The sequence below is a fragment of the Marinobacter sp. H13 genome (assembly GCF_059072335.1).
Genome location: NZ_JCACRU010000001.1, coordinates 572,874 through 629,393, shown reverse-complemented (window position 1 = coordinate 629,393; position 56,520 = coordinate 572,874). Strand labels below are relative to the sequence as shown.

General features: G+C 57.7%; 50 protein-coding genes and 4 tRNA genes (1 of these 54 cut by a window edge). 34 read left to right on the top strand and 20 right to left on the bottom strand.

Features of this window, described 5'->3' with window-relative positions; genetic code table 11:
- Nucleotides 1-123 precede the first annotated feature (123 nt).
- Nucleotides 124-2,124 carry a tetratricopeptide repeat protein gene (locus tag AC5JQH_RS02955; RefSeq protein ID WP_288367629.1) on the bottom strand — a complete coding sequence of 667 codons (2,001 nt, stop codon included), beginning with the start codon at nt 2,122-2,124 and terminating at the stop codon, nt 124-126.
- A gap of 196 nt (nt 2,125-2,320) precedes the next feature.
- On the bottom strand, nt 2,321-3,796 hold the full coding sequence (locus AC5JQH_RS02950) for a flagellin (protein WP_062782076.1): 1,476 nt from the start codon (nt 3,794-3,796) through the stop codon (nt 2,321-2,323).
- A 385-nt stretch (nt 3,797-4,181) separates the two neighbouring features.
- On the opposite strand from AC5JQH_RS02950, the gene AC5JQH_RS02945 reads away from it, so the two are divergent.
- The 5 genes from AC5JQH_RS02945 to AC5JQH_RS02925 all read left to right on the top strand — a co-directional run bounded on the left by AC5JQH_RS02945 (nt 4,182) and on the right by AC5JQH_RS02925 (nt 10,167).
- Nucleotides 4,182-5,642 carry a flagellin N-terminal helical domain-containing protein gene (locus tag AC5JQH_RS02945; protein WP_493805259.1) on the top strand — a complete coding sequence of 487 codons (1,461 nt, stop codon included), beginning with the start codon at nt 4,182-4,184 and terminating at the stop codon, nt 5,640-5,642.
- A 70-nt stretch (nt 5,643-5,712) separates the two neighbouring features.
- Nucleotides 5,713-6,147: a flagellar protein FlaG gene (locus tag AC5JQH_RS02940; protein ID WP_493791824.1), complete on the top strand. Its 435-nt coding sequence runs from the start codon at nt 5,713-5,715 to the stop codon at nt 6,145-6,147.
- A gap of 255 nt (nt 6,148-6,402) precedes the next feature.
- Entirely contained in the window at nt 6,403-8,391 is a 1,989-nt protein-coding gene (gene fliD, locus AC5JQH_RS02935; protein WP_493805966.1) for a flagellar filament capping protein FliD, read from the top strand.
- A 36-nt stretch (nt 8,392-8,427) separates the two neighbouring features.
- A complete protein-coding gene (fliS, locus tag AC5JQH_RS02930; protein WP_273073143.1) occupies nt 8,428-8,826 on the top strand; it encodes a flagellar export chaperone FliS in 399 nt (132 codons plus the stop codon).
- Nucleotides 8,827-8,955: 129 nt separating this feature from the next.
- Entirely contained in the window at nt 8,956-10,167 is a 1,212-nt protein-coding gene (locus AC5JQH_RS02925) for an argininosuccinate synthase (protein ID WP_008171342.1), read from the top strand.
- Here the strand turns inward: AC5JQH_RS02925 and AC5JQH_RS02920 are convergent.
- Together AC5JQH_RS02920 and AC5JQH_RS02915 are read right to left on the bottom strand one after the other, a co-directional pair.
- Nucleotides 10,164-11,189: an AraC family transcriptional regulator gene (locus AC5JQH_RS02920; RefSeq protein WP_493805258.1), complete on the bottom strand. Its 1,026-nt coding sequence runs from the start codon at nt 11,187-11,189 to the stop codon at nt 10,164-10,166. The two genes, AC5JQH_RS02925 and AC5JQH_RS02920, sit on opposite strands and share 4 nt — an antisense overlap.
- Before the next feature lie 299 nt (nt 11,190-11,488).
- The gene (locus AC5JQH_RS02915) at nt 11,489-12,460 is read right to left on the bottom strand and encodes a response regulator (protein ID WP_339624611.1); all 972 of its coding nucleotides are present in this window, start codon (nt 12,458-12,460) and stop codon (nt 11,489-11,491) included.
- Nucleotides 12,461-12,630: 170 nt separating this feature from the next.
- Between AC5JQH_RS02915 and AC5JQH_RS02910 the strand changes: the two genes are divergently transcribed.
- The 3 genes from AC5JQH_RS02910 (at nt 12,631) to AC5JQH_RS02900 (ending at nt 14,834) form a co-directional block, all read left to right on the top strand.
- On the top strand, nt 12,631-13,113 hold the full coding sequence (locus tag AC5JQH_RS02910) for a YajQ family cyclic di-GMP-binding protein (RefSeq protein ID WP_273082689.1): 483 nt from the start codon (nt 12,631-12,633) through the stop codon (nt 13,111-13,113).
- Nucleotides 13,114-13,191: 78 nt separating this feature from the next.
- Entirely contained in the window at nt 13,192-14,529 is a 1,338-nt protein-coding gene (locus tag AC5JQH_RS02905; RefSeq protein ID WP_493805257.1) for an AmpG family muropeptide MFS transporter, read from the top strand.
- Nucleotides 14,529-14,834: an MGMT family protein gene (locus tag AC5JQH_RS02900; RefSeq protein ID WP_493805256.1), complete on the top strand. Its 306-nt coding sequence runs from the start codon at nt 14,529-14,531 to the stop codon at nt 14,832-14,834. Before AC5JQH_RS02905 ends, AC5JQH_RS02900 begins: the two co-directional genes overlap by 1 nt.
- 41 nt (nt 14,835-14,875) lie before the next feature.
- Here the strand turns inward: AC5JQH_RS02900 and AC5JQH_RS02895 are convergent, their stop codons facing one another.
- The gene (locus AC5JQH_RS02895) at nt 14,876-15,637 is read right to left on the bottom strand and encodes an SDR family oxidoreductase (protein ID WP_014577665.1); all 762 of its coding nucleotides are present in this window, start codon (nt 15,635-15,637) and stop codon (nt 14,876-14,878) included.
- 159 nt (nt 15,638-15,796) lie between these two features.
- On the opposite strand from AC5JQH_RS02895, the gene AC5JQH_RS02890 reads away from it, so the two are divergent.
- The 6 genes from AC5JQH_RS02890 (at nt 15,797) to gspD (ending at nt 22,318) form a co-directional block, all read left to right on the top strand.
- Nucleotides 15,797-16,345, top strand: coding sequence for an FxsA family protein (locus tag AC5JQH_RS02890; RefSeq protein WP_493805255.1), 549 nt, complete (start codon nt 15,797-15,799; stop codon nt 16,343-16,345).
- Nucleotides 16,346-16,539: 194 nt separating this feature from the next.
- Complete coding sequence (gene groES, locus AC5JQH_RS02885) at nt 16,540-16,827, top strand: co-chaperone GroES (RefSeq protein WP_008171363.1); 288 nt, start codon at nt 16,540-16,542, stop codon at nt 16,825-16,827.
- 78 nt (nt 16,828-16,905) lie between these two features.
- Entirely contained in the window at nt 16,906-18,558 is a 1,653-nt protein-coding gene (gene groL, locus AC5JQH_RS02880) for a chaperonin GroEL (protein WP_008171364.1), read from the top strand.
- Nucleotides 18,559-18,691: 133 nt separating this feature from the next.
- On the top strand, nt 18,692-19,483 hold the full coding sequence (gene gspN, locus AC5JQH_RS02875) for a type II secretion system protein N (protein WP_008171366.1): 792 nt from the start codon (nt 18,692-18,694) through the stop codon (nt 19,481-19,483).
- A 1-nt stretch (nt 19,484) separates the two neighbouring features.
- Nucleotides 19,485-20,336, top strand: coding sequence for a type II secretion system protein N (locus AC5JQH_RS02870; protein WP_008171367.1), 852 nt, complete (start codon nt 19,485-19,487; stop codon nt 20,334-20,336).
- Between the two features lie 32 nt (nt 20,337-20,368).
- On the top strand, nt 20,369-22,318 hold the full coding sequence (gene gspD, locus AC5JQH_RS02865) for a type II secretion system secretin GspD (protein ID WP_493805254.1): 1,950 nt from the start codon (nt 20,369-20,371) through the stop codon (nt 22,316-22,318).
- A 4-nt stretch (nt 22,319-22,322) separates the two neighbouring features.
- Here the strand turns inward: gspD and AC5JQH_RS02860 are convergent, their stop codons facing one another.
- The 6 genes from AC5JQH_RS02860 to purE form a co-directional block, all read right to left on the bottom strand.
- A complete protein-coding gene (locus tag AC5JQH_RS02860; RefSeq protein ID WP_493805253.1) occupies nt 22,323-24,320 on the bottom strand; it encodes a M48 family metallopeptidase in 1,998 nt (665 codons plus the stop codon).
- A gap of 11 nt (nt 24,321-24,331) precedes the next feature.
- Nucleotides 24,332-24,919 (bottom strand): LemA family protein, encoded by a 588-nt coding sequence (locus tag AC5JQH_RS02855; protein WP_008171373.1) that lies wholly within the window; start codon nt 24,917-24,919, stop codon nt 24,332-24,334.
- Nucleotides 24,920-24,941: 22 nt separating this feature from the next.
- On the bottom strand, nt 24,942-27,002 hold the full coding sequence (locus AC5JQH_RS02850) for a putative bifunctional diguanylate cyclase/phosphodiesterase (protein WP_493805252.1): 2,061 nt from the start codon (nt 27,000-27,002) through the stop codon (nt 24,942-24,944).
- 284 nt (nt 27,003-27,286) lie between these two features.
- A complete protein-coding gene (gene sodB / locus AC5JQH_RS02845; protein ID WP_092030856.1) occupies nt 27,287-27,865 on the bottom strand; it encodes a superoxide dismutase [Fe] in 579 nt (192 codons plus the stop codon).
- A gap of 71 nt (nt 27,866-27,936) precedes the next feature.
- Nucleotides 27,937-29,055 carry a 5-(carboxyamino)imidazole ribonucleotide synthase gene (locus AC5JQH_RS02840; RefSeq protein WP_092030854.1) on the bottom strand — a complete coding sequence of 373 codons (1,119 nt, stop codon included), beginning with the start codon at nt 29,053-29,055 and terminating at the stop codon, nt 27,937-27,939.
- A 17-nt stretch (nt 29,056-29,072) separates the two neighbouring features.
- Complete coding sequence (gene purE / locus AC5JQH_RS02835) at nt 29,073-29,564, bottom strand: 5-(carboxyamino)imidazole ribonucleotide mutase (protein ID WP_008171382.1); 492 nt, start codon at nt 29,562-29,564, stop codon at nt 29,073-29,075.
- 296 nt (nt 29,565-29,860) lie between these two features.
- Between purE and AC5JQH_RS02830 the strand changes: the two genes are divergently transcribed.
- From AC5JQH_RS02830 to AC5JQH_RS02805, 6 genes are all read left to right on the top strand, one after another.
- Complete coding sequence (locus AC5JQH_RS02830) at nt 29,861-30,841, top strand: hypothetical protein (RefSeq protein WP_288367665.1); 981 nt, start codon at nt 29,861-29,863, stop codon at nt 30,839-30,841.
- Nucleotides 30,842-30,980: 139 nt separating this feature from the next.
- A complete protein-coding gene (locus AC5JQH_RS02825; RefSeq protein WP_008171386.1) occupies nt 30,981-31,853 on the top strand; it encodes a DUF2846 domain-containing protein in 873 nt (290 codons plus the stop codon).
- A gap of 47 nt (nt 31,854-31,900) precedes the next feature.
- Nucleotides 31,901-32,158 (top strand): hypothetical protein, encoded by a 258-nt coding sequence (locus AC5JQH_RS02820; RefSeq protein WP_008171388.1) that lies wholly within the window; start codon nt 31,901-31,903, stop codon nt 32,156-32,158.
- 173 nt (nt 32,159-32,331) lie between these two features.
- Nucleotides 32,332-32,407 (top strand) — tRNA-Val (locus AC5JQH_RS02815).
- A gap of 67 nt (nt 32,408-32,474) precedes the next feature.
- Nucleotides 32,475-32,551 (top strand) — tRNA-Asp (locus AC5JQH_RS02810).
- 22 nt (nt 32,552-32,573) lie between these two features.
- Nucleotides 32,574-32,649, top strand: a tRNA-Val gene (locus AC5JQH_RS02805).
- Between the two features lie 41 nt (nt 32,650-32,690).
- On the opposite strand, the gene AC5JQH_RS02800 is transcribed toward AC5JQH_RS02805, so the two are convergent.
- Entirely contained in the window at nt 32,691-34,106 is a 1,416-nt protein-coding gene (locus tag AC5JQH_RS02800; RefSeq protein ID WP_493805251.1) for a 3-oxoacyl-ACP reductase, read from the bottom strand.
- A gap of 310 nt (nt 34,107-34,416) precedes the next feature.
- Here AC5JQH_RS02800 and AC5JQH_RS02795 point away from each other — a divergent pair, with 310 nt between their 5' ends.
- The 7 genes from AC5JQH_RS02795 to AC5JQH_RS02765 all read left to right on the top strand — a co-directional run bounded on the left by AC5JQH_RS02795 (nt 34,417) and on the right by AC5JQH_RS02765 (nt 40,787).
- Complete coding sequence (locus tag AC5JQH_RS02795) at nt 34,417-35,754, top strand: acetyl-CoA C-acetyltransferase (RefSeq protein WP_075267570.1); 1,338 nt, start codon at nt 34,417-34,419, stop codon at nt 35,752-35,754.
- Nucleotides 35,755-35,982: 228 nt separating this feature from the next.
- Nucleotides 35,983-36,059 (top strand) — tRNA-Met (locus tag AC5JQH_RS02790).
- 224 nt (nt 36,060-36,283) lie between these two features.
- The gene (locus tag AC5JQH_RS02785) at nt 36,284-36,475 is read left to right on the top strand and encodes a hypothetical protein (protein WP_053112515.1); all 192 of its coding nucleotides are present in this window, start codon (nt 36,284-36,286) and stop codon (nt 36,473-36,475) included.
- Between the two features lie 12 nt (nt 36,476-36,487).
- Nucleotides 36,488-36,760: a DUF5676 family membrane protein gene (locus tag AC5JQH_RS02780; protein ID WP_053112513.1), complete on the top strand. Its 273-nt coding sequence runs from the start codon at nt 36,488-36,490 to the stop codon at nt 36,758-36,760.
- A 152-nt stretch (nt 36,761-36,912) separates the two neighbouring features.
- The gene (glgP, locus tag AC5JQH_RS02775; protein ID WP_092030846.1) at nt 36,913-39,459 is read left to right on the top strand and encodes an alpha-glucan family phosphorylase; all 2,547 of its coding nucleotides are present in this window, start codon (nt 36,913-36,915) and stop codon (nt 39,457-39,459) included.
- 75 nt (nt 39,460-39,534) lie between these two features.
- On the top strand, nt 39,535-40,206 hold the full coding sequence (locus AC5JQH_RS02770; protein WP_053112512.1) for a DUF998 domain-containing protein: 672 nt from the start codon (nt 39,535-39,537) through the stop codon (nt 40,204-40,206).
- Between the two features lie 74 nt (nt 40,207-40,280).
- Complete coding sequence (locus tag AC5JQH_RS02765) at nt 40,281-40,787, top strand: phosphoketolase family protein (RefSeq protein ID WP_008177429.1); 507 nt, start codon at nt 40,281-40,283, stop codon at nt 40,785-40,787.
- Nucleotides 40,788-40,853: 66 nt separating this feature from the next.
- Here the strand turns inward: AC5JQH_RS02765 and AC5JQH_RS02760 are convergent, their stop codons facing one another.
- The 3 genes from AC5JQH_RS02760 to AC5JQH_RS02750 all read right to left on the bottom strand — a co-directional run bounded on the left by AC5JQH_RS02760 (nt 40,854) and on the right by AC5JQH_RS02750 (nt 43,764).
- Nucleotides 40,854-42,092, bottom strand: a complete 1,239-nt coding sequence (locus AC5JQH_RS02760; protein ID WP_008177432.1) for an SAM-dependent methyltransferase — start codon at nt 42,090-42,092, stop codon at nt 40,854-40,856.
- A 129-nt stretch (nt 42,093-42,221) separates the two neighbouring features.
- Nucleotides 42,222-42,557 carry a hypothetical protein gene (locus AC5JQH_RS02755; protein ID WP_039882193.1) on the bottom strand — a complete coding sequence of 112 codons (336 nt, stop codon included), beginning with the start codon at nt 42,555-42,557 and terminating at the stop codon, nt 42,222-42,224.
- Between the two features lie 199 nt (nt 42,558-42,756).
- The gene (locus tag AC5JQH_RS02750) at nt 42,757-43,764 is read right to left on the bottom strand and encodes a hypothetical protein (protein ID WP_273071271.1); all 1,008 of its coding nucleotides are present in this window, start codon (nt 43,762-43,764) and stop codon (nt 42,757-42,759) included.
- 291 nt (nt 43,765-44,055) lie between these two features.
- Here AC5JQH_RS02750 and AC5JQH_RS02745 point away from each other — a divergent pair, with 291 nt between their 5' ends.
- Both AC5JQH_RS02745 and AC5JQH_RS02740 read left to right on the top strand, forming a co-directional pair.
- Entirely contained in the window at nt 44,056-45,705 is a 1,650-nt protein-coding gene (locus tag AC5JQH_RS02745) for an autotransporter assembly complex protein TamA (RefSeq protein ID WP_008177438.1), read from the top strand.
- Nucleotides 45,702-49,463, top strand: a complete 3,762-nt coding sequence (locus AC5JQH_RS02740) for a translocation/assembly module TamB domain-containing protein (protein ID WP_493805250.1) — start codon at nt 45,702-45,704, stop codon at nt 49,461-49,463. The genes AC5JQH_RS02745 and AC5JQH_RS02740 overlap by 4 nt, the downstream gene beginning before the upstream one ends.
- 2 nt (nt 49,464-49,465) lie before the next feature.
- Here AC5JQH_RS02740 and AC5JQH_RS02735 read toward each other — a convergent pair whose 3' ends face one another.
- From AC5JQH_RS02735 to AC5JQH_RS02725, 3 genes are read right to left on the bottom strand one after another with little or no spacing between them, the layout of a single operon-like run.
- Nucleotides 49,466-50,170, bottom strand: coding sequence for an SIMPL domain-containing protein (locus tag AC5JQH_RS02735; protein WP_014577645.1), 705 nt, complete (start codon nt 50,168-50,170; stop codon nt 49,466-49,468).
- A 31-nt stretch (nt 50,171-50,201) separates the two neighbouring features.
- On the bottom strand, nt 50,202-50,936 hold the full coding sequence (locus AC5JQH_RS02730; RefSeq protein ID WP_008177443.1) for a gamma-glutamyl-gamma-aminobutyrate hydrolase family protein: 735 nt from the start codon (nt 50,934-50,936) through the stop codon (nt 50,202-50,204).
- The gene (locus AC5JQH_RS02725; protein WP_053112503.1) at nt 50,929-51,930 is read right to left on the bottom strand and encodes an amidoligase family protein; all 1,002 of its coding nucleotides are present in this window, start codon (nt 51,928-51,930) and stop codon (nt 50,929-50,931) included. The genes AC5JQH_RS02730 and AC5JQH_RS02725 overlap by 8 nt, the downstream gene beginning before the upstream one ends.
- A gap of 215 nt (nt 51,931-52,145) precedes the next feature.
- Here AC5JQH_RS02725 and lexA point away from each other — a divergent pair, with 215 nt between their 5' ends.
- Entirely contained in the window at nt 52,146-52,757 is a 612-nt protein-coding gene (gene lexA / locus AC5JQH_RS02720) for a transcriptional repressor LexA (RefSeq protein WP_008177448.1), read from the top strand.
- Between the two features lie 42 nt (nt 52,758-52,799).
- Nucleotides 52,800-53,291: a cell division inhibitor SulA gene (locus AC5JQH_RS02715; RefSeq protein WP_053112501.1), complete on the top strand. Its 492-nt coding sequence runs from the start codon at nt 52,800-52,802 to the stop codon at nt 53,289-53,291.
- A gap of 4 nt (nt 53,292-53,295) precedes the next feature.
- Here the strand turns inward: AC5JQH_RS02715 and AC5JQH_RS02710 are convergent, their stop codons facing one another.
- Together AC5JQH_RS02710 and AC5JQH_RS02705 are read right to left on the bottom strand one after the other, a co-directional pair.
- On the bottom strand, nt 53,296-53,556 hold the full coding sequence (locus AC5JQH_RS02710; protein WP_008177453.1) for a hypothetical protein: 261 nt from the start codon (nt 53,554-53,556) through the stop codon (nt 53,296-53,298).
- A gap of 51 nt (nt 53,557-53,607) precedes the next feature.
- Complete coding sequence (locus tag AC5JQH_RS02705) at nt 53,608-54,120, bottom strand: DUF6586 family protein (protein ID WP_008177455.1); 513 nt, start codon at nt 54,118-54,120, stop codon at nt 53,608-53,610.
- A gap of 223 nt (nt 54,121-54,343) precedes the next feature.
- On the opposite strand from AC5JQH_RS02705, the gene AC5JQH_RS02700 reads away from it, so the two are divergent.
- The 3 genes from AC5JQH_RS02700 to AC5JQH_RS02690 all read left to right on the top strand — a co-directional run.
- On the top strand, nt 54,344-55,702 hold the full coding sequence (locus tag AC5JQH_RS02700; RefSeq protein WP_493805249.1) for a DUF1329 domain-containing protein: 1,359 nt from the start codon (nt 54,344-54,346) through the stop codon (nt 55,700-55,702).
- A gap of 17 nt (nt 55,703-55,719) precedes the next feature.
- Nucleotides 55,720-56,049: a hypothetical protein gene (locus AC5JQH_RS02695; protein WP_008177459.1), complete on the top strand. Its 330-nt coding sequence runs from the start codon at nt 55,720-55,722 to the stop codon at nt 56,047-56,049.
- Between the two features lie 70 nt (nt 56,050-56,119).
- Nucleotides 56,120-56,520, top strand: partial view of a sigma-54 dependent transcriptional regulator gene (locus AC5JQH_RS02690; protein ID WP_424007464.1) — the beginning only. 1,051 nt of this gene lie beyond the right edge of the window; only the first 401 of its 1,452 coding nucleotides appear in the window; it begins with the start codon at nt 56,120-56,122; its stop codon lies beyond the right edge, outside the window.

Sequence of the window (56,520 nt, the reverse complement as noted above, 5' to 3'; positions counted from 1 at the left end):
TCGAAAATGAGGGTAGAGGAAAATTGCATCTGACCCCGGGTTCACGCCTTTTGCTTTGGAATAAGGCGCTTTCTTGTCGGATTACGGCTTCGCCTAATCCGACACCCCAGGCCCGAAGTTAATTCACCGCCGCTTTAAAAAATAAACACTCAAATTCTGCCCCATCAGACTCTGCACCTCACTGCCCAAAGCCTCCGCCTGAATCTGCTGCTGAACCGGCCCGGTTGCCAGGCTGTGGCCATCCACATCCCGCGCTTTTACGAGCTTCCATTCCACCTCGTTGCTGGCCATCGCCATCAAATCTTTTAGCTGGGCAGTGTCCTGCGGCCGGAACCATCTGTCCCGGCAGCCGCCGAGGCTGTAGAAATCGGCGTCGGCGGTCAGTTCCTGCCAGGCGGCATCGTTTCTGTTGGCAAGAACCATCCTGCGTAACTGACGCAGCGTCTGACGGGTGGGTTGAAGCTTGTGCTCGGCAACCAGTTTGCGAATCTGTTTGTCGCCGGAGGTTTGCTCGGCAATGGCGGTGTGCATGTGTACCACGGCGCCGGAGCCGGTGGCCTGGTTAACCAGAGCCGCCAGAGACAGGGTGGTCATGGCCGGTGAGGGCAGGCGACCGACTTCAATCCAGTGCACCTGATGGCCATCGGCCACGAAACGCTGGGCAACGGACCAGGGCCAGAACACAATATTGTCCCTGCCCATGTCGTTAGCCATGCGGGTGGCCTTGGCGATATTGGCGAGGGATTCATCCACCGCGATCACTTCCACATCGTCCAGGTAACTGGCCAGTTCCATGGCGCGCTGGCCGGACTGGGCGCCGCAGACCATGAGGCGAAGAGTGGCAGGCAGGTTGTCGATGCGCCGCCCCAGCTCCGTTGCCATCAGGGTTTTCAAGCTGCTTTCTGTGCGGCAGGCCAGCTGTGACCAGGCAGGCCATGCCTGGGGAACATCGGTCTTATCCAGGCAGAGTTCCTCGGCCTTCTCATCGAAATTTTGTTTGATGGCCTCTTCTTCGGCCCGATCGTAATAGCTGGCGGCCAGAACTGGCTGCAGTGCCAGGGGCCAGTCCACCAGGTTCCACTGGCCAAGTTGCACCGCGAAGGGCTGGTGGAAGAGGGCGCCATACATTGCGCTGATCATCAGTGAGCCGATGAGCCCGTCCTGTTCCTCACCAAGGGCGAACTGGGCCTGGATGCTGTCGTTGATAGCAGAGGCCAGTCGTTCTTCATCGTCTTCAGCTGCCAGGGCATAGCCGGTTCTGTCGGCGTATTGAGCGAGGGCCAGTGTCAGGCGTTGCAGTTCGTCGCGAAGTTCAACGGTTTGTGCGACTTCGGCAATGATTGCCCGACGCAGCAGGGTAACCAGCTCTTCCACCGCAGGATTGGGCATCAGGGTTTTCTGGAGGGCCAGGATCAGCAGTTCGTCTTCACTGGCAGCCTCAAGGGAAATCTGTGCGTCCGGGTTATCCAGGCCATATTGGTGATTAATAATGGCGCTGACAAACCGGCCCAATTCCTGATGTGGCAGACCATCCCGCTGGAGAAGGGCGATAGCATCCTGGGCCAGGGCGGAATCCGCCTTGTTTACTTCCAGGTGTTGGGCGCAAGTGAGCATCCCGCTGTATACGGAATCCCATTCAGCGCCGGTTTCCAGAAGCTTGCGATAATGCAAATAAGCCACATCAAACTGCCCCTGCAGTCGCTTGGAATGGGCAACGCCACAGAAAGCGGCGGCAGATTGCCGGTCACACTCCAGGGCCTGCAGGAAATACTGCTCCGCAAGCGCCGGTCGCTCGGTTTTAAGTGCCCAGTAACCCAGGTTGCAATACTGCTGAACCTGGCCCGGCTGATGGTCCAGGCTGGCGTTGAACAGGGTGTGTGCCTTCTCAAGCTGCCCGTCGTCCATCTCCACACGGCCAAGCAATCCCAGCCCACCGGCATTCTGCGGCTCCAGAGCCAGCGCCTCGTTCAGATAGCCCCGGCATTCCTGCCGGGCCTTTAGCCGCCGGATATGGCTGAGGCCGTTGCTGTTGGATTCCCCATAGGCGAGATTGGCCTGCAGCAGCAGGCGGGCAACCTGGGCCTGTTGGGATTGGGATACCTGGACTTGATGCTTGGCTTGCATGGGACACCTCGTGAATACAGCCGCCATCAGGAGCGGCAAAGGTCTGCAGTTATTGGGCGGTTTGCCGTGCTTTGAGGGAGGTGTTGCGAAAGGTGTGCCAGTTTGAGGAAGCAAGACATCTAATGAAGAATGCGATTTTTATCCAAAAAAAGAGGGCCTGGTCTGCACCGGGCCCTCTTGGTTCCTCTCTTTATCTTTACCCCTGCAGCAACTGCAGAACCTGCTGCGGTCTTGCGTTGGCCTGGGCCAGAACGGACAGGCCAGCCTGCTGGAGGACCTGGGTTCGGGCCAGTTCGGCGGATTCTGCGGCGAAGTCGGCATCGCGGATTCGGCTGTTGGAGGCCGAGAGGTTCTCTGACGTCGTTGCCAGATTCTGGATGGTGGATTCGAACCTATTTTGCACGGCGCCCAATTCAGCCCTGAAACCATTAATCTTGTCGATTGCATAATCGATCGAGATCATTGCGAGGTCAGCGCCATCTGGTGTTGAGATATCAGTGGTGTTGAGAGAAACGGTGTTTGCCGCAGCGGTGAAGGTCTCATCAATATCGATGTCGTTTACAGTGTCGCCGTCCAGGTCTGAAGTAATCTGAACTGACACATCGTTGCCAAACTGAGATGAAAAGATTATTTCCTGATTGGTGCGGTCAAGATTTGCTTCAACGCCTGTTCCATTTGATTGGGCATTTATTGCACCCACCAGATCGTTCAGCGAAGTGACGTTTGCAGAAGAAAAGGATACCCCGTTGACAGTAAAATCTACTGCAGCTTCTTGATTGGAGTCAAAGTAATCTGCCAGTGAGCCTCCCTCTGCATTTAGTGTCTGAGTATATGTATTGGGTGTTCCAGCAGCATCTGTGAGGTCAAAAGACACGGCAATCGTTTCACCCTCGGCGTTGGTAAAAGTGAGGGTGTCTGTCGTTGTGTCGCCTGTTACTGAAACATTGGGAAAGTCCGTTGCAATCGCTGTTTCGATATTTGCAGCCAAGTCGGTAATATCGCCATTCCCGCCACTGCCGTCATCGTTGTCGACAGTGTAATCAGTTCCGTTCAGATTAATGGTGCCAGACACTGCCGTGGTAAAGTCCAGGCCAGTTGCATCGGTTTCCGTCGCAAAAGGTGCTTCCTGAGAGGCGAAATCGACCGTCGTTCCTATAGTCGCACCGAGCTGGCTGCCTCTTGAATCCAGTCCACTTATACCGATTGTTTCGCCAGTGTTTGCGCCAACCTGAAAAGTCTGAGTTCCAAATGTACCGTCTAGCACTTTTAAGCCGTTAAAAGATGTCTGACTAGCAATTCGGTTAATCTCGTCAATTCGTTGTTGAACTTCTTGGTTAAGCGCCTGGCGATCCGAAATACTGTTAGTGGCGTTCGCAGACTGAACCGCTAGCTCCCGAATGCGCTGCAAGTTGTTAGTGATTTCGTCCATTGCTCCTTCCGCCGTCTGGGCAAGAGAAATGCCATCGTTTGCATTTCTCTGTGCCTGATTCAGGCCTGAGATCTGGGACTGAAATCGCTCTGAAATCGCAAGACCGGCGGCATCATCTTTAGCAGAGTTGATTCGTAACCCGGAGGACAGGCGCTCAAGTGCGACGTTAGCCTGCCCCTGAGAGGCATTAAGATTACGTTGTGCATTCAGCGAAGCAATGTTTGTGTTAATGACCTGAGGCATATCAATTCTCCCTGCTCAGCGGTGCCGGAAGCCTGGTGCCCGATCTTTAGTGGGAACCTTTGCCGGCTGAAATTCGTGAAATTGCCGTTTTGCAGGGTAGTAAGCGAAGGATGTGCCAGTTTTTATTTTTTTTATCTAGGATTTTGTTTTAAATGCAAAAAAATACCGTGGGAGGTGTCTTCGGGTACAAGTATTCGTCGAACTGCTGCCGCTGGTAAAGGAAGTGAATTGCCGGTTTTACATTTGTTAACAAAAACGACGGATTTTTTTCTAAAGCAACCGGATATGGCGCCGTTAAGTGGAGTAACAGGGCGGCGCTCCCAAACTGAAAACGGGCGCTAGACCTTTTCCATGAAATAACGACAACTGTCGAAGGAGAAGCATAATGGATCTCGGAATTAACACTAACGTCGCTTCACTGTCTGCACAAAATCAGCTGAATAAGTCACAGGAATTGAGTAATCAGGCTCTTGAGCGCCTCTCATCCGGCCTGAGGATTAATTCAGCCAAGGATGACGCTGCGGGGCTGGCGATCTCAACTCGTTTTCAGTCTCAGATTTCAGGCTTAAATGTAGCCCAGCGCAACGCAAACGATGGCATTTCTCTGGCCCAAACCGCTGAGGGCGCGCTTGAGGAAACCGTGAATTCCTTGCAGCGAATTCGTGATTTGGCGTTGCAGGCTGCTAACGGCACCAACTCTGCTTCTGATCGTGCCTCGCTGCAGGAAGAGGTAGATCAGCTCGTATCAGAGATTGACCGGATTGCGACGACAACCCAATTCAATGGTCAGAATATCTTGGATGGTAGCTTTGAGGCCGAGCAGTTCCAGGTAGGTGCTAATGCCAATCAAATTATTTCGGTATCTATTGGTGATGCCCAAGCGGATGCATTAGGCGCCAATGCTACTGTAACATCGACCGGAACAACTTTGGCCGATGATGTGGCTGCTGCCACTATTACTGGCAATGCCGCTTTGGACCTTAGTATCAATGGCTCAACCATCACTACTGCGTCGGATGGTGTGTCGACTGCCGGTGCTTCGGGTTCGGCGCTCGCCTTTGCGAATGCCATTAATTCAGTTGCTGGTACTACAGGGGTCACTGCTGAGGCCAATGCCACAGAAACCAACTTGGGCGCAATCACCGCTGAAGCGACTGGGCTTGCTGCGGGAGAGTTCGCAATCAACGGGGTCAATATTACTGTTGCTGAAATCACGAACGGTGATACCAGCGGATCTCTGAGAGACGCGATTAATACGGTAAGCAACCAAACTGGTGTGAAGGCAACTCTGAATGATTCGAACGAACTGGTTCTTTCTGCTGAAGACGGAAGGAATATACAGTTGGCAGGTGATGGCAACGCTAATAGCGCAGTTTTCGGCAACCTTGACGTAAGCGCTGCTGTCGATAATATCGTTACTGGTACGGTTACGCTTGACAGCGATGATTCGTTTGAAATTACCGCAACACAGGCTGCAGCGGGCGTTCAAGGTCAGGGTTTTACGACTGGCATTCAAGCGCTAGACACATCTAACTCTGTAAGCAACGTTGACATATCTTCTGTTTCTGGGGCCAACGATGCTATCGCGAACATTGATCGGGCCCTGGATACTGTGAACTCGCTTCGCGGTACGTTGGGTGCCACTCAGAATCGTTTCGAATCTACTATTGCAAACTTGGCGACCACGTCAGAAAACCTGAGTGCTGCAAACAGCCGAATCCTGGACGCCGACTTCGCCGCCGAAACCGCGAAGCTCTCCAAGTCCCAGGTACTGCAGCAGGCCGGTATCTCCGTTCTGGCGCAGGCGAACGCCCGTCCCCAGCAGGTTCTGTCCCTCCTGCAGTAAGGGGCTAGCGGTAACAGCCGGAACCCTCGGGTTCCGGCTTAAAACCGTTTGAGGATAGTGAGGTAAAGCTATGAATGACGTTAACCTGAATAGCCCGGATCTGAAGCTGGTTCGCACCAGTGAGCAAGCGCCGGCTCGGGCAATTTCGTCATCTCAGGCCGAAGGCAGGAATGCCTCCGACCTTGCTGGTTCGTCTGCCGCAGTCAGTCAGGTTGAGAACTCTCAGGTTGCTTCGGACGTGTCCAAAGCTGAAAAGCTCCAGGCTCGGAATGAAGCCTCACGGGAGCAACTGGATGATGCGGTTAGCCAACTGAACGATTTTGTTCAGAATGTGCAGCGGGATTTGCAGTTTGAAGTGGATAATGAATTAGGCCAGACGATCGTAAAGGTAGTCGATCAGTCGACCAAAGAAGTTATCCGGCAGATTCCGGATGAGCTGGCATTGAGGTTGGCAGAAAACTTGCAGCAGGATGAGCCGCTGACGTTGTTTAATATTAAAGTGTAAGGGCGGTTGCTCTTACGCAGATTTAAATGACGGTATTTCAGCACCGCCGCACCCGTGAGGGGCCGGCGGTGTTCTGCGTTTTTGGGGTGAGAGGGTTCTCCCTCTCCCCCGGCCCCTCTCCCGCGAGGGGAGAGGGGAGGTGTTGTTAACTGTTACAGGGTGTTACAAATCGGCGAAAGAAAAAGGCAAAGTTTTGCCGCTTTTTGCCGATAAACTGAACAATGAAGAGATTCGCCCCCTTGAGGAGGCATGAGCATGGCAAACATATCATCGTTGGGTCTTGGTTCAGGCGTTCTGAATTCGGATCTGGTTGATCAACTGGTACAGGCAGAGCGTGCGCCTACGGAAAATAGGCTTACACAGAAGACAGAGCAAACCCAGGCTTTGCTGTCCGCCTACGGTAAGCTACGCAGCGCTGTTACCGAATTGCGTTTGCCAATGCGCCAGCTCAGCGCTCCGGATAATCTCAAGGCATTTTCTGCAAGTTCTTCTAACGAAGGTATTGGGGTTTCCGTAGACAGCACTAAGGCGAGTCGCGGCACATACAGCGTTGAGGTAACCAGTCTTGCTGGTGCGCAAGCGTTGGCTTCCAGGGATGTGTTCGCGGATCGCGATGCGACCAGTGTGGGGCAGGGCACGCTGACGCTGAATGTAGGAGATAAAACCACGAACCTCACTATTGATAGTAGCAATGACACGCTTCAGGGGCTGGCAAACGCGATCAATGATTCAGATGCGGGTGTCTCTGCAGGCGTTATCGATACGGGGAACGGCTTCCAATTGGTGCTCTCTGCGGACGAGACCGGAACGGCCAACGCGGTTAGTATCTCAGTATCCGGTGATACGGGTGGCACAGATACCGACAATCAAGGTCTGTCCCGTTTTGCGTTTAATACCGCAATGGATGCAGATTCTGGTCTGCAAGAGACAATCGCCGCATCAGATGCGGTTATGAAAATAAACGGGGTTGAAGTTACCCGGTCGACTAACAGCTTTGAGAATGTGATCGACGGCTTAACCTTTGATATTACCGAGACAGGCTCCTCTATCATCAAGGTTCAGCAGGACCTTGGTGCGGTTGCCGATCGGGTGCAAGGCTTCGTCGATAAATTTAACTCGCTTCAGTCGACTATAGATAGCCTCGCCGGCTTTAATTCCGAGGCGGGCGTGGGCAGCTTGCTCACGGGTGACAGTACCGTCCGTTCTATTCAGAATCAATTGCGTCAGGTTCTGACGCGGGTTGTGCCGGGCCTGGAAAATTCCAGTGTTCGTAGCCTGGCGGATGTGGGCATCACGACCAACTTTGAAACTGGTGGTCTGGAGTTTGACCGAGCCAGGTTTGAGGAGCAGCTGAAGAATAATCCGGACGATGTGACTGCTTTGTTTGCGGAGCAAGGCCGTACAACGGATAGTCAGGTTGAGTTCGTCCGCAGTGGGTTGAGCACTGAGCCCGGCCGTTATGAAATTAATATCACTCAGGCAGCGACGCAGGGTTCACTCGCAGGGACGGCGTTTACTGCACCGGTTACGATTGGAGCCGGTAATGACGAGCTTACGTTCCGGGTTAATGATGAAACGTCTGTGAGCGTTCAGCTCACTCAGCAAACCTACAATACAGCTCAGGAGCTGGCAGACGAGATACAGGCTCAGCTGAATGCCAATAATGCTCTGAATGCGTCTGGCTCGGGGGTCCAGGTTGGAGTTGGAAGCGGCGGCGAGCTGACATTTACCTCCTCCGATTATGGCAGTGATTCGAACGTCAGCCTGACATCAGTAGAAGATGGTTCCGCTTATGGATTGTCTGCTGCCACCGGCACTTCAGGTGTTGATGTGGCCGGCACCATTGGTGGCCGAACTGCGGAAGGCGACGGGCAGGTGCTCTTTCTGGGAAGTGGCAATGGTGGTGCGTCTGGTCTGCAGGTTCGTATTCTGGGCGACCAGACTGGCAGTCGTGGCTCGATTACTTTTGTGGAAGGCGTTGCAGAGCGGACGGTTGATCTGGTTTCCAGTTTTGTGGGTGCTGATGGCGCCATCGAATCGCGGACCGAGAGCCTCAATCGCGATCTGGAACAAATTCAGGAAAATCAGGCGCGACTTGAGGAGCGTATTGCTGCTTACCGTGAGCGCTTGGTTAGTCAGTTCACAGCGGCAGATTCCCTGATTTCCCAGCTCAACAGCACACAGGATTACGTAAGCCAGCAGCTCGCTGCGCTTGCACCCCAAAACAACCGGAACAACAACTGATCGGCCCGGGCCGATTAGCGAACCAAGAGGTCGAGTATGAACGGTTTACAGGCATACCAGCGCGTAAACACCCAAACCAGCATCACCGATGCAGATCCGCATAAGCTGATCCAGCTTTTGTACAATGGTGCTATTGAGCGCATCAACATGGCCAAGTCTCGTATCCAGGCAAAGGATTACGGCGGCAAGGCCCAGTTGATCAACAAGGCCATCGAGATTATTGGTGGACTGCGTTCCTTCCTCGATTTCGAGCAGGGTGGCGATCTGGCTGCGCGTCTTGAGGCGCTGTATGACTATATGGAGCGGACGCTTCTGCAAGCCAGCGCCAAGAATGATTTGGCCAAGCTGGATGAGGTTCTGACCCTTCTGCGTTCTGTTAAAGAAGGGTGGGATGGTATTCGGGAAGAGGCTATTGGTCAGCAGGCTGCTGGCTGATCAATAACCCCCTCTCCCCAACCCCTCTCCCGCCAGGGGAGAGGGGCTTTATAGCCATTCCTCACGCTCTCCCGTACAATACTGCCCTTATTTTCAACACATCCATTCTGTTCAGTCTGGAGCAAGGGCATGTCTGATATCAAAAAGGTGGTGCTGGCCTATTCCGGTGGCCTGGATACTTCCGTAATCGTTCGGTGGTTGCAGGATACCTACAACTGTGAGGTGGTAACGTTTACCGCCGACATCGGCCAGGGCGAGGAAGTTGAGCCGGCGCGGGCGAAAGCCGAGGCGTTGGGCGTCAAGGAAATCTACATCGAGGACCTGCGCGAGGAGTTTGTGCGCGATTACGTGTTCCCGATGTTCCGCGCGAACACCATCTATGAGGGTGAGTACCTGCTGGGTACGTCCATTGCCCGTCCTCTGATTGCCAAGCGTCTGATCGATATCGCCAATGAGACCGGCGCTGATGCTATTTCCCATGGCGCTACCGGTAAGGGTAACGACCAGGTGCGTTTCGAGCTCGGTGCCTACGCGCTGAAGCCGGGTGTGAAGGTGATTGCGCCCTGGCGTGAGTGGGATCTGAATTCCCGCGAGAAGCTGCTGAAGTACTGCGAAGAGCGCAACATCCCGGTGGAAATGAAGAAGGGCAAGAGCCCGTACTCCATGGACGCCAACTTGCTGCACATTTCCTACGAAGGCATCAATCTGGAAGATCCCTGGGCGGAAGCCGAGGAAGATATGTGGCGCTGGAGTGTGTCTCCGGAAACCGCGCCGGATGAGCCGACCTACGTTGAACTGACCTATAAGAAGGGCGACATTGTTGCCATCGATGGTCAGGACATGAAGCCCCACGTGGTTCTGGAATCCCTGAACAAGCTGGCGGGTGCCAACGGTATTGGCCGTCTGGACATCGTCGAGAACCGCTATGTGGGCATGAAGTCCCGCGGCTGTTACGAGACTCCGGGCGGCACCATCATGCTGCGTGCCCACCGTGCCATCGAGTCCATTACTCTGGACCGCGAAGTGGCGCACCTGAAAGACAGCATTATGCCGCGCTACGCCGAGGTGATCTATAACGGTTACTGGTGGTCGCCGGAGCGTGAGGCGCTGCAGGCTCTGATCGATCAGACCCAGCATTATGTAAACGGCACTGTTCGCTTGAAGCTCTACAAGGGCAATGTGGATGTGGTTGGCCGTAAGTCTGAGGATTCTCTGTTCGACGAGAAGATTGCCACCTTTGAGGAAGATCAGGGTGCGTACGATCAGAAGGATGCAGAAGGCTTTATCAAGCTGAATGCGCTGCGTCTGAGGATTGCTGCTGGCAAAGGCCGCAAGCTTTAAGTCTGCTCTACGGACGCCCGGAACTCTCCGGGCGTCTTCCCCGTTACCGCCTTGAACTTCCTGTGAAACGACGTGGTTTCACTGTATCCCAGCCTCAGTGCAATATCCGGAATGGCCAGCTCGCTGTTGCGAAGATAGTCCTCGGCCATTTTTTGCCGCACTTCATCCAGCAATTTCTGGTAAGACACGCCTTCCTGGCCGAGTTTTCTCTGCAGGGTTCGGCTGGTCATACCCAGGTCTTCAGTCACCATGTCCTGCCGGGTAATGCCGTGCATCAGTTGTTGCTGGATGCTGTGGCGGACTCTTGAGGTAAGGTCGCTGTCGGTATCCAGGGAGGCCAACTGGCTCAGGGCATGGGCTTCCAGGGTTTTGCGGAGCAGGGGGTCCGGTTGCCGCAGGCGGGTCTCCAGCAGGGTTTTCTTGAGTGTGATGCTGTCCTCATCGGCTGAGAAGGTGACCGGGCAGTGCCAGCGCTCTCGGTAGGCTGTTTCAAATTCGGAACCTGGCGAGGATCGGCGGAGTTTTACCACGCTTGGTGATGCTTCCTGATTGTCTGCAAGCCAGCGGGCGTAGTTCACCCAGGAGGCAAATACGTTGTCCACCAGTTGCGGGCGGACGACGGGATCGGTGTAGTTGCAGTTCCAGGTCAGTTTGATGTCTTCGCCTTTCATGGCGAGGCTGGTGGTGCCCATGTCTCCAACGAGTTTTTCGAACGGCGCAATGCGCGCTACGGCCTCCCCCAGGGTGGCGCAGCTCATGGTGATGTAGCCAAGCACGCTGTAGGAGCCGGGTTGAACGAAGTCGCCGGTCTCGAGGCCCAGGATCGGGCTGCCGGTTTGTTCGCACAATAAACGGATAAAGTGCTGGAACTGCTCGCCGTTAATGCGGCCGTCGTCGGTGTCCAGGATGTTCTGGTCCAGTTCAGCCTGGTCGAAAAGGCGATTGATATCCACGCCGGCGGATTCGGCAGCACGAACGTATTGGCGCAGGGCGGCGACAGAGGCGGTTCCGAGGGTTTTCATGGTTACAGCACTGTTTTTGGAGTCGTTATAGCCGGAGTATAACGGAACTGGTGCGGAAACGTCTGGAGCGGAAAATAAAAAGGCCAGCTAAAAAGCTGGCCCAAAAAACAAGGAAAGAACGAAAGTGCCTGAAAAATTCGTTAATCCGGTGGATTCGATTCCCCATATGGCGGCGGAGGTACTACTCGGCTCCTCCACCATGGGGGATACTGCTTAAATCCACAATTGCAGAATAAGTCGTCCGGCCTTTCCTGTCTGTTTGTGAAGTGTGTATCAGTGTTACCGAGTGTGTCGCCGCTTCAGGCGGTCGCTCCGATCTCCGGCGCAGTCTCGGTAAACCGACGCGTATCATAGGCATCCACCAGCCCCTGCACCGCGGCCCGTTCCATATCCTGGATCGAGGGCGTGCCGTTCTGGGCGTCGGCTTTGCAAAGTACCATGCCGGCTTCCACGGAAATATAGCCGGCGGTGGTTTTCAGAGCCTTGTGGTTGATGCCGTCGAACACGCGCCGGAAGGCGGTGGTTGTGCAATGGTCGCTGTTCGGGAAGTAGGCAATGATGGCGAACTGGTTGTCGCCGACGCGGCACAGGGCATCAATAGGGCGTATCAGGGTGCTCAGGCGGCGGGCGATGCCGATGCCCAGCTCACTCATCACCGTGGGCGGGTGTTTGCGTTTCAGTTCCTGCCAGTTGCGAATGCCGCACAGCACGTAGGCAGAGCATCCGCCGCGGGATTCAGCGTGGCGCAGCATCTTGGTCAGCCGCTCGCGGCCGTATTTGGTGTTGCAGAGGCCGGTTTCCAGATCAATGATGTTTGTGGATTCCAGCTCACGATTGTTCTCGATCAGCAGGGAGTTGGCCCGGAGCAGGGTGTTCTGGCGGTCGGCCATTCGGTCTGCGGCAAAGATGCGGGGGATCAGTTGCTTGGTCATGTCGGACTTGTAGATGAAGTCGTCCACGCCCCGGTCGAAGGCTTCTGAAAGAGCCTCGACGCTTTCCCGTGCCGTTAGCAGGATCACGTAGGTGTAGTGATTGTTCTGCTCGTCCTGTTGTCGCACCTGGTCCGTCAGCTCAAGGCCATCCATCTCGGGCATCAGCCAGTCGGCAATCAGAACGCTGACCGGGCGCTGTTCGATCAGCTGCAGGGCTTCCGGTGCGTTATTCACGATGCGTACGTCGCGATATCCGGCATTTCGCAGCGTGCGGCCAACCACCATACTGCTGAATTTCGCGTCGTCTACTACCAGGATGGGAAGGTCCAGATTTGGCATTGTTATCTACTTTTAGCAGTCCGTTGTCAGGTGCGAGAGATGCCGGGGGTTGGTATCATCCCCTGCAAATCAATCGGGCGCCGAAGGTGGGGTCAGATGAACGCTTTCATCTGACCCCGTTTTCAGCAGTTTGCCAGTATACCCGCTTAGCTTAACGGAGAATAAGGACCATGCCTTCTTTTGACATTGTTTCAGAAATCGATATGCACGAAGTCACCAATGCGGTCGACCAGGCCAAGCGGGAGCTGGGTAATCGCTGGGACTTCAAGAATGTTGAAGCCAACATTGAGCTGGATGACAAGGGCATTACCATCAGTGCCGAGCAGGAGTTTCAGCTGGAGCAGTTGCTGGATATGCTGCGTATGGCCTTTGCCAAGCGCAATATCGATGCGCGAGCGCTGGCCGAGGACGGCGACAGCAAGTCCGGCAAGCTGGTCAAACAGCACCTGCTGCTGAAGCAGGGCATTGAAACTGATATGGCCAAGAAGATCGTGAAGATGATCAAGGACCAGAAGATGAAGGTCCAGGCCAGTATCCAGGGCGATAAGGTGCGGGTGACCGGCAAGAAACGGGATGATCTCCAGGAGGCCATCGCTATGCTGCGCGAAGCTGAGCTGGATATCCCGCTGCAGTTCAATAATTTCCGCGACTGATCCGGAGGCTTTACCATCTTAACCGGCACCCGCCTGACCCTGATTCGGGATACGCTTTACACCTACACCCGTTGGCAGGTGATCGCCCTGTTATTCCTGGGGTTCTCGGCGGGTTTGCCGTTTCTGCTGGTGTTTTCCACCCTTAACGCCCGGCTGGCGGATGTGGGAGTGGAAACCGCCACCATCGGGTTCTTTAGCTGGCTCGGTATTACCTATTCAATCAAGGTGTTCTGGGCACCGGTGGTGGACCGCCTGAAACTGCCGTTGCTCGACCGGCTTTTGGGCAAGCGGCGGAGCTGGATTATCTTTGCGCAGGCGGGTATCGCCACGGGGCTGTACCTGATGGCTCACGTGGATGCTACGGCAGCGCCTGAAATGATGGCTCTTTGCGGCCTGCTGGTGGCCTTTTCCTCCGCCACTCAGGATGTGGCCATTGATGCCTACCGCATCGAGATTGCCGAGGAGCGGCTGCAGGCGGCGCTGGCTGCTACGTATATCTTTGGCTACCGTCTGGCGCTTCTGGTGGCCGGCGCCGGTGCTCTTTACCTGGCGGAATTCTGGTCGTGGCAGGTGTCCTATGAAGTCATGGCGGCCCTGGTAGGAGTTGGCGCGCTCACGGTGCTCATTGTTCGCGAGCCCAGCGTGAACCACTTTGCCGCCGCCCAGGACATTGCCCACGAGATCGAACAGGAGGCTGCCAAGCTCACGCATCTGAATCCCCGCCTGGCGAGACTTGTTGGCTGGTTCTACGCCGCCGTGGCCGGCCCATTCCTCGATTTCTTTCGCCGTTACAAAGAGCTGGCTCTGGTTATCCTGCTCATGGTGGCCGTTTACCGGATCTCTGACATCGCCATGGGCGTTATGGCCAATCCCTTCTACCTGGATTTCATGGGCTTCAGCAAAACCGAGGTGGCGGACGTCACCAAGATCTTTGGCTTCTTCATGACCATTGCCGGCTCGCTGGTCGGCGGTGTAATGGTGGTTCGCTACGGAGTTCGCCGGATTCTTCTGCTTGGCGCAATCATGACCGCCGCCACCAATCTTCTGTTTGTCGTTCTGGCCCAGTACCCGCCCAACATCATTACCTTGGCCGCTGTGGTGAGCGCCGATAACCTCAGTGGCGGCATTGCCAATGTTGCCCTGATTGCATGGCTCTCCAGCATGACCAGTGCTTCGTTCACGGCCACGCAGTATGCCCTGTTCAGTTCGCTGATGACCCTGCCCGGAAAGTTTCTGGGGGGCTTCTCCGGCATCGTTGTGGCGGGCTTCGGATATGCGGAGTTCTTCCTGGTGGCCGGCATAATGGGCGTCCCTGCTATTTTGTTGGCCATGTTCATGATCCGAAATGGCCATCGATTGGATGCGCTAGCGCCGCGGAATGAATCAAAGCCTGATGCAGAACCGGTGAGCCCTTGATGCCCGAACCAACCAAAGATCAGAAGATCTGGCAAGTTGTACTGGCTGTCCCGGAGGGGAGGGTGGTCAGTTACGGTCAGGTTGCGGAGATGGCGGGATTGGGCCGGCAGGCGAGATATATCGGAAAGGCGTTGGGCAAGCTGCCAGAAGGGCATGCGGTGCCCTGGTATCGGGTGATTCGCAGTAACGGCCAGATTGCATTTCCCGCGGGGTCCGAGAAATTTGAGGAGCAGGTTAGCCGGCTTGAGGCTGAAGGTGTCGAAGTTACCGACGGGCGGGTTTCGATGTCTCGGTTTCGATGGTAACGGGGCGCTCTGGGCGCCCCACTCAATGGTAGCTCGACCCGTTAGAGCCGAAGAGCCCCATCCACTTCAATCATCCGCCCTGACACATAGTCGTTCTCAAAGATGAACGCCGCAGCCGAAGCAATCTCTTCGGGTTTGCCCATGCGCTTGAGCGGAATGCCGGCCGTCATTTTTTCCAGGGCTTCCGGTTTCATGGAGGCGGTCATTTCGGTCTCGATGAAGCCCGGGGCGATACCGGCGCAGCGGATGCCGTAGCGGGCGAGTTCCTTGGCCCATACGGGAACCAGGGCGGAGACGCCGGCTTTGGCGGCGGAGTAGTTGCTCTGGCCCATGTTGCCGGCGCGGGAGATGGAGGCGATGTTGATGATCGCGCCCTGGTCGCCGTTCTTGATCATCTGGGTGGCGGCTTCGCGGCCGCAGAGAAACACACCGGTGAGGTTGACGTCGATCACCGCCTGCCACTGGGACAGCTCCATGCGGCGCTCAACTTCGCCATCCTTCACTTTGACCATCAGGCCGTCCCGGAGGATACCGGCGTTGTTAACCAGGCCGTTGAGGTGGCCGAAGTCTTTTACGATGGCCTCGAAGGTTTTTTCTACCTCTTCCTCTTTTGCAACGTTGCAGACGTAGCTTCTGGCCTCAGCGCCCGCGGCCACGCAGGCGGTGACGGCTTCGTCCAGCTTCTCCGGCATCAGGTCGATCAGCGCAATTTTTGCACCTTTGGCCGCAAGGTATTCGCCCATGGCGCGGCCAAGGCCCTGGCCGCCGCCAGTGATTGCAATCACGGAATCTTGAAGTTTCATGTTTTGCCCTAACTACTGTTATCAGGTGGTTTTACGGTTGCTGTGCGTCTGTGCGGTTATTTTTGTGCGCGGAGTATACCAAATACGACTATGGTGGGGTTTTATCCTTGTTGGGTTAGCGAAGCGTAGCCCGACAAGATCCGAAACAATGGAGGCACTTTGTCCGTTTTCCTTTTTCTCTTCATTGTCATGCCCATCGCCGAGATGGCGGTCCTGATCCAGGTCGGCGGCATGATTGGTGTGCTCAATACCATCGGGCTGGTGCTGCTGACCGCCGTGATCGGTGCGTGGCTGCTTCGCCAGCAGGGTCTGGCAACGCTGTTGAGGGCCAATCAGCGGCTGAACAGTGGAGAACTGCCGGCCAAGGAGGTTGCCGAGGGGCTGATCCTTGCGATTGGTGGTGCACTGTTGCTGACACCTGGCTTTATTACCGACACGGTCGGGTTTCTGTGCCTGATCCCGGGCACGCGCCACTGGCTTGCAGCACAGGCGCTCAAGCGAATGGTCGTTGCTGGTCAAAGCCGTGGCAGCAGTTTCTATTTTCGCGCGGGTGGCGGTTCCAATCCGTTCGGGCAGGATCCGTTTGGCGGCCAGGAGAACCCGTTCGGCCGGCAGCGGCCTTTTGATCGGGACAGCAATGGCGACATCATCGAAGGCGAGTACCAGGATGAGACGGAATCCGATCGGGACCGGATCGAAAAAAAGTGAAAAAATTTTCTCTCCGGGGTGTTGAAAACACCTACTAGCTACCCCAAATAGAAACCACAAGTTCGCTGCGGGCTGATTTCCACTGAAAACAGTTGGTTATCCAGCCGGGCAATTTGTCGGACCAGGCTTTGCCTGTCCGACCTACATCAACAATGTCATTGCCACATTAATCTGACTATTGGAGAAACCGAGCAATGAAAATTCGTCCGCTACACGATCGTGTTGTCGTGCGCCGTAAGGAAGAAGAAGAGAAAACTGCGGGTGGCATCGTGCTGCCGGGTAACGCCAAAGAGAAGCCTTCCCAGGGCGAGGTAATTGCCGTTGGTAACGGTCGCATCCTGGAAAACGGCGAAACCCGCTCACTGGCGGTCAAGGTGGGTGACACCGTGGTCTTCGGCCAGTACGCCGGGAACACCGTCAAGATCGATGGCGAAGAGCTCCTCATCATGAGCGAGAGCGACATCTACGGCGTGCTTGAGTGATCGCTGAGGCGAATCGCACGAACTCTCATTAATCCGATTGATTCAACAACTTCGGTTTAACGAACAGGAATAGAAGACATGGCAGCAAAAGACGTTAGATTCGGTGATAGCGCACGTAAGCGCATGGTCGCGGGCGTCAATGTACTGGCAGACGCGGTTAAAGTGACCCTCGGCCCGAAAGGCCGTAACGTGGTTCTGGAAAAGTCCTTCGGCGCGCCGACCATCACCAAAGATGGTGTTTCCGTAGCCAAGGAAATCGAACTGTCTGACAAGTTCGAGAACATGGGCGCCCAGATGGTGAAGGAAGTAGCTTCCCAGGCCAACGACACCGCCGGTGACGGTACCACTACCGCAACCGTTCTGGCTCAGTCCATCGTTAACGAGGGCGTTAAGGCAGTTACTGCCGGCATGAACCCGATGGATCTGAAGCGCGGCATCGACAAGGCCACAACGGAAGCCGTGAAGGCAATCCGTGATATGGCCAAGCCCTGTGACGACAGCAAGATGATCGCTCAGGTAGGCACTATCTCTGCCAACGGTGACGATACCATCGGTAAGATCATCGCCGATGCAATGGAAAAAGTTGGCAAGGAAGGCGTAATTACCGTTGAGGAAGGCCGAGGCCTGGAAGACGAGCTGGACGTGGTTGAAGGTATGCAGTTCGACCGTGGCTTCCTGTCTCCGTACTTCATCAACAACCAGGACAACATGTCTGCCGAGCTGGAAGACCCGTACATCCTGCTGGTCGACAAGAAGATCTCCAACATCCGCGAGCTGCTGCCGGTGCTGGAAGCTGTAGCCAAGGCTGGTAAGCCGCTGCAGATCATCGCTGAAGACATTGAGGGTGAAGCGCTTGCCACTCTGGTAGTCAACAACATGCGTGGCATCGTCAAGGTAAACGCCGTCAAGGCGCCTGGCTTTGGTGACCGTCGGAAGGAAATGCTGCAGGACATCGCGATCCTTTCCGGTGGCACCGTAATCTCCGAAGAAGTCGGCCTGACTCTTGAGAACACCACCCTGGATGACCTTGGCACAGCCAAGCGTGTGAACGTCACCAAGGAAAACACCACCATCATCGGCGGTGCTGGTGCGCAGGCGGACATCGAAGCTCGCGTTGAGCAGATTCGCAAGCAGATCGAAGACAGCTCTTCCGACTACGACAAGGAAAAGCTGCAGGAGCGTGTTGCCAAGCTGGCTGGCGGTGTTGCCGTTATCAAGGTTGGTGCCGGTTCCGAAGTGGAAATGAAAGAGAAGAAGGCCCGCGTTGAAGACGCGCTGCACTCTACCCGCGCCGCGGTTGAAGAGGGCATCGTGCCGGGCGGTGGTGTAACCCTGATCCGTGCCATTGCGGCCCTGGACAAGGTAGACGCCATCAACGAAGAGCAGAAAGCCGGTGTTAACATTCTGCGCCGTGCCATGGAAGCTCCTCTGCGCCAGATTGTTTACAACGCAGGCGGTGAGTCTTCTGTTGTGGTTGCCAAGGTTCGCGAAGGCGAAGGTTCCTTCGGCTACAACGCCGCGACCGAAGCCTACGGCGATATGTTGGAAATGGGTATCCTGGATCCTGCCAAGGTCACCCGTTCCGCTCTGCAGGCGGCCGCTTCTGTGGCTTCCCTGATCATCACCACTGAGGCGATGGTTGCGGATGAGCCGCAGGACGAGTCTGCCGGCGGCGGTATGCCGGACATGGGTGGAATGGGCGGCATGGGAGGCATGGGCGGCATGATGTAATGCCGGCCTGATCTCGGCCCCTGAAAAACCCCGCGTTGGTTCACGCCAACGCGGGGTTTTTGTTTTTTTGTCATGAACTTGCCCCATGGCTTTGCTAGACTCGGCTTCCGGTCCATTATCTGTGCAACGCCGAATGAGTGACGCTGAACCCAAATCCTTTCTCCGCCCCGGCAAGGTATTCTTGCTCCTGCTGCTGGGCGCTCTGGTCTATCTGCTGTCACTGGTCTTTCTGGTCCCTGCGGGATGGGTCTGGCAGCAAGCCTCTGCCCATGTATCTCTGCCTCCCCAGGTAAAGGTTCAGCAAGTTGCCGGCAAACTCTGGGATGGCGAAGCCGGGGTTGTGGTGGCCGGTTTCCCGGTGCGTGTTGACTGGCGCCTTTATATGCCGTCGGTCACCAGCCTGGAATGGCCAGCCCGAATTTCCCTGGAATCGTCGCAATCCTCGCTCAACGGCGATGTTACGGTGGGCTGGCCGGCCAGTGCCCAGCTTGATGCCAGCGGACGGATCACGGTGGCCGAGTTTGAGGAGCTGATCCGCCAGAGCGGCGGCGCCATGATTGAAGGCGAAGTCATGATTGACCGTCTGAATATGGCCTGGGCCGATAACCGGATTACGCGGGCGGAAGGCCTGGGGCGCTGGGATGGCGGCCTGGTGACCTGGCCAATGGGTGGCCAGCGTGGGCAGGCCGAGTTTCCGCCCATGCAGGCGACGATGGATACCTCCCAGGGTGGTGTGGCGCTGACCGTCTCCGAGCAGGGCGCCCAGGGGCCAGCAGCAGATGCCACCGTGTTCTGGAACGGAATGATGGAACTGCGTGTCTACAAGCGTATGGTGGATCTCGCCGGCCAGCCCTGGCCGGATTCTGCCAGCCCGGGTGATGTCGTATTCCGGGTACGCCAGCCTCTCGTACCGGGGGCAAGATAATATGGCGCTGTTGAGTATTCCGGCCCAGAGCCGGATTTCCCGGATCCTCGCCAACCTGTTGCTGTTGGTGCTGGTGGTGTATTTGGCCAACACTCTCGCCCGGATGACCTGGTTATACGCCTGGGACGACCGGCCGGTGCCAGACGCGCCGGTCGCAGCCGGTGCAGGCAGTCTGTCAGGCGGTAGCCGTTTGACGACGTCCATAGCCGTTTACGATTTCTTCGGGCGGTCTGAGCGACCGGTCGAGGTGGCCGATGCGGTTCGCCGCTCGGCTCCGGAAACCCGGCTTCGGCTCCGGCTGGAAGGGGTACTTGTCGCACAGCGCCCGGAGGACTCCGGTGCTATAGTTGCTGGGAGCAATGGAGAAACCGCATATTACCGGGTAGGGGAGATGCTACCCGGCAATGCCGAGCTGGCCGAAGTGGAACCCGGGCGTGTTCTGATTCGTCGGGGTGGGCGATACGAATCCCTGACTTTCGAGGAGCAGTCGTCTGAACTGGTTGCAGAAGTGACCGAGGAGCCTGCAGAATCATCACCGGATGAGTTCCTGGCCAGCGCCCGTGAACAGATTGACAGCCAGGGCATTGCCGCACTGGCGCCTTTCGGGTTGAGCCCGGTGGACAATAGCGGCATGTCCGGTTACGTGTATGACGGCTCTAACGCCATGCTTAACGCCGTCAACCTGCAGGCCGGGGACGTGATAACGGCTATCAACGGTCAGCGGCTGGGCGATATCAGCCAGGATAAGGCCCTGCTTGAGAACTGGCGCGGCCAGGCCCAGCTGGAGATAGAAATCGAGCGTGACGGATCCATCCTCACCATCAGTTATGCCATACCCGAGCAGTGGCGCTGACCGGGTTCATCGAAACAGGACGAAATCGCCAGATGTATAACCACAAGATCAATGTTTTGCGGGCCATTGTCCTGCTTTTTCTCCTTCCCTTTATGTCCATGGCTTATGGGCAGGAAGCCGAGACATGGCGGCTGAACCTGAAAGACGCCGATATCCGTGCGTTCGTGACCCAGGTCGCGGACATTACCGGGTACAGTTTTGTGGTGGATCCGCGGGTAAAGGGCAAGGTAACGTTGCTCTCCAGCGCGCCCATGAACAAGGACGAAATTTACGATCTGTTCCTGGCGGTCTTGAATGTTCACGGTTTTACCGCCATCCCGGGCGCAGAAGTGATCAAGGTGGTGCAGCAGGTTGATGCCAAACAGTCGGCAGAGATTCTGGAGCGCTTTCCCGAAACCCCCTCCGAGCAGCTGATCACGCGGGTTATCCAGATCGACAACGCCAACGCCCTGGAGCTGGTGCCGATTCTGCGCCCCCTGGTGGCGAAATACGGCCATCTGGCCGGGGTGGCCGCCGCCAACGCCCTGATCATCAGTGATCATTCTTCCAATATCCAGCGCATCGAGCAGATTGTCCGGGAGCTGGATAGCCCGTCCAAATACGAAGTGGAAGTCATCCAGCTTCAGGAAGCCTGGGTGGGTGATATGGTGACCCTGCTGCAGGAACTGGCCCCGGATGAACTCGGCCGGGCCGGCGGCGACAATGCCGCCAGAAAATACAGCGTCACGGCAGATGAGCGCAGCAACCGCCTTATCCTGCGGGGCGATGAGACCTTCCGCGAAAAGATGCGCGGCCTGATTCGACAGCTGGACCAGCCCTCTGCCACCGGCGGCACCACCAAGGTCCTGAGGCTGAAACACGCCGACGCCAAAAACCTGACTGAGATCCTGAAGGGTGTGATGGGCGAGCTGGTGAAAGAAGGTACCGGTTCGGGAGGCGGCGGTGCCGCCAAACCGCAAAGCAGCTTTGCCGTGTTTGCGGATGAGGGGCTGAACGCGCTGGTGGTGAGGGGTGAGCCATCCCTGATGCAGGAAGCCGAACAGATTGTTGCGGCGCTGGATGTGCGCCGTGCCCAGGTGATGATTGAGGCGGCCATTGTCGAGATCAGCGACGAACTGGGCCAGGATCTGGGCGTCCAGGTTGCGGTCGGTGACGAGTCCGGCGAATCCACGCCGGTTGCCGGCACCAATTTCGGTAACGTGGGTCGCAGCCTGGGTGAGGTGCTCAGCGCGATTCTGACCGGATCCGCCATCACGCCGGCTACCGGTGGTATCACCATCGGCGCCGGCCAACGGAACGAAAATGGTGTGAGCTGGGGGGTTCTCCTGCAGGCACTGTCTACGTCTGCTGCTGCAAACCTGTTGTCCACGCCAAGCATTATTACGCTGGATAACCAGGAGTCCGAGATCATCGTGGGCCAGAATGTCCCGTTCCGCACTGGCCAGTCGACGGTTGTCGGTGACGGCACCACCAATCCATTCACCACCATCGAGCGTCGCGATATCGGTCTGACCCTCAAGGTTACCCCGACCATCAGTGCCGACGGCCTGGTGCGTCTGGTGGTGGAGCAGACCACAGAGAACGTGGCAGACAGCATCGAGGACGCCTCGGATATCGTCACCAACAAGCGGGAAATCAAGACCACAGTGCTTGCAGATGACGGTGAGACCATCGTGCTGGGCGGTTTGACCCGGGATGATTACCAGGTCAACAGGAGCAAGGTGCCCCTGCTGGGTGACATCCCGTTCGTTGGTCGCCTGTTCTCCTCCGAATCGGAGCGCCGGGTGAAGCGCAACCTGCTGGTGTTCCTGCGCCCCAAAATCATGCTGGGCAAGGAAGAGGCCGTTGCGGCTACTTCCGACAAGTTCAATCAGCTTTGGGACGTCAATCTGAACATCCGGGAGAAGCTGGGTATCCCCACCGAAGAGCAGCGTCCGACAGTGGACGCGCTGTTTGAAGACGGCAGCACCCGGGTAAAGTAAGCGCTCAGACAGCCAGTGGCGGCATCGGGCAATCCATCTGGTCCGCCACCAGCCGCATCAGTTCGTACTCCCGGGTTTCCACTTTCCCGTCGCGGGTAATGCAGTGCCCACAGGCATCGATGATTGCCGGTTTCAGCAGCGGTGAAAGACCGTTCAACGCGGTCAACGCTTCCCGTAGCTGGCGCATGGTGACTTTTTCCAGAACTGGCTCCACTCCATCCTTCGCATTCATGAAGCCGGCCATGGCCTCCCGATAGAGCTTCTCGGCGTCAGATTGGGACTCAGACCCAGCCCTTGCCATCAAGCTCAGGAGCCTCTGGAGGGCCGGCATGACCGGTTTGTAGCTCTTATAGCGCACCGGTACCACTCTGGCTGCTTCGTCGCCCAGGTGGCGTGACAGGAAGCTTGTCAGAGCGAGTTCAAACAGGGTAACCCGGTTATCCGCCGCCACAAGTTTCTGGACATTGGTAATGAGCAACTCCCGCTCTTCCGGGTCCAGCTTGCGAAGGGCAGGCATGGCCAGCTCCAGGGCAGGGAAACGGACGCCATCGCCGATGGTTTTCAGTGCCGGCAGCAGTTTCTCGAGTAGATCCGGCTGGCTGCCCAATACCGGGTGTGCCGGCAGCAGGTTCAGCCGTTCCGTTTGCTGTGGACGCGGCAGTTCGCTGATCAGCATGGCATAGCAGAGCTGCGTGGCCCCGGCCCGGGTGTACAGCAGGTTTCGGAAGGTGGCTGGCAGGCGTTCCAGAAAACGCAGGGCGAAATCTTCGCTTTGCCGGTTGATAGTGCCGACCTGATCTGAAAATTTCCGGGCCGGTTTTATGGTTTTTTCCGGGCTGGATGCAAGCGGTGAGGTTCTGCCACTCCTGCCGGTAACCGGCCCGAGTATGTCAGTTGCCGCGCCACTGAACCCGGACGCGCCCGCTTCTGGTGCTCCAGAGCCTCCCCGGTAGAGATCGGCGCCTGGTTCGGTATCCCTGAGCCGGCTTCGCAATCTGGCCAGCATGCCGGGCTGAATGGCATTGATTCGCTCATCTATGGGCGGGTGGGATGCCAGCAAAGAGGTGAACTTCATCCGCGCACTTTCGCCAAAACACATGTGATTCATGTCGCTGGCGTGGCTGGTTGTGTCCAGGTAACCGCCCTTCATTCCGATCTTGAACAGCGCTCCGGCAATGCCTTCGGGATTGCGGGTAAATTGCACGGAGGATGCGTCTGCCAGCATTTCGCGTTGCCTGGAGACCGCTGCCTGTATCAGCCGGCCAAAGAAAACGCCCACATAGCCAATCACAAAGAGGGCCAGACCAATGATGCCCATGGCCGCCTGGGCCCGACCGTCCCGTGATCGACCCACCCGGTGGCCGCGGTAGAAGGATGCGCGCAGTAGAAAGCCGCCAATCTGTCCGATCATCAGGATGCCGGCAAGCAGGGCAATGAGCCGAACGTTCAGCCGCATGTCGCCGTTGAAAATATGGCTGAATTCATGGGCGACCACGCCTTGCAGTTCGTCCCGGGATAACTGGGTGATGGCGCCGTGGGTGACGACCATGACGGCCTCACCGGGAGTGTAGCCGGCCACAAAAGCGTTGATGCCGGTTTCCTGATCCATCACATAGAGTTCCGGCACCGAGACACCACTGGCAATAGCCATTTCCTCAACGATGTTGCGCAGTTTGCGCTCGTCACTGTCGCGGGTATCGGGGTCAATGGGTCTGGCGCCAACCATTTTGGCGACCCGGTCGCCACCTCCGGCCAGATCAACCCAGCGGAGCAGGGAGCCCAGAACAATCAGGGAAACAACCGTAACGGCGGTCAGCAGGCCATGATTGGAGAGCAGCCAGTGGTGGAACGCAAGACCGGAGGATTCACTACGGGTTACGAAATAACCCACAAGGCAGACAGCAAGCGTGATAAACGCGACCGCCGTCAGGAAAAGAAAAACCAGCAGACTGGTGTTGCGCCGGGCATGGGCCTGGCGCTGAAAGAAACCGGGGTGAGCCATGCCTCAGGGCCTCAGAAGGCCACTTTCGGTGCCTGGCGGGCTTCCGGTGATTCCAGTTCCAGTTGCGACGTTTCCTTGAAGGCGAACATGCCGGCAACAAAGTTGTTGGGGAACTGCTCACGGAAAATGTTGTAGCTCATCACGCCATCGTTATAGGCCTGGCGCGCAAAGGCGACGCGGTTCTCGGTACTGGAGAGTTCTTCCATCAGTTGCTGGATGGTTTCGTTGGCCTTCAGTTCCGGGTAGTTTTCCGCCACCGCGTAGAAATTGGCAAGCGCCTTGGTGAGCAGGTTTTCGGCGCTGCCCAGGCGTTGGATCTTGGTTCCATCGCCGGGATCCTTGGCGGCGTCTTTTTGGGCGCTGACCGCATTGTTGCGGGCTTCCATCACCTGGGTGAGGGTGCTTTTTTCGTGGGTCAGATAGGCTTTTGCCGCTTCCACAAGATTCGGAATAAGGTCGTGCCGACGCTGCAGTTGAACATCAATCTGGGCAAACCCGTTTTTGAACTGGTTGCGCAGGGAAACCAGGCGGTTGTAGATAAAGACCAGATAGAAAACAATGACGGCGATAACGATCAGGCCGATAACAGTGGTTCCCATGGCAACTCCTAGAGGTAGTGGTTCAGAGGTTATTTTCCACGATCTGCTCGTGAAAACCTTTAACGAAGGTCTCAAATTCACGCGGCGGCAACGGTTTGCTGAAGAAATAGCCCTGGGCGAGCTTGCAGCCACGCTGGCTCAGGTAATATTCCTGCTCTGCCGTTTCCACCCCTTCAGCAACCACTGACAGGTTCAGACTCTTGCCAAGGTCGATGATGGTATTGGCGATTCGGGTATCTTCCTCATTGACCAGCAGATCGCGGATAAACTGTTTGTCGATCTTCAGATGCTGTACCGGCATCTGTTTGAGGTAGGTCAGTGACGAGTAGCCGGTTCCAAAGTCGTCCACCGCGATGCTTATTCCCGCTTTGTTGAGTCTGTGGAGTTTGGCTACGGCGTCTGACAGGTTGGTCATGAAGCTGGTTTCTGTTACCTCCAGCTCCAGCCGCCCGGCCGGTATCTTGTGTCGTCGCAGGGTATCGAGAATATCATCGACAATGCTTTCCTGGCGCAGCTGAACGGCCGAGAGATTAACAGCAATACGAAGCGGCGAGCCGTCCGAGGCCCAGCGAGCTGCCTGCCAACAAGCCTGGTCCAGAACCCACTGGCCAATTTCCACGATAGAGCCGTTTGCTTCGGCCACCGGGATAAAGAAGTCGGGGGGAACCGTGCCACGAGTCGGGTGCTCCCAACGTAACAATGCCTCTGCCCCGATTACCCGTTTGCTCTCCAGATTAATCTGGGGCTGGTAAACCAGATGAAATTGGTGATTACCAAGAGCCTGGGACAAATCCTTTTCCAGTTGCTTCCGGTCCCGGATTTCCTGGTCAATGCTGGCGACATAGAACTGGAAGTGGTTGTGACCGTTCTGCTTGGCCAGGGTCATGGTCTGTTCGGCACTCTGAAGCAGTCGGTCTGCCTTGCTGGTGTCGGAGGGGTAAAGAGCAACCCCCAGGGTGGCGCTGATTGAGATGTTCTGGTCTTCGACCAGCATGGGCTCATTGACACAGGCCAGGATTCGCTCAGCTGTGTCTGCTGCTTGAAACCCGTCCCGAAGTCCTTTCTGGACAACCACGAACTGGTCGCTGCCGAGGCGTGCAATGGTGAAGCGGGCATTGTCCAGTTTGTTGGTCAGGCGGTCGGCAACGGTCTGTAGAATAAGGTCCCCGGACCGGAAACCGCACTGCTCGTTCACCGATTTGAAATCGTCGATGCCGCAGACAATCAGCGACAGTTGGGCGTTGCGCCTGGCGGCATCCTCAATATCCCGCACCAGCAATTCCATGAAGGTATCCCGGCTGGGCAGGCCAGTGAGCTGGTCGTAACGTGAGAGACGGCTCACCCGGTCCTCCGCCTCGCGATGACGTTTCTGGCTGTCACCAATGGCCACCAGGAGGTTATTGGTTGCGTTGACCCAGAGGCCAAGTTCGTCGCTCTGGTGGCCGGATGGCGTGGTGACCAGGCGGTCATCCGGGTGCGCAGGATCCACCTGCCTCACGGAATTGACAATTCGGAGGAGGGGGCGCGTCAGGAGCAGGTGGAATACATAGAACAACACCATGCCGAGAATGAGAGCTGTGGCCATGCCGGAAGCGAAAGTGACAGCCGCCCTGTCCAACCAGGTGCGGGCCGCTGCTGCAGTGTCGTAGTGAACGTCAAGAAAGCCGTAGACGTCTTCCGGATTACCCTCGCGGAAAAGCGGTTCCCGATAGAGCCGGTCGGCGTCGAAAATCGGATCGGTGACCGGGCGGAAAGCGGTTTCCTGGAGTGGACGGCTGCGATCTCCCAGTGAGTCGCCGTCAGGGTGGACGATGCGGGCCATGTGGACCGCTTCCTTGGCGAAGAGGCCGTCCACGACTTGTTGCGCGAGTTCGGCGTCGATGCTGAACACCGCCTGGGTGGCTGCGTCTTTCACCATCGCGATGGTTTGCTTGGCATCGCTATCCAGCCCTCTGGACACGCGTTGGGCGTCCAGGATGACCTGTATGGCACTGACAACGACGCCACTGGCAAGGGCCACCGCAAGAATCCACCGTAAGATTCGATAGCCCAGGCGATGTTCAACCTCGAAGGAGTTTTGCATTCAAGCCTGTCTTGTTCCGGTTTTTGCAGAGCCGCTGATCTGCAAGGTTCAGGGCAAAGGTGTCGCACTTTGGGTGATGTGCGTGGGGGCTCACCCTGATGGTTGTTTCCAAGTATGGTTCAGGTTCGCGATATCTTCATGGAGTATCGGCGATTTTTCCAAAGATTTCAGAGTGTGCTTGTATCAAATTGTAATTGCTTGGGTATAGCAGACACAAAAACGCCCGCCAGGGGCGGGCGCTTGATCACAGTCGTTTTAGACTGAGTCTGGAAGCGAGGCCGGGATCAGGCCAGGTTTTCGTTTACGAAATCCCAGTTCACCAGGTTCCAGAAAGCTTCCAGGTAGTTCGGGCGGGAGTTGCGATAGTCGATGTAGTACGCGTGCTCCCAGACGTCGACGGTCAGTACCGGCTTGTCGGCACCGGTCAACGGCGTTTCAGCGTTGCTGGTATTCGCGATGGCAACGGAGCAGTCCGCTTTTTTCACCAGCCAGGTCCAGCCAGAACCGAAGTTGTTGGCTGCTTTGTCATTGAATTCTTTCTTGAAATCTTCAAAAGAACCGAACGCCTTCTCGATCGCTTCCTTGGCAGCACCGGTGGGTTCACCACCGCCGTTCGGGCTCAGGCAGTGCCAGTAGAAGGTGTGGTTCCAGACCTGTGCGGCGTTGTTGAACAGCGGGCCGCTGGCACTCTTGATGATGTCTTCAAGAGATTTGTTGGCGTTGTCCGTACCTTCGATCAGGCCATTGAGCTTGGTGACGTAGGTGTTGTGATGCTTGCCGTAATGGTACTCGAGCGTTTCCTGAGAGATGTGCGGTTCCAGTGCGTTCTTTTCGTAGGGCAGTGCGGGAAGTTCAAATGCCATGAGGTCGTTCTCCCTGTCTCTCTGTTTATGTTGATGTTCGTTACCCCAATATAGGGTCGATTTGAGTCAGATCAACCCTTTGGTGCTAAAGAACTTTTAAACTCTGGGCTGCCCGGCAGGAACTGGGCGCAGTTCTTCACCCGCCAGACAAGCTCTTCGTAGCTGTCGGCCAGTATGTTTACGTGGCCCAGCTTCCGACCCGGTCGTTCACCCTTATTATAGAGATGAACATGGGCGTAGGGCAGTTCGAGGATTCGCTCGATGTCGCCGTGCTCTCCGATGATATTGATCATGCAGCTCAAACCACGTGGAGCAACATTGCCAAGAGGGTGCCCGCTTACCGCGCGAATGTGGTTCTCGAACTGGCTGGTCATCGCGCCTTCGATGGTCCAGTGTCCCGAGTTGTGAACCCTCGGCGCCATCTCGTTGGCGACCAGGCCATCGGTTGTCTCGAACAACTCAAGCGTTAATACGCCGACATAGTCCAATTCGTTCAGTAGTGCCTTGATGTACCGCTCCGCATCTTCCTGAACGTGCTTCTCGAGCTTCGGAGCAGGCGCAATGGAGTAGCGCAGAATCCCCTCGTGGTGGGTGTTCTCCGCCATCGGGTAGAAGGCCAGCTCACCGTCTTCAGCGCGAACGGCGATGATCGACACTTCCCGGTGAAAGTCGACGAACTTTTCCACGATAAGGCGGGGGTGGCCGATGGAGGTCCAGGCGGCCTCGGCGTCCTCAGGCGATTTGAGTACGGCCTGGCCTTTGCCGTCGTATCCTTCGGTGTTGGACTTCGCTACCACCGGGCAGCCAAGTTCCTCGGCCGCGGCTTTCAACGAGGCGGCGCTATCGGCAATTTTCCATTCTGGCGTGGGGATGCCCAGCCCGCCGAACAGAGTCTTTTCCGCTTCCCGGTTCTGACAAACCTGCAATGCCCGGGGGCAGGGGTGAACCGGTTTGTGAGCAGCAATTTTCTCGGCCACGTTTACTGGCAGGTGTTCGAACTCATAGGTAACACGGTCGACCCGGGAGAGGAAATCATCCAGGTACTGGCCCTCGCGGTCGATGATGACTTCACCAAGGCCGGCACTGGGGCTGCCGGACATGTCATAGAAAACAAAGGTCTTGGCCAGTGGGTATCCGGCCAGTGCCAGCATTCTTCCCAGTTGGCCGGCGCCCAGTACACCAATTCTCATTCGAGTTCTCCTGCCTGTTACTGGTCCCGAGGATCAGGATTGTCCAGAATCGTTTCGGTCTGTGTGGCCCGGAACTGCTCAACCGCTTTGCGTACGCTGTCGTCTGAGGTGCCGATAATCTGCGCTGCCAGCAGGCCAGCGTTGGTTGCGCCGGCTTTACCAATAGCGAGGGTGCCGACGGCGATGCCGCCTGGCATCTGGACGATGGAGAGCAACGAATCCAGTCCATTCAGGGTTTTGGACTGAACAGGAACACCAAGGACCGGCAGGGCGGTTTGTGAGGCAACCATGCCCGGCAGGTGCGCTGCGCCGCCGGCGCCCGCAATAATGACTTTCAAGCCGCGGTCTGCGGCCGTTTTGGCGTAGTCAAAAAGCAGATCCGGTGTGCGATGGGCCGAGACGACTTTGGTTTCATAGGGCACGCCAAGTTTTTCGAGCATGGTGGCGGCGTGTTCCATGGTGGGCCAGTCGGATTTGGAGCCCATGATGAGTCCTACAAGCGGCTGCATATGCAACAGTCCTGTGATAATTGGAAAGCCGGCCATTGTATGTTTTGGCTACTTACCATGCAACAAACCTTGGTGGAAGGCGCAGTTGAGAGGCCTTTTCCGGAAACCGCTACGAGCACATCCATGTGCGCTTGACTGAAGCCATCCTTGGCTTCAGACATTTCCGGAAAAGGCCTCTCAACTCCGCCCCGAACGCTCTGGAAGATTTGGCATGAGCGCGGCTTCATTTTTACCTGCGGGTAAGTACAGGTATTATCAGACCTTATTATTTTAACCGTCCATACTCAGGAGCTGTAATGGAACCGATCCGTCCAGATGATGATGAGTTGAGGGCTGAACGACCGATTGGTAGTGCCGAGTCGAAAAAGGCAGCGGAAAGAAAGTCCAGGCCAGCGTCCGGAGGGAAAGGCGAACCGTCGACACCAGCGAAGCCTCCCAAAGGTGGCAAGGGCGGTAACGGAAGTGGCGGCAGCAATGGTCGCGGTAGCTCGGCAATGCTGTGGGTGTTGTTGATTGTGCTGGCCGTTGCCGCGGGTGCTGGCTGGTACTCCCAGGAGCAGCGGGTTCAGGCGTTGGAAGGGCAGCTTGAAGAAGCGGATTACTGGGCGCGGCAGAGCAAGCTGGCGCTTGCTCGGTTTGAGGGCGAGCTTTCGGAAACGGGGGAAAACCTTCAGGAGAGGGGCGCTACTCTGGAGGAGCAGATCGCGGCGCATACGAAGCGTCTGGATACGGCAGACAGTGAGATCCGGAAACTCTGGGCCATTGCCAATGAACGCAACAAGAAGCGCCTGGATGAGCAGCAGGAACGGATTGCCGCGTTGGAATCCGGCCTTGCTGAGGGCAAGCAGGCCATTGGTTCGCTTGAGACGTCGGTTGAAAAGGTCCGGTCCTCGCTTTCCGCCGATATTGCAGCCCTGAAACAACAAACGGAGACGTCGATTGCAGCGCTGCAGGATGCCAACCGGCAGGCGACGGATCAGTTGACGAAATTGAGCCAGCAGCTGGCGGATGTGGATCAGGTGATCGAGAGCCGTATCCGGCGTTTTGAGCAGGAGCAGAAGCTGGGAATCAGCGGCATGGAGGGTCGGATCTCGGCCCTGGAGCGGGAGACCGATGAGCTGGCCGATGATGGCCGGGTTCAGGCGCTCCGTAATGAGGTGGCCAGTCTCAAGCGCACGGTTGAGTCTATCGATGCCTCGCGGTCACAACTGACCTCCCGTCTGGTTCGGCTGTCTGAAGAGGTGAATCAGTTACGGAGCCAGATCAGCGGGCAGTAACTGCCCGTAGCGTGGTCCAGCAATCGGCATTTCGGGTTTTGTAACGGTTTGTAGCCATCCCTTGCGGTAGCTCTCATTTCTGTTTTTGTGCAGTTGTTAAGATCAGGCAACTCGCAATCAGGATGAAGAGTTAACAACAATGAAAACCCGAGTGCCTTCCGTTTTTCTTGTTCCCCGGCTTCTGGCAGCGATGTGGCTGTTGCTGGCGTTGCCGGGCTGTACGGTTTATCAGTCCATCGGCAAAAGCGTCGGGTCGTTCCTGCATCCGGTTTCCGGGCATGACTTCGTTCATATCGACAACGATAGCTGGGATCGGCGCAACGCGGTGCTGTACTTCTACAGGACACACTCCCAATGGGCGGCTGATGAAATTGAAGCGCCCAGTGTCTACATAGATGACACCCACTATTTCAACATTCGCAACGACAGCTTCACCTGGCTTGAGGTAAGCCCCGGAGAGCGCCACATTGCCATGCGCCGACCTTTGCTTGGTCTGGAGGGCATGAACTCCTTCAGTCTTAGCCTGATCGCCGATGCCACGCTGGACGTTGAGCCAGGACAGATCTATTACCTGCGTTATAACGAGCTTTCGGAACCGGGCCAACGGCATCCGGACCTGGATCCGGATCATTCGCTGAATCAGGGCGACCTCCAGCTGGTGACGCGGGAATATGCCATGCAGGCAGAGGAGATTGTTTCCACCCGTTTTCTGAACAGTGATCTGTTGGCGCCAAACCACGCGGCTACCTCCATTGTGGAAGTGAACGAAGACCTGGATTACGAGCGGCAACTGGTGCTGCTGGAGGAGGAGCGTGAGCTCGAGATCGAGCGCCTGAAGCAGGAGGGCAAGTACGAATCCACGTCCTGGTTCTGGCCGTTCGGCGGTGGTCCCACGGTTCCCCTGGAAACGGATCGGAAAATCGACAGGTTGGAGCGTGAGTACGCCAAGTTGGAGCAGGAACGTGAGCGTCGGGAAGAAGCAGAATCCGGTGGTGGCTGGTGGATTTTCTGAGTGCTGACTAGACTGACGGCAGGTGAAGGACTCGGGAAATTAAAACAATGGCTCTCAAGGATTCTCTTCGACTCAGATTTGAAAAACTGGCCGATGATGTGGTCCCCCAACTACTCGATAGCTGGGGCGATCTGCAGAAACGGCTTGATGACCTGAACTGCTCCCTGGCCAATCGGGCGGTTCCGGAAGACAGGCGCAGTCGTGTCAGTGAATTGTCCCTGCAGGAGAAGGCTCAGCAGGCGGGCCAGAATCGCCCGGCCATACGGGCAGTCAAAACCGCTAGCAAGACCTCGGGTAAAAACTGAATTTGCTTAAAAACTGTACGCTTTTGAATGGCTTGCAGGTTTTTTTATAAAATTGCCGGAAAATATTTGACACCGTCAGCCAAATGCTTAAAATGCGCCTCTCACTTGGTTGAGACAGCACGGCTGGCAAGCAAGTGAATGCCTTTTTAGATTAGATAGGAAGGCTTGAAAGTGGGTGGTTAGCTCAGCTGGGAGAGCATCGCCCTTACAAGGCGAGGGTCACTGGTTCGATCCCAGTACCACCCACCACTTTCAGTTGCATCACCGGATCACCCCATCCGGTTTCAGGTTCGGGCCCAAGGGCCGGAATTGATGCGGAGCGGTAGTTCAGTTGGTTAGAATACCGGCCTGTCACGCCGGGGGTCGCGGGTTCGAGTCCCGTCCGCTCCGCCACTTTTATTTATGAAGTATTCCCGGGTGGTTAGCTCAGCTGGGAGAGCATCGCCCTTACAAGGCGAGGGTCACTGGTTCGATCCCAGTACCACCCACCAAAATTCCAAAAAAGGGCCGATCCGCGAGGATCGGCCCTTTTTTACTTTCCAATCAAAGACTGCCCACAAACGCGCACAACATTGCCATTCACTCCATTGGAGGCAGGGCTGCAGTACCAGGCGATGGCCTCGGCCACATCCACCGGTTGCCCGCCCTGGGACAAGCTGTTCATCCGACGACCGGCCTCTCGGATGGTGACCGGCATGGCGGCGGTCATCCGGGTTTCGATAAACCCGGGGGCGACGGCGTTGATGGTGATGCCGTTTTTCAGTTGCCGGGCCATGGCTTCCACGTAGCCGATCACTCCGCACTTGGCGGTTGAGTAGTTGGTCTGTCCGAAGTTGCCGGCGATGCCGCTGATGGAGGAAATACAGACAATGCGTCCGTTTTCTTTCATGAGCTCCCGCTTTGCCAGTTCCTCGTCGATCAACTCCTCCGCGGTCAGATTGACTGCGATGGTCATATCCCAGAAGTGCTCCGGCATGTTGCCAAGGGTCTTGTCGCGGGTGATGCCGGCATTGTGAATGACCAGGTCGACGCCGCCGAAATGCTCTTCGATGAAGTCGGCGATCAACTTTGGTGCTTTGTCGTCGGTAATGTCGCAGGCCAGAGCCTTCCCGTTGATAGCGGATGTGACCTTTTCCAGTTCTTCCATGGCCGGCGGAATGTCGAGGCCGATCACGGTGGCGCCGTCCCGGGCGAGGGTTTCAGAAATGGCAGCACCGATACCCCTGGACGCTCCGGTGACCAGTGCCACCTTTCCAGTCAGTGGTGCGACGGGATTGGTGGCAGGGGCAGCGTTGCCTTTGCCGACCTTCACGACCTGGCCGGACACATAGGCAGAGCGGGCAGACAGGAAGAACCGCACGCTGGAATCCAGTTGCTTCTCTGCCCCTGGGGCCATCCACAGTAGGTTCGCCGTGGAGCCTTTCTTGCCGATTTCCTTGCCAACGCTGCGTACGAAGCCTTCGAGTGCCCGTTGCGCGGCGGCCTGCGGCGCCTTGCGACAACTGGCGGGATTCTGGCCGATTACCAGAACGCGGGCGTTGCTGCCCAGTTTTTTGATGGTGGGGTGGAAGAAGTCGTATAGTGCCCGCAGGTCGGCCGGACCTTTCAGGCCGGTGGCGTCAAACACCAGCGCCGAAAACTGCTGGTTGATGTCGGAGGCCAGGTCCAGCGGCCGGGCTTTGTTGCCGGCTTTCGATGAGTCCGCCAGGCGATTGCTTTCGCTGGCGTGATGAAGGGTGGCCGCGCTGGCGCCGAGAATACTGCCTAAAGTGGCAATGGCTTTTCCGCCGTTGGCGGCGCCGATGAGCACCTTGCCTTCGATAAATGGCTGGTCGGTGCGCTTCAGGCGCTTCAGGCGCTTCAGTGGCGCGGGCGCGGGGAGACCAAGGGATTGTGCGGCGGTTCTACCAACGGGGGTGTTTACCAGTCTAAGATAGAGGTCGGACATGGGGGCTTCCTTGTGGTTGCAATCGGTTCTCTGGATGCGGATTGTCTACAGGGTAAAGAATCGGACAGTTTTTGGATTGACTCAATGCCTGTAGGGTGTTGTCAGGGGTGCCAATGAGGCATTGTGCGTTGTCGCTACACTTGTTGCCAGCCTGGGTGCAGGGAGCATTGGGGGCTGGCCTCCCAAAACACGCTGTGAATACGTCCTTGTACGCTCGGCTCCGCCATCCATGGCTCCGCACGGTTTTGGGAGGCCAGCCCCCAATGCTCCATCCGGCAATGAAATTTTCCGCAAAAGGATTGGATTGATCATGGCAGAAGCATCGAAAACTCCACGCAAGAAAACCGCTACTTCAAAAAAGACCAGCACAGCCCCTTCGGGTATTCGCCGCGTAGCAGTGCTGGGTGGTAACCGGGTTCCGTTTGCGCGGTCCAATACCGCCTACAGCAAGATCAGTAACCAGGAGTTGCTGACATCCGCGCTGCGGGGGCTGGTGGATCGGTACAGTCTTCAGGGCAAGCGCCTCGGGGAAGTGGCGGCAGGGGCGGTGATCAAGCATTCCCGGGATTTTAACCTTACCCGGGAGTCGGCGATGAGTTGTGGTCTGGCGCCGGAGACACCGGCTTATGATATTCAGCTGGCCTGCGGGACGGGGCTGGAGGCAGCCATTCTGGTGGCCAACAGGATTGCCCTGGGGCAGATCGAATGTGGTATTGCCGGTGGTACCGATACCACGTCCGATGCGCCGATTGGTGTAAGCGAGGGGCTTCGGGAGATTCTGCTGGATCTGAACCGGGCCAAAACCACCGGCGAGCGGTTGAAGATTCTGGCGCGGTTCCGGCCCGCGCACCTCGTGCCCTTGGTTCCGGAGAACCGGGAGCCTCGCACCGGCATGTCCATGGGGGAGCATGCCCAGGTGATGGCCAGGGAGTGGGACATTCCCCGGGAAGATCAGGACAGGCTGGCCTGGGAGAGTCATCAGAAGCTTGCCAAGGCCTATGAAGAGGGGTTCTTTAAAGATTTGCTGACGCCGCTGGCGGGGCTGGACAAGGACAATATTCTGCGGCCGGATACAACCCTTGAGAAGCTGGCGACGCTCAAGCCGGTGTTTGACCGGGACAACGGCACCATGACGGCGGCCAACAGCACGGCGCTGACTGATGGCGCCTCCTGCGTGCTGCTGGCCAGTGAGGAGTGGGCGAAAGAGAATAACCATGAGGTGAAGGCGTGGCTGACGTTCTCCGAGGTGGCAGCGGTGGATTTTGTGGACAAGAAAGAGGGGCTGCTGATGGCGCCAGCTTACGCCGTACCCCGGATGCTGGAAAAAGCGGGGCTGACACTTCAGGATTTCGATTTCTACGAGATCCACGAAGCCTTCGCCTCGCAGGTGCTGTGTACTCTGAAAGCCTGGCAGGATCCCGCCTTCTGCAAGGACCGTCTGGGGCTGGACAAGCCGGTGGGCAGCATCGACCGGGACAAACTCAATGTAAAAGGCAGCAGCCTGGCCACCGGCCATCCGTTCGCCGCCACCGGCGGGCGCATCATTGCGACCCTGGCCAAGTTGCTGGAGGAAAAGGGCAGTGGCCGCGGCCTGATCTCCATCTGCACCGCAGGCGGGCAGGGGGTAACAGCGATTCTGGAGCGGTAAGTTTCCGGAAAACCGGAACTTTCCTTTGACAGTGCCAGGCTCAGCCCTTATCATGCGCGCCACGTTGATCAGGGGTTCCCTGAGCAACAACCAGTTTGATGCGGGGTAGAGCAGTCTGGTAGCTCGTCGGGCTCCCAATCCCGAGAAAGCCGGAGGGAGTCATCGACCTTCGGCTTATGAGCCCGACCAAGAGGCGGACTCAGTAGAAAGAATTGATGAAAAGTTTGATGCGGGGTAGAGCAGTCTGGTAGCTCGTCGGGCTCATAACCCGGAGGTCGTTGGTTCGAATCCAGCCCCCGCTACCATCTAAGAGAAAGGCAGATCAGTAAGCTACTGGTCTGCCTTTTTTATTTGTCCGCAGAAAGTTTCCCATTCCTGACTTGATTGAGGTCAAATCCCGATCCGGTTCGCTCCAATAATTCAGGTTGAACTCAGGTGACTGTGGTTTGCTTATCTCGCTGGAGATGCATGCCCGCTCCGGAGATCACACAATGGCAGTCGGGCGCAACCGCAGACGGAGGAGGGTTATATGGAATGGTTAGCGGAAAACTGGTTCTGGGTGGTTATCGGCATCCTGTTCGTGGCCATGCACATGTTCGGTCACGGTGGGCATGGTGGTCACGGCGGAGGCGGGCACGGCGGACATGGCGCGTCCGACAAGACGGACAAGCCGGACAAACCGGACAGCAATCAGGACCGACCCTCGGGTCATCGCCATTGATGGGAGTGGAACATGCTTAACACGAAACTGGTTACCTGGGCGCTGGGGTTGTTCGCAGCGGTCACCTTCATTGTCTGCGTTATCTATGGACTGGTAACGCCCCAAAGCCTGCATATGCATGCGTTTCTTGAGCAGGTATTGCCGGGATTCAAGTGGCTGACCTGGTGGGGATTTGTGGTCGGCCTGATTGAGAGTTTCCTATATGGCGCCTATGCCGGGCTGGTGTTCTGCCCGATCTACAATCGACTTCACCGTTACTTCGATGCCAAGCAAAGTGGGGACTGAGTCCGCCCCCGTCCACGCAACCACGGTTTAATCCCCCGGAGCACAACTGACCCTGGCAGGGGCACCACTCTGGTGAGCCGCGGCGCAGGTGAGCGGCGGCGCAAGGGCTATCAACGGACGCAGGCCCCGGTCTTAATAAGGAAGGAGACCCCATGAACAATGAAACCCCTGTCAGCCAGCTGCTATACGGCCCACTGCATACGGATGTCGAGGGATTTGATGCCCTGGCCGAGCTGGCCCTGGATATGCGTTCGTCATGGAATCATGCGACCGACCAGGTGTGGCGGCAGCTGGATCCCGAGTTGTGGCAAGCCACACGTAACCCCTGGGTCGTTCTGCAGACGGTCTCGCGGGAGAAGCTCCAGGGACTTCTGGCCGATCCGGCGTTCCGTAAAGACGTCGGGGACCTGGTGCAGGCCAGGCGAGATGCCGCTCGGGCGCCGGCGTGGTTTCAGCAAACCTACCCGCGGCCGCCTTTAACCTGTGCCGCTTATTTCAGCATGGAGTTCATGCTGAGCGAGGCCCTGCCCATTTATTCCGGCGGGCTGGGCAACGTGGCGGGCGATCAGCTCAAGGCCGCCAGCGATCTGGGTGTTCCGGTGATTGGCGTGGGGCTTCTCTACCAGCAAGGCTATTTTCGCCAGCTGATCGACCGGGACGGTGCACAGCAGGCGCTTTACCCGTATAACGATCCCGGCCAGTTGCCAATCATGCCGTTGCGTCATTCCAACGGGGAGTGGCTGCGGATACAGCTCGGCCTGCCCGGCCACCCGATCTGGCTGCGCGCCTGGCAGGTCCAGGTGGGCCGTGTGAAGCTTTACCTCCTGGACAGCAACGATGCGGCGAACTACCCGCCGTACCGGGGAATAACCAGTGAGCTTTACGGGGGCGCGCCGGATCAACGCCTGATGCAGGAGGTGATCCTCGGGATTGGCGGCTGGCGGTTGCTCGCCGCGCTCGGTATCGAACCGGAAGTCTGCCACCTGAACGAAGGGCATGCGGCTCTGGCCGTGCTGGAGCGCGCCCGCCACTTCATGCAGCGGACCGGTCAGCCGTTCGGCGTTGCGCTGGCCGCCACGCGCGCGGGCAATCTCTTCACCACCCACACGGCGGTGGCCGCTGGCTTCGACCGTTTCCCACCAGGCCTCATCGAGCACTGCCTGGGTGGCTACGCAAGCAACCAGCTCGGCATTACGCTCGACGATTTGCTGGCGCTGGGCCGCCGGAATCCGGACGATCCGGCCGAGGATTTCAATATGGCGTACCTGGCGATCCGCGGCAGCGGGGCGGTGAATGGCGTAAGTCGCCTGCACGGCAAGGTGAGCCGGCACCTGTTTGCGCCGCTGTTCCCGCGCTGGCCCGTGGATGAGGTGCCGGTTACGCACGTGACCAACGGCGTTCACATGCCGACCTGGGACTCGGCGGCGGCGGATGATCTTTGGACCGAGGCCTGTGGCAAGGAACGCTGGCTGGGGACCACGGAAACCCATGAGCAGCACATTCGCGCCCTCTCTGACGCCCGTCTCTGGCAATTCCGCACGGCGGCCAGTAAGGCGTTGGTTGACTACGTCCGTGATCGATTGTCCCGGCAACTGGCCGCCTCCGGCGAGGCGCCCGAGGCCGCTGATACTGCGAACCAGCTGTTTGATCCCGGGGTATTGACGCTGGGTTTTGCCCGCCGCTTCGCCACCTATAAGAGGCCGAACCTGCTGCTGCATGACCCGGAGCGCCTGCTGCGCCTGCTGACTGACCCGCAGCGCCCGGTGCAGCTCATTATGGCCGGCAAGGCTCATCCGCAGGACCGGGCGGGCCAGGCCCTGATCCGGCAATGGATGCAATTCATCCAGCGGCCCGAGGTGCGCGCCCGTGTGATCTTCCTGAGCGACTATGACATGCACTTGGGTGAGCACCTGGTGCAGGGCGTGGATGTCTGGCTCAACACGCCGCGCCGGCCCTGGGAGGCGAGTGGCACCAGTGGCATGAAGGTGCTTGTCAATGGTGGTATCAATCTGTCGGAATTGGACGGCTGGTGGGCGGAAGCCTACACTCCGGATGTGGGCTGGGCACTGGGGGACGGCCAGGAACATGGCGATGATCCGTTCCGGGATGCGGCTGAAGCCGATGCGCTGTACGACCTGCTCGAACGCGAAGTGATCCCCGAGTTCTATACGCGTGATGAACAAGGCATTCCCTCCGCCTGGGTGAACCGGATGCGCGAGAGCATGGCGCGGTTGACACCGCGCTTTTCTACCAACCGTACGGTGCGCGAATACACCGAGCAACACTACCTCCCGGCTGCCGCTGCATACCGTGAGCGGGCCGCTGGCAAAGGGGGAGTCGGCGCGGAACTGGTTGAATGGCGGCACGCGCTGGATCACAAATGGGCCGCGATACGCTTCGGCGACGTTGAGGTCGAGCCTGACGGTGAACAACACCTCTTCGAGGTTCAGGTCTACCTCGGAGACCTTGATCCGGAGGCCGTGCGGGTTGAGCTCTACGCCGACGGCAGGGACGGTAGCGCACCTGAACGGGTGGAGATGCAGCGCCTGCGGCAACCGACGGACGGCGAAAGCGGCTACAGCTATCGCGCAGCAGCCCCTGCGGCCCGCCCGGCGACAGACTATACCGCGCGACTCATGCCGCATCACAATGGTGTGGCGATCCCCCTGGAAGCTGCTCACATCCTTTGGCAACGGTGAGCGGGCGGGTATCGCGCATCCAGGAAGATCGCGAGTCGGGTTGGTGTCCTGGCGCGCAGGAGACACTCAGGAGAGATGAAAGCACGTATGACCAGGGAACACAGGTTTTCATGGCCGGTGCGCAGGCTTGCGCTGCTGGGGCTGGCGGGGGTTGCGGTGTTCGGGGCGGCAATTATCGCCCTGCACCTGACCGGCAGCGGGGTCGACTGGACCAGCGATTATGTCAGCGACCTGGCTAACCAGCCGTTTGGCTGGCTGTTCATGGTTGGCGCCTTCGTGCATGGCTGGGGTAACCTGGCGCTGACCCTGGCCCTGCGCGGCGCGCTGCGCCCGGGGCCGCTGCGGACCTGGTCGGTACTGCTGTTCGGCCTGGCCGCGGTCGGTATCCTGCTGGCGGCGTTGTTTCCCATCGAGGCACCCGGCCAGGCGCCGAACCTGCCCGGGCAGATACACCGGGGGGCAGCCAGCCTGGCGTTTGCACTGGAACTCGCCGCGCTGTTCGTGTTTTCAGCGGCCTTTCGCCGTCAGCTCGACTGGCGCCGCCAGCGCGCCGCCTCGCTGGTGCTGTCGGTGATCGCGGCGACGGCGGTGACGGCGTTCGTGATCGCCATTCAACTGGATATCGCGCCGGGCCTGGCGGAGCGTGTCGCGCTGGCGGTTTTCCTGGTCTGGGAAGTTTGGGCTTGCCTGCAGGTCATCCGGCCGCAACAGAAACCTGAGCCTGACCTGAAGCACTCCTATCCCTGACTTTGTGGAGGACCTGATCTTGAAAAACCTATACAAACCGAACAAGCCAGTGCCGGGCCGAGCCCGCCGGCGACGTGCCGACTCTGGAGATCCTGGCGGCGGTGGATATTCTGCGCCGCCACCTGCCCGAGCTCAGGGTGCGTGTGATCAACGTGGTGGATCTCATGACCCTGCAGGACCAGGCGGAACACCCGAACGGGCTGTCACACAAGGACTTCGACACCCTGTTCACGACCGATAAACCGATCATCTTCGCCTATCACGGGTATCCCTGGCTGATCCATCGCCTGACCTACCGGCGCACCAATCACAAGAACCTCCACGTGCGTGGCTACAAGGAGGAAGGCACCACCACGCCGTTCGACATGGTGGTGCGCAATGACATGGACCGTTTCCACCTGGTGGCGGATGTCATTGATCGGGTTCCGCAACTGGGGTCACGGGCCGCCTATCTCAAGCAATGGCTGCGTGACCGGCTGATCGAGCATCGGCATCACATCATCGAGCACGGCGTGGATATGCCGGAGATTACCCAATGGCGCTGGGGGGCAACCGCGGACCCCACCCGAAGTCAAGAATAATTCCCATGGCTACAGGCTCCCATGCCTGCAGCCAATAACGCTCGTCGCTGCGGAAAAGCCGGGTCGCTACTCCCGGCTTAACTCCACCTGCATCACATTGATACCTCCGGCGCGAAACATACCGGCACAGCTGGCCAGGTAAAACCGCCACTTTCGCACGAACATCTCGCTGTACCCGAGCGCCCGTATCGCCGGTATCTGTTCGTCGACGTTCGCCAGCCATTTTTCCAGCGTAATGGCGTAATCCTGCCCGAATTCGAACACATCGTTCACCACCAGGCCGCTATCGGCGGCAACAGCTTCAAAACGCTTTCTGGAAGGCAGCATACCACCGGGGAAAATATGTTCCCTCAAAAAGTCGTTGCCGGAGCGATATCGCTCAAATCGCTCCTCGGCAATGGTAATGGTCTGTATCATTGCCTTGCCGCCAGGTCTCAGGTAGTCGTGCACATCCCTCATGTAGGCGGGCCAGTACGATTCGCCAACGTGCTCAAACATCCCGATTGATACCAGGTAATCAAAGGGGCCGGACAGCTCCCGGTAGTCCTGTAAACGAACCTCGGCATTTTCCGCCAGTCCGGCGGACTCGAGTCGCTGGCGGGCATAATCCGCCTGTTCGCCGGACAGGGTCGCACCGGTCACATGGCATCCGTGTGTGGCTGCGATTTCCATGAAACCACCCCAGCCACAGCCTATTTCCAGAATGCGGCTTCCCGGTTCCGGTGCCAGTCGCTGAAGGATGCGTTCATATTTCGCTTTCTGGGCCTCGTAAAGCGAGAGGGACGTATTGCCGTCAAACAGGGCGCAGGAGTATGTCATGCTCCGGTCCAGCCAGAGCTGATAAAAGTCGTTGCCTAAATCATAGTGCTCCTGGACGTTCTTACGGCTGCGTTTCAGTGTATTGGAAGACAACCGGTGCCTGCACCAGTGCCATAACCTGAGCCATACGCTGGTGTGCAAAACCCGATCAAAAACAACGATATTGCCTGCGGCAAGGCGCATCAGGGCAAGCAAGTCGGGTGTGGACCATTTGCCTGCCATGTAGTCTTCGCCCAATCCCACGTCACCGTGGGTGATCAGGTGATCGATGACATCCCACTGCAGCAATGCCATTTCCGCATGCACACCGTCTTGTTTTCCTTCATGGCGGGTCGTCTTTCCATCCGGCCATGTAAGCGATAACGAACCGAACTGAAGAGATTTCAGCGCCTGCAGGAAAAGATTACGGTGAATTGCGCTCGTCTTTCCCGTTGGCTTTTCCCGGGACCCCAGGTGCCCGCCTTCCGGCAAGGATTCCCTGCTCATGCCTTTCCATCCTTACGCTGTTCCCAGCAAGTTTCAGTGGGTTAAAAAGTAGGTGGACTATCATTTATTAGGCAACTGCTGTTCGTCAAACCTTATCGGAAACTGCGACGCTTGCAGGAGTTACCGGAACTACGGAAGTCTTTTCCGGCCATCCGGACGTACTCCTGTATTTCCGGATGATCTTGGCTTACTTCGGCCCGGATCGATATCCAGGTTCACCAGGGCGCCCCTGTCGGCCAGGGAGTTGCCCAGGGTGCGATAACCCCCGGTGAGCTCATGCTCCACCGGGCACAGCGGATCCTCCAGCCATAAACCGACCCGGGCATTGCGGGCCATGGGGCCGCCCTCGACCAGATCCGGTCGGGACTGGGTGCCGGGCGGGCCGGGGATGTGGCCGCGGAAGGAAACCAGCGAGCGCGCGTTGCTTATCCGCTTCGCGGGCGCTGGCCAGTGCGCTGTGTTCATCCAGCGCCACAATCGCGTTGATGGCAGGGTTCTGGTCCCGGATTCTTTCCAGTAAGGCGGTAATCAGTGCCTCGCTGGTCAGGGTGCCGGCCTCCAGTTGTTTCAGGAGCTCATGGGCCGGCTGATAATGAGTCGGGGTGTCTTGTACATCCATGGATGTTCTCTTTTTTTGTTGGTCTTAAGGCCTGTCGCCAGCGAGTCAGGGCAGCTCTGATCGCCAGTGTTTTACGTTCACCTGGTCCTTGACTGCGTCGATGATTTCGATAATCAGGTTAATCAAGGCCTCGTTCTGGGCGTCGTCGGCTTTCACTTCACCGGGTGTCGGCAGGAAAACATTCACGATGTCTTCAATGAAGGCATGATTGGAGGCTGAGGCCAGGTCTTCGAGGATCTGGTGGATCACGTGGGCAACGATGTCGCCGACCGCTTCTTCCAGGGTTTCCTGAATGGTGGGGCCCACCACCGGAAGATAGTTCAGTCGTGACAGCTCCAGGTTCTGTTTGAGGGCATTATCCACTCTGTCTTCCAGGTAGCTCCTGAGGGCTCCGCGATTGGGTACGTAGCCTTCCTGGGCCGCCTCGGCAACCCGTTTGGAAATCCAGTCGGAGAGCATGTCCCGTCGGGGATAGAGAATGTCCTTCTGGATCTTGTCGAACAGCGGAGAGCCCAGTTTGACCTCCTGCTGCACGCCGCTCAGCACCTTCAGCACAATGCGATCAGAGAGCTCTTCCATAAAGGCTTCGTAATAGAAATTCACGAAGCGGTAAATCTTGGTGTTCGTAACGTCAATGATCTTGTACTGGTGCAGTCGATAGATGATGGAGATCACACGGAGGATACGGAGGAAACGCAGGCTTCCCACCGGAATACAGCCCACCAGGTCATACCAGTGAATAAACGGGTAAAAGTACCAGCGGTCGTAGACCCTTGCCTTGATGGCGTAACCCCAGCGAACAAAGAACTCGGTCAGGAAGATGCTGACGAAGATCAGATCGTAAAAGATGAAGCGTTCGTGGATGGGGTGGTAGGCGGACTGGATGGCTGGCGCATGTTCCTTCAGCAGATCCTGAACGGCGACAAAGTTGTAGATCGAGTCCCAGATAATGAACGCCAGGTTGATAATCAGCAGGCCCAGCATGAGGAAATCAATGATGAACCAGACAAGCTGGTGGCTGGATTTCAGGTTTTCTCGATTTATCTTCAGCATTCGCCAAGGCCCGGTCTGTTGCTAAGTATCTGACAGGTTAGCTTATTTCGAGGCCACAAACGACTCGCCCTGAGGCCGGTTAACGCCGGCCGATTGGCCAACCATGGATTAACTTGACCGTCTGCCATTAAACTCCCACGCTTGAACGGAAATCCTTCTTGTTACCACCAACACTGAAATAGCCGGATGCTATCAATCTATCAAGTCGTGAATTCGGGCCGGGTCCGGCTTTTGATCTTGTTGCTCTGCTGGCTGCCGTCGTGGGTTTGCGCGCAACAGGTCGTCGTGAACATGGAGGGAGACTACCCGGATCTGAAATCAAATGCCCAGGCGTTTATCGGGGAGGTTGAAGGCCGCAGTGCCAGTAATCTCAGGCGTTATGCCCCCACGGCCGTTGGTCAGGCCGAGGAGGCATTGCGGGCGCTCGGGTATTACAGCCCGTTGATTGATTGGCGGATTGAAGAGGGTGGTTCCGACACAACGGCAACGCTCGTTCTGTCCATTACACCGGGGGAGCCGGTGCGAGTTACGTCCCGGACCGTGGAGATCAGGGGGGCAGCTGCGTCAGATGAACGGTTTAACGCCGATCTGCCAGAGCACCCGGCGGAAGGCGACATTCTCAACCACGGTCAATATGCCAGCCTGCGAGACACCATCCAGACCCGTGCCCGACGGCGTGGCTATTTCGACGGCACATTTGTTACCCGTACCCTGGAAGTGGATCCGGCAACCCGAAGCGCTGCGGTTACGCTTATCTATGATAGCGGCGAAAGGTACCGGCTCGGAGAGGTAACCTTTGCCGAGGGACACTGGTTCGAGATCGGTCTACTGGAGCAGTTCGTTTCTTTCGAGCCAGGTATACCCTTCCATGCTGATGAAGTAGCAAGGCTCAACCGGGATCTCCTGAACAGCGGCTATTTCAGCAGTGTTGATATCGATGCCTCACCGGGTAGTGCCGAGGACGGCGTGATTCCGGTCCGCGTTGATCTCACCCGGCGCGAGGCCCGCTCTGTGGCGGCGGGCGTGGGGTTTTCGACCGATGTCGGACCCAGGTTCCGTGGAAACTGGCGGGAACACTGGATCAATCCCATGGGGCACAAGCGGGGCGCCGAGACAGAACTCTCGGTACCCAGGCAGAACCTGAGTACCTGGTACGAGCTGCCCCTGGATCCGCCCATGACCGACCTGATCCGCCTGAGCGCCGGTTACCAGCGCGAGGACATCGAGAATGTGGAATCGGAACTTCTGAGCCTGGGGCAGCAGTGGCAGCATCAGTTGGATAACGGCTGGCTACAGATATTGTCGCTGCGTTGGGAAGGTGAGCGCTTTAACATCGGCAATGACGAGAAAGGCACAAGCACACTCCTGCTGCCCGGTGCGGGATACTCGAAAATACACACGGACTCGCCACTGGACCCATCCCGGGGCTATCGCCTGCAGTTCGATGTTACCGGTTCGCATCGGGCGGCGCTGTCCGATGTGGATATCCTTCATGTAAACGCACTGGTCAAGGGGCTGTTTACGCTGGCGGACAAGCACCGGTTTCTGGGTCGTCTGCAGGCGGGGGCTGTGGCAACCAACCGGTTTGAAGATGTGCCTCCATCCCTGCGTTTCTTCGCTGGCGGTGACCAGAGTGTGCGAGGGTATGGCTATGAAACCCTGTCGCCAGAGAATGATAACGGCGTGCCGGTGGGCGGACGCTTCCTGATGGTTGGCAGTGCCGAGTATCAGTATCAGTTTGCGGACAAATGGCGTGCCGCCATGTTCGTCGACCACGGCAACGCGATCAACAATCCGAGCGACCCGCTGGCCACCGGCGCTGGTGTCGGCATACGCTGGATCAGCCCGGTCGGGCCGTTGAGGCTGGACATCGCCAAAGGGTTGGATCGTGAATTTGGCGGGGATTGGCGCATTCACTTTTCCATGGGGCCTGAGCTGTGACGAGGACACCGGAAACTTCGGACGACAGGCCGCACAAGCCATCGGCACGCCCGCGCCGCCTCCGGTTTTGGCTGTTGGTAGGGCTGGCGGTATTGATTCTCGTGCCTGTCCTTGTGGTGGCCGCTGTTTTGCTGGCCCTGCGCTCTGAGACGGGAACCGCCTGGGTTATAGAACAGGTGCCAGGGCTTCAGGTGGAAAATGACCGGGGATCTCTGTTTGGTCGGTGGCAGGCCGACCACTTGCAATGGCGTGGTTACGGGGTCGAAGTGGTCGTTGAGTCGCCACTCGTGGACTGGTCCCCTTCCTGTCTGTTCCGAAAACAGCTCTGTATTGAGAATCTGGAAGCAGAGACGCTCGAAGTCTCGCAGTTGCCCCCGGCGGACAAAGCCGAAGGCGGGAGCCCCATTACACTGCCGGGCGTGGACCTGCCGCTGGCGCTGAATATCAGTGGCGTCCGGCTCGGGCCTTTTACCTTCAACGGCAACAGAGTCTGGGACCGGTTTGAGCTGGACGCCGGAGGGTCGGGCGCCGCCTGGAACATAAAGCGCGCCTGGTATCAGCTGGGTGAGTACACGGTGTCCGCCGCTGGCCGGATAGAAACCCGCCGGGACTGGCCTGTCAATCTGGAAGTCAAAGCGGACATCCCGCCGCCTTATGGAGACGAGTGGCTTCTCGACGCCCGGCTCTCCGGCAGCGTTCGGGACCTGATGGTCGCTGCATCCAGCCGTGGCTACCTGGATGCTGAACTCTCGGGGGAAGTCGAGCCGCTCGATCCGGCCCTGCCGGCACAGTTGAGGCTAACCTCGGATCAGTTCCGCGCAGCGCAGGCGCTGCCGGAGACCCTTGTGTTCAATGATTGGTCTGTGGACGCCAGGGGTAGCCTTCAGCAGGGTTTTCGCACCCGGGGGCAAGCTACGCTTCCGGGCACGACAGGCCCGGTACGGCTGACGCTGGAGGGCCTGGCGACGACTCGTGCGGCGGAGAACATCCGGATCGAGTTGGCCGCAGACAAGGAGAATGGTGCAGGGCAAGACACTGTGGTGGCCAATGGCAATGTCTCCTGGAGCGAGGGCCTCGAAGCCAGTGCCGACATCCGTTTGCGCGGATTTCCCTGGTATACGCTGATCCCGGGCTTTGAGCCGCCAGTGGTAACCCTTCGTTCCCTGGATGGCACCGTGTCCTGGCGTGAGGGGAACTACCATGCAGAGCTTCAAGCCGGTGTCGAGGGTCCCCAGGGCAACGCGGAACTGACCACCACGGTGGATGGCGATGCCGGGCAGGCCACACTGACCAACCTGACCGTCAGCACAGGCGCCGGGTCTCTTACCGGCAACGGCTCGGTGAACTTTTCCGGGCCGCTTTCCTGGCAGGCGGCCTTGCGCCTGAAGGACTTCAATCCCGGTTATTGGGTACCTGTACTGGAAGCCAGTCTCAGCGGTGATGTGACGACCGAGGGACAACTCGGGGATGGACCGGTACCTGCCATGAATGCCGGATGGGATCTTGAGGGCGACTGGCGTTCCAATCCCGCGTCTCTGCAGGGACGGCTAGATACCTCATCAGGCAGTTGGGAGCTATCCGACCTGCAGTTGTTGGTGGGTGACAACCGTATTGAGGGTAGCGGTACCTGGGGCGACGTTCTGCGTGGTGATCTGGCTCTGAACCTGCCCGCGCCGGAAATTGTCCTGCCTGGCCTGACGGGGAATCTGCAAGCCACTCTGACGGCGGAGGGAACACCAGAGCGCCCGAGGGGCGAGCTGAGTGCAAGTGGCAAAAACCTGGGCTGGCAGGATAAGCTCGCCATTGAAACCCTCAGTCTTGAGGCCGATCTGCAGGACGGCATGCGCCTTGTCAGCCGTTTGCAGGCGGAGAACCTCAACGGGTTCGGGCAAGAGCTTGAAACGCTCACTCTGGAAGCCAATGGCACCCAGGGAAAGCACACCGTGAGCATCGGTGCACGTCATGCTGAGGCTGACCTTGAGCTGGTTTTCGCAGGAGAGGCCGGCGCTGACTGGAGAACCTGGCAGGGAGAGCTGTCCCGCGGCCTGATTGACCTTCCGGAACAGTCCCAGCAATGGCGGCTTCAGGCCCCGGCGACCCTGGCATACAAAGCCGATGGTGAGCTCACATTTGGCAATCATTGCTGGCGCTGGGAGGAGAGTACGGTTTGTGCCGAGGACCAGACACTGCTCCCGGTTCCCCGCATTGCCTATCGTATCGACCGCTTCCCAACCGTTGCCCTCGCTCCCTTGCTGCCAGAGACATTACGTTGGGACGGTTGGATCAACGGAGAGGTTGATTTCACCACCACCGGCGACGGTCCGGACGGACGCCTTTTCCTGGACGCCGGTGAGGGACAATTCCAGTTGCTGGTGGACGGCGAGTGGGAGTCACTCGCCTACAATACCCTGACAACCGAGGTCGGCCTGAAGCCGAGACAAGCCGACCTTGCGGTCCGTCTTTCCGGACCCGAGCTTGGCGATTTCACGCTGGATATGAACCTGGATCCGAACTCGGACGACCGTAGCGTTGAGGGTTCCTTCAGTCTCGAGGGTCTGGATATTGCCCTTGCAGGATTGCTTTCCGGACTGGACGAAGTTGCCGGTCGGGTGAACGGCCAGGGCCTGCTCTCCGGCCCGCTGATGAACCCGGCGGTGACCGGCGAACTGCACCTGGTGAATGGACGAGTTTCCGATCCCCGCTTGCCGGTACCAATCGAGGAAGTGATCGCCAGCGTTCAGTTTGGCGGTTACTCGGCCGAGATCAGTGGCAGGATCCGGAGCAATGCGCGAAGCCAGACCATTGTGGATGGGGAAATCGACTGGCAACAGTCTCCCCGGGGGGAAATCACGATTTCCGGCAGCCGTGTGCCATTCAACCTGGAGCCTTATGCGCAGCTTGAGGTGGAGCCGGATCTGACCATCGTTTTCAGTGAGGGGGCCCTGGAGGTATCCGGACAGGTCGGAGTGCCAAGAGGCGACATCGAGATACAGGGTTTGCCGGACCAGGCCGTGTCGGTCTCGGAGGATGAGGTCATTGTCGGCGTGGAACGGGAAGAGCCCGTTGTCCGATCGCTGAATATGGATGTGACCGTGGTTGTTGGAGAAGATCAGGTGACTTTTGCCGCCTTCGGCGTGACCGGTGATCTGGAGGGATCTCTTCGCATTGGCAATGACATGGATACCCGTGGCACGCTCCAACTGGTCAATGGCCAGTATGAAGCCTATGGTCAGGAGCTCAAGCTCAGGCGGGCAAGACTGTTGTTCGTGGGCAACCTTACCCAGCCCTATCTGGACATCGAGGCCGTCCGCACCGTGGATACCGTCGTGGCCGGTATTCGTCTGACCGGCCCTGTGCAGTCGCCCCAGACGGAAGTATTCTCCAACCCCGACATGCCTCAGACGGAGGCGCTTTCCTATGTCATTCTTGGCCGGGCGCCCCAGAGCCGGGGTGATGAGGGCCAGATGAGCCGGGCGGCGCTGTCCCTGGGACTGACCCAGGCCAACAAGGTGACGGGGCAAATTGGCGAAGAGTTCGGTATTCGCCAGCTCACCCTGGAAGCGGAGGGTTCCGGCGATCAGACCTCGGTGGTGGCGAGCGGGTATCTGACGGATGAGCTGAGTGTCCGCTACGGTGTCGGCATCTTCGAGCCGATCACCACGGTCGCTCTGCGCTACGATCTGGGCCGTTACTTCTATCTGGAGGCTGCCAGCGGGCTGGCGGCCTCCCTGGATATCTTCTACACCCGGGATTTCTGAGTTCAGTCCAGCTCGAAGGTGGCGCTCACTGAGGCCCGGATTTCCCGCTCACCCACGCTCGAGACCGTATCCGACATGGATTTGGCCTCCGCCATCATCATTGGTACCGGGCGGTGCCCGCCATTGATGTTGATGGTGACTACATCACCACAGCTCTGGTCGAGCTGACTGGCCACGAATCGGCAGCGGGCCTGGGCGTCTGCGATGGCTCTGGCCAGTGCTTCCTGTTCCATACCGGTCTCATCCGAGTGGAAGAACTGGTGAGGGCCCAGGTGGTAATCCAGGCCCACAGCCTGGGCCTGCTGGAGCAGGGGGTTGAGCAGAGTAAGATCACTGATGCTGAAGCTGACGGTCTGGGAGGCGACGGCCTGCTTGCGGGGCTGCTCCTCTCTTTCAGATGCGGGCAGAGTTCGGGTGTAAAGGTTTACCGACGCGTCTGAGTAATCATTGAGCTGATCCTGATACTCGGTAATACCCTCGCGCCACTGCGCCATCAGGGCCGCTACCCGTTCGGTGGCCTTCTGGGGAAGCTCGTGCTCGGCACTGGCTGTGAACTGGAGTCTGGCGCTGTCGGGCTCGTATCGGACACTGCCCTCGCCAGTGAGCGTAACTTCACCTGCCATTGTCAGAGCAGGTACTGTGAGCGCGAGAGGGAGAATAAAACCGGACTTCAGGTTTAAACGGAGCTTTCGGTTCCGTCCGTTCATGGTAGTGCCTCCTTTGGAAACCGTTAATGGATCAGGCGTCGTCGGAATCCGGTTCCAGGCGCGCCAGTTTGTATCGGCGGGCAGCATCCACGAACTGGCCAAAGATGCGTCGGTGTCCGCCATGGTAGAGCAGGTATTCCGGGTGCCATTGGATGCCCGTTAGCCATTGGCGTCCGGTGCTTTCAATAGCCTGTACAAACAGATCATTGTCCACGGCGGTCACGCGCAGGTTGCGGCCCAGGCGCTTGATGGCCTGGCTGTGAATCCGGTTGGCGCCGATCACCGGGGAGCGCATGGCTTGCTCAAGCCGGCTGTGCGTTACCAGTCGCACGGTTTGCAGGGGCAAGAGCAGTGGGCGATGCCGGGTATTGACCCTCAGCGGTGTCACGTTCTGGCACAGGGACCCGCCGTGGAAAACGTTGATGAACTGGGCGCCGCGGCAAATCCCGAGCACGGGAATGCCAATGGCTTCAGCCTGCTCAAGCAGTGACTGATCGGTTTTATCCCGCTTGCGGTCATAGTTGGCGGTAACCTGTGGCTCCTGCCCATAACGTTCAGGATGGACGTGGGTGCCGCCTGACAGCACCAGGCCATCAAGCATCGGTACGGCAACCCGTGAACCGGGGCGAATATAGTGGGTCCGGGCACCGTGGAGGCGCAGACCCAGGCTGATCAGGCGATGGGCAAGGCTTTTTCGAGCGGGACCACTGATGCCGATCGTCAGGCCCGGAACCTCAAGTTCCTGTTCTTTGGACTCTTCAGACATACCCGTTTTTGGCCAGCCAGTCGTCAGTGGTTTCCCGCCAGCTGTGGGTCAGGTTGTGAAGATTCAGTTTGCGGCGCTCCCGGAACAGTTGCCGCATGTCGGCCAGGTCGTCGGGATTGTTGGCCAGTTGCTCCAGGACGACCCAGTCGTTCCAAACGGTTGAGAAATGCCAGCCGGGATTGTCGATGTCGCAATCCGGCAACCGGTAATGCAGGGTTGGCCTGCTTTTTATCCTGGGATCCTGAACATGGCGTTCCAGCCGTTCCTTGTCCAGGTGGGCAAACAGTGGAAGCAGGTCAAGCGCGCGATTGCGGGTAGGATTGAACTCCAGGTAATCCTCCATGAGCTCCCCGAGGTTTGGTTGATAGTTATCCTCCATCAGGAGCTCGGTGTAGCGGCCGTGCCAGGGTTCGATGTACGTAGTGAATTTGCGGCTGACGTCCAGTTGATGCCGGTGCTTGAGCCATTCATACAGGGCCGCGAACGCCTGGAAGTAACGAACCAGGGTCTCCGGGCTGAGGTCGGGCAACTCGGGATTAAGCTGCAGGCCAAACGCAAAATAGATGGCGTCCCGGCTGCCCAGTGCCCCGGCGTTCCTGAGCTTGTCGACGAGCGTTTCAATCACCTCGACGCTGGAAAACTTCAGGGGTGGGCTTATGATCTCAAGGGGTACCACGCGTTCGGCCGCGGCGTCGATCACATCCATCGCCTGTCCACCGAGTTCACGAATGGACTCGGGGAGGCGCTCATCCGCCAGATCAAGATCCTTGATCGGATCGGAATCAAGCTCAACCGTGAAGTCGCCAAGAGCTGTCTGCAAGGTTGTCACATAGCGTGACTTGAGCTCAGGTGTGCCCTCCAGCATCTTCGCCGCCAATGTAACCAGCTCATCGTAGCCCAGACCAGACAGTTCGATCTCGACGCCAACCCGGCGTTCCTTCCCTTCGTTCGTCTCTAGGATTTCAGGCATCCTGCAGGCACTGACTTGAGTCATGGTGCTCCCTGGTTCGTGAGGAATATTGCCCTAACCATATCACACCGCTGTTGATCCTTATTATTAAGCGGATGCAAGAAAATCAGGGAGCCGACTTTACACTGGATAAAACACTGTATATAGTCAGTTTACTGTATAAAAAAACAGGGCCACCGGAGCCACTCTTACGAGAGGCTGATGTTTGCAGCGGCCCGATCCCGATATAGCGGAGTAGCTTGATGAAGCTGACAGCAAGGCAGTCCCAGGTACTGGATATTATTCGCCGATACGTCGACGAGACCGGCTATCCGCCAACCCGTGCTGAAATCGCAGCAGAACTGGGCTTCCGTTCGGCCAACGCCGCGGAAGAACATCTCCGGGCATTGGCAAGGAAAGGTGCCATCGAGATGGTGCCGGGAGCGAGCCGCGGCATCCGTCTGCCTGAGGCGGAAGAGGATCTGGGCCTCCCGGTCATTGGTCAGGTCGCTGCCGGTAGTCCGATCCTTGCTCAGGAGCACATCGAGGACCACTGCACACTGCAGCCAGAATTCTTTTCGCCGTCTGCAGATTATCTTCTGCGGGTCCGGGGCATGAGCATGAAAGACATCGGTATTCTCGATGGCGACCTGCTGGCAGTTCACAGTACCCAGGATGTTCACAACGGCCAGGTGGTTGTTGCCCGGGTTGGCGATGAGGTCACGGTAAAGCGTTTCCGCAAGGAAGGCTCGAAAGTCTACCTGATTGCCGAAAACGAAGAATTCGCACCGATCGAAGTGGACCTGACCGAACAGGAGCTGTTCATCGAGGGTCTGGGTGTTGGTGTTATCCGCCGCTCTGACCTGCACTGAGCGGTTCGGATAGCCTCAGATAGTTTGAATAACGGGTGAATTATGGAACAAATGAGCTTTAATCAGAATCTGGCCTACAACCCCAATGCTCTGTCCTGTTCAGTGTCGGCAACCGCCGCCCGCGAGCGACGTTCCGTCATTCGCGCCCGACGCGCTCCGGAAACCACCGAACCCAAAGTCTGTGGCAATGTGACGGAGATCATTCTGCCGGAAGGCCAGGTAGAAAATTTCCAGCTGCTGTTGCCAATGCTGACCCAGCTGAATCAAGAGAAGCGCTGGCTGGCCTGGATCGACCCGCCCCAGGCGCTGGTTAGCAAGTGGCAAAAAATGCACGGGATTGTCGCCGGCGAATTGCTGGTGCTGCGTTCAACACCGGACTATCCTGCCCAGGACCTGGCAGAGCGAGCCCTCAGTGCCGGCACCTGTCACGCTGTGGTCATGTGGACCCGTAAACTGGGGCGAGTTGCCTTCGAATCCCTGCAAAGAGCCTCGGCCGAGGGCAATAGCCACGGCGTCGTTCTCAGGCAGCGTTAACCGATCAATGCAGAGTGTAGGAGGGCTGGGCGTCTGAGGCGTCCAGTTCGTCATCTTCCCAGTCGATATCGTGGGCAACATTGCCTACAGCCTCAATGCCAGCTGCAATCATGGCTTTGGCAACCGACATATCCCGATCTTCCATCATTTCCCGGGCTTCTTCCGAAAAAGAGATTTTTACCAGTGGCGCACTGTCATCATCAATGCGGCGCAGAGCGTAATCGCCATTGGTCAATTGCACGATTTCAAAAAACGATGGTGACATTCAATAAACCTTCAAGTTAATACGATTTGAATAACCGGAGCTGGGAGTGGCTTACCACTCGCTGTGCTGCTCTTCCAGATCGTCGGCAAAATGTTTGACGGCGGTCAGCGTTTTCATCAACGCAGCCGACGATCGATCCGGGCCGGAATCGGCCGATACCGCAATGATGTTTTCCTCGCTCACGGTTTTTTTGGTCGCCGGGGGTCTGCTTTGGGCGCGCTCGAGTTGCTCCAGATGGTTCCACCAACTCCCGGATCGCTGTTCCAGCTCCTTCAGGCGGCCAACTTCACTCGGTTCTGGCCCGATAAGAGCGACCAGCTCATCAAGGGTTGAAGGCTCCTCTGATTTTCTCTGGTATAGCCTCGCAACCATGACCAGCAACAGTTTTCGAGACCGCAGAAGCAGCTCGATCGCCCCCTGAATAGCGGCCTCCCGGCGCAGCGCCTGTTCCGCCTCGTTGGGACGTTGTTCCTGAGCCTCGTCTGTGGGCCGGTCGAGTGGCTGAAGCAGCGTGCGGGCGAGAAAGAGCTTTTGAGAAACCAGTGAGTGCCATTGCGAGGCCATGGAATACCTTCAATCCCCCAGCGCGGGTATAACCCCGAAAATTAATTCGTCACTATATCATTTTCGCTATCAAATTTCTTCCATTCTCTGTGCGGTGAGGTTTCACAATAAAACACAAACATTCACTTGAAACGACCGTTTGAATTTGGCAAAAAGGCGCCCGGCTGTGCGAGTTCTGCTCGTGGCGGCTACCCAACAGCATGAATTTCTGGAGGTGTAAGGGATGCGAAGCCAACTGGTTGCAGGTGTCGCACTGGTTTTTCTCGGGTTTTCCGGACAGGCCCTGTCCAAGGTCACGGCCGCCGAGGCCGAGCGGCTGGGTGGTGAACTGACCCCGGTCGGAGCCGAAAAGGCGGGCAACCGCTCAGGCAGCATACCCGAATGGACCGGAGGTTTGGCCACGCCGCCGGACGGCTGGCGTGAGGGGCAAGTGGAAATTAACCCGTTTCCCGAAGATGAAGCTCTTTTCGTTATTACCTCCAACAACCTGGAGCTATACAGGGACAAGCTTTCAGACGGTCACATTGCCATGCTGGAGAAGTATGGGCCCGACTTCTTCATGCCGGTTTACCAGACCCGACGGACTGCCGCGTTTCCCGAGCACGTCTACGACAAATTTCGTGAGAACGCGCTGACAGCGCAGTTGCTGGACAATGGTAACGGCGTTCGTGTCACCATCATGACCAGTCCCTTCCCGATTCCAAAAAATGGTCTGGAGGTTATCTGGAACCATATCCTGCGCTATCGGGGCGAAGAAATTTCCCTGCGTAGTGCCTCTGCAACGCCCCAGAGGGATGGCTCCTACAACCCGGTGGTCAATGATTACGACTACTTCTTCGCATACAGCCAGAGGGGTGCGGAGCTGGCGGAAATCGATAACAAGATTTTTTACCTGAAGACGGACACTGTCTCACCGTCGTCACTGGCCGGCACCATCACGCTGGTGCATGAAACGCTTGACCAGGTGCGGTCGCCGCGTCTTGCGTGGCGGTACGATTCCGGTTCCCGTCGTCTTCGCCGGTCGCCCAACCTGGCCTACGAAACCGACCTGCCGAATTCATCCTCGCTGCGGTCCGTCGACCAGAAAGACATGTACAACGGTGCGCCTAACCAATACGACTGGGAGCTGAAAGGCAAGCGCGAGCTGTTCGTGCCTTACAATGCCTACAAGCTTCACGGGCCGGAAATCGAAGCCGACGACGTGATTCGTCCGGGCCATATCAATCAGCAGCTTACCCGCTACGAGCTGCATCGGGTTTGGGTTGTCGAAGCGAAACGCCGTACCGGTATCAGCCACATATATGACCGCCGCGTGTTTTACTTGGATGAAGACAGCTGGCAGATCCTCGCGTCCGAGGAATACGATGCAGAGGGGAATCTGTGGCGTGTGTCGGAAGCTCACAACATCAGCTATTACAGTGAGCCGGTATTCTGGACTACCATGGAAATGACGTACGACCTGAAGGCGGAGCGTTATTACATTGATGGGCTGGATAATGGATTCCCGGCGTACGATTTCGCCCCGGGGTTCCGCGGCAACGAATTTACTGCCTCCGCCGCCCGTCGTGCCGCTCGCCGCTGATTTCCAAGGAGACTGACATGGCAGACCCGCAAGCTCACCTGGACCACCTGGATAGACTGATGGGGGATCTCGGTCGCGCCCTGGCCGAAAAGGACTGGGACGCGATGGCGGGGCTGAACGAGCAGGTGAAGCCGGCAGTCGAGCCGCTGATGGCTGCCCTGGAAGCGGGAGAGGTTGATGCGGAGCCGGTGAGGCTCCGCTTGCAGGAACTACAGCAGTTTATTGACGCCGCCGATGAATCGGCCCGAATGGCCCGCAAGGAGGCGGAAGATGGGCTGAAGGGTGTAAACAGGAACCGGAGTGCGGCGAAGGCCTACCAGAACGTTTCTTCGAATCGACCAAAATAGCGTCATAAAATTGACTCTGGGGTTCTTACAGTCTTAAATACCGCACAAATCCCCCAAGAGATTCGGTTGAATGTCTAAAAATAACAAAGTGCTGGTGCTGAGCGAGGATGATTCAAGATTGCGGGACATAGTCACCATTCTTGAGTTCATTGGCGAGGAGCAGGTCCTTGCCGGCGATGAAGCCAGGGCACTTTTGAGTAGTGGTGATGAGGAAAGCCTTTCAGATATCGCAGTCGCGGTGGTGAATGGCGAGGATGCAGGAGTCACCGAGGCGATCAACGCTGTCTGTGATGCCGTTCAGGGCGTACCGTTTCTGGTTGTCGGTCACCCTGAGCTCAAGGGGCTGTCCGATGAGACCAGCGGTCGCATCATTGCTCGCATGGAATGGCCGCTGAATTACACGAAGTTCGTTGATTCGCTCTACCGGGCCCAGATCTATCGGGATCAGTTCAGCCGCTCCCGGGAGCGTGG

Excerpts from the sequence above, each read along its gene's own strand:
- AC5JQH_RS02710 (WP_008177453.1), bottom strand. The coding sequence starts at position 53,556 with ATGTCACCATCGTTTTTTGAAATCGTGCAATTGACCAATGGCGATTAC.
- AC5JQH_RS02715 (WP_053112501.1), top strand. The coding sequence starts at position 52,800 with ATGGAACAAATGAGCTTTAATCAGAATCTGGCCTACAACCCCAATGCT.
- AC5JQH_RS02750 (WP_273071271.1), bottom strand. The coding sequence starts at position 43,764 with ATGCTGAAGATAAATCGAGAAAACCTGAAATCCAGCCACCAGCTTGTC.
- AC5JQH_RS02770 (WP_053112512.1), top strand. The coding sequence starts at position 39,535 with ATGAAAGCACGTATGACCAGGGAACACAGGTTTTCATGGCCGGTGCGC.
- glgP (WP_092030846.1), top strand. The coding sequence starts at position 36,913 with ATGAACAATGAAACCCCTGTCAGCCAGCTGCTATACGGCCCACTGCAT.
- AC5JQH_RS02795 (WP_075267570.1), top strand. The coding sequence starts at position 34,417 with ATGGCAGAAGCATCGAAAACTCCACGCAAGAAAACCGCTACTTCAAAA.
- AC5JQH_RS02760 (WP_008177432.1), bottom strand. The coding sequence starts at position 42,092 with ATGAGCAGGGAATCCTTGCCGGAAGGCGGGCACCTGGGGTCCCGGGAA.
- AC5JQH_RS02870 (WP_008171367.1), top strand. The coding sequence starts at position 19,485 with ATGGCGCTGTTGAGTATTCCGGCCCAGAGCCGGATTTCCCGGATCCTC.
- AC5JQH_RS02945 (WP_493805259.1), top strand. The coding sequence starts at position 4,182 with ATGGATCTCGGAATTAACACTAACGTCGCTTCACTGTCTGCACAAAAT.
- AC5JQH_RS02915 (WP_339624611.1), bottom strand. The coding sequence starts at position 12,460 with ATGCCAAATCTGGACCTTCCCATCCTGGTAGTAGACGACGCGAAATTC.
- AC5JQH_RS02735 (WP_014577645.1), bottom strand. The coding sequence starts at position 50,170 with ATGAACGGACGGAACCGAAAGCTCCGTTTAAACCTGAAGTCCGGTTTT.
- AC5JQH_RS02785 (WP_053112515.1), top strand. The coding sequence starts at position 36,284 with ATGGAATGGTTAGCGGAAAACTGGTTCTGGGTGGTTATCGGCATCCTG.
- AC5JQH_RS02825 (WP_008171386.1), top strand. The coding sequence starts at position 30,981 with ATGAAAACCCGAGTGCCTTCCGTTTTTCTTGTTCCCCGGCTTCTGGCA.
- AC5JQH_RS02800 (WP_493805251.1), bottom strand. The coding sequence starts at position 34,106 with ATGTCCGACCTCTATCTTAGACTGGTAAACACCCCCGTTGGTAGAACC.
- groES (WP_008171363.1), top strand. The coding sequence starts at position 16,540 with ATGAAAATTCGTCCGCTACACGATCGTGTTGTCGTGCGCCGTAAGGAA.
- purE (WP_008171382.1), bottom strand. The coding sequence starts at position 29,564 with ATGCAGCCGCTTGTAGGACTCATCATGGGCTCCAAATCCGACTGGCCC.
- sodB (WP_092030856.1), bottom strand. The coding sequence starts at position 27,865 with ATGGCATTTGAACTTCCCGCACTGCCCTACGAAAAGAACGCACTGGAA.
- AC5JQH_RS02860 (WP_493805253.1), bottom strand. The coding sequence starts at position 24,320 with ATGGCTCACCCCGGTTTCTTTCAGCGCCAGGCCCATGCCCGGCGCAAC.
- AC5JQH_RS02855 (WP_008171373.1), bottom strand. The coding sequence starts at position 24,919 with ATGGGAACCACTGTTATCGGCCTGATCGTTATCGCCGTCATTGTTTTC.
- AC5JQH_RS02705 (WP_008177455.1), bottom strand. The coding sequence starts at position 54,120 with ATGGCCTCGCAATGGCACTCACTGGTTTCTCAAAAGCTCTTTCTCGCC.
- AC5JQH_RS02830 (WP_288367665.1), top strand. The coding sequence starts at position 29,861 with ATGGAACCGATCCGTCCAGATGATGATGAGTTGAGGGCTGAACGACCG.
- AC5JQH_RS02950 (WP_062782076.1), bottom strand. The coding sequence starts at position 3,796 with ATGCCTCAGGTCATTAACACAAACATTGCTTCGCTGAATGCACAACGT.
- AC5JQH_RS02955 (WP_288367629.1), bottom strand. The coding sequence starts at position 2,124 with ATGCAAGCCAAGCATCAAGTCCAGGTATCCCAATCCCAACAGGCCCAG.
- AC5JQH_RS02730 (WP_008177443.1), bottom strand. The coding sequence starts at position 50,936 with ATGTCTGAAGAGTCCAAAGAACAGGAACTTGAGGTTCCGGGCCTGACG.
- AC5JQH_RS02850 (WP_493805252.1), bottom strand. The coding sequence starts at position 27,002 with ATGCAAAACTCCTTCGAGGTTGAACATCGCCTGGGCTATCGAATCTTA.
- AC5JQH_RS02895 (WP_014577665.1), bottom strand. The coding sequence starts at position 15,637 with ATGAAACTTCAAGATTCCGTGATTGCAATCACTGGCGGCGGCCAGGGC.
- fliD (WP_493805966.1), top strand. The coding sequence starts at position 6,403 with ATGGCAAACATATCATCGTTGGGTCTTGGTTCAGGCGTTCTGAATTCG.
- AC5JQH_RS02920 (WP_493805258.1), bottom strand. The coding sequence starts at position 11,189 with ATGAAAACCCTCGGAACCGCCTCTGTCGCCGCCCTGCGCCAATACGTT.
- AC5JQH_RS02925 (WP_008171342.1), top strand. The coding sequence starts at position 8,956 with ATGTCTGATATCAAAAAGGTGGTGCTGGCCTATTCCGGTGGCCTGGAT.
- gspD (WP_493805254.1), top strand. The coding sequence starts at position 20,369 with ATGTATAACCACAAGATCAATGTTTTGCGGGCCATTGTCCTGCTTTTT.
- AC5JQH_RS02745 (WP_008177438.1), top strand. The coding sequence starts at position 44,056 with ATGGAGGGAGACTACCCGGATCTGAAATCAAATGCCCAGGCGTTTATC.
- AC5JQH_RS02695 (WP_008177459.1), top strand. The coding sequence starts at position 55,720 with ATGGCAGACCCGCAAGCTCACCTGGACCACCTGGATAGACTGATGGGG.
- AC5JQH_RS02910 (WP_273082689.1), top strand. The coding sequence starts at position 12,631 with ATGCCTTCTTTTGACATTGTTTCAGAAATCGATATGCACGAAGTCACC.
- AC5JQH_RS02900 (WP_493805256.1), top strand. The coding sequence starts at position 14,529 with ATGCCCGAACCAACCAAAGATCAGAAGATCTGGCAAGTTGTACTGGCT.
- AC5JQH_RS02755 (WP_039882193.1), bottom strand. The coding sequence starts at position 42,557 with ATGAACACAGCGCACTGGCCAGCGCCCGCGAAGCGGATAAGCAACGCG.
- groL (WP_008171364.1), top strand. The coding sequence starts at position 16,906 with ATGGCAGCAAAAGACGTTAGATTCGGTGATAGCGCACGTAAGCGCATG.
- fliS (WP_273073143.1), top strand. The coding sequence starts at position 8,428 with ATGAACGGTTTACAGGCATACCAGCGCGTAAACACCCAAACCAGCATC.
- AC5JQH_RS02725 (WP_053112503.1), bottom strand. The coding sequence starts at position 51,930 with ATGACTCAAGTCAGTGCCTGCAGGATGCCTGAAATCCTAGAGACGAAC.
- AC5JQH_RS02820 (WP_008171388.1), top strand. The coding sequence starts at position 31,901 with ATGGCTCTCAAGGATTCTCTTCGACTCAGATTTGAAAAACTGGCCGAT.
- AC5JQH_RS02840 (WP_092030854.1), bottom strand. The coding sequence starts at position 29,055 with ATGAGAATTGGTGTACTGGGCGCCGGCCAACTGGGAAGAATGCTGGCA.
- gspN (WP_008171366.1), top strand. The coding sequence starts at position 18,692 with ATGAGTGACGCTGAACCCAAATCCTTTCTCCGCCCCGGCAAGGTATTC.
- AC5JQH_RS02780 (WP_053112513.1), top strand. The coding sequence starts at position 36,488 with ATGCTTAACACGAAACTGGTTACCTGGGCGCTGGGGTTGTTCGCAGCG.
- AC5JQH_RS02700 (WP_493805249.1), top strand. The coding sequence starts at position 54,344 with ATGCGAAGCCAACTGGTTGCAGGTGTCGCACTGGTTTTTCTCGGGTTT.
- AC5JQH_RS02940 (WP_493791824.1), top strand. The coding sequence starts at position 5,713 with ATGAATGACGTTAACCTGAATAGCCCGGATCTGAAGCTGGTTCGCACC.